The organism is Pseudosulfitobacter pseudonitzschiae (assembly GCF_002222635.1).
GTDB classification, from domain to species: domain Bacteria; phylum Pseudomonadota; class Alphaproteobacteria; order Rhodobacterales; family Rhodobacteraceae; genus Pseudosulfitobacter; species Pseudosulfitobacter pseudonitzschiae_A.
The window spans coordinates 2,967,020-3,020,712 of record NZ_CP022415.1 but is presented as its reverse complement, the minus strand read 5'-3'; the positions used below and the strand labels follow the sequence as shown (position 1 = coordinate 3,020,712).

Sequence of the window (53,693 nt, the reverse complement as noted above, 5' to 3'; positions counted from 1 at the left end):
GCGCCCTCATCGCTGGCCTTGCCCGTAACTGCACTGGTCAACGCGCTGATGGCGTTGCCCTTTGCGCTACGTGTGCTGGTGCCTGCGGTGCGCGATGTCATGGCGGCCCAAGGGCGGCTGGCTGCGGCGCTGGGGCTGCGCGGTTGGCGGCTGTGGGTCTGGGTGATTGTGCCTGCCGTGCGTCCACAGGTGGGGTTTGCCGCAGGGCTGGCGGCGGCACTTTCGATGGGGGATCTGGGGGTGATTGCACTGTTTGCCGATCAGGACCATGCGACGCTGCCGTTGCAAATGTATCGTTTGATGGGCGCCTATCAGATGGAAGCGGCGGCGGGGGCCGCATTGTTATTGATTGTTCTCGCTTTTGGCGCGTTCTGGATTTGTGATGCTTGGGGAAGACGTAGTGCTGTATCTGAATGATGTGCTGATCGAACTGGGCGATTTCAACCTGCGCGCCGATCTGTCGGTGTCTGCGGGTCGAAAGGTCGCGATTATCGGACCGTCGGGTGCGGGCAAGTCGACGCTGGTGGGGGCTGTGGCGGGGTTCATACCGTTGGTGCGGGGACACGTGTCGATGCAGGGGCGTGACATCACACAGTCGTCACCGGACCAGCGCGGGATGGCGATGCTGTTTCAGGATGGCAACCTGTTCCCACATCTGACGACGGCGCAGAATGTGGGGCTTGGATTGCGTCCGGCGCTGCGGCTGTCGGCGGATGAACGTCGCCAAGTGCGCGAAGCGTTGGCACGGGTCGGTCTAGCGGGGTTCGAGGACCGCACGCCCGCCAACCTGTCGGGGGGTCAGCAAAGCCGCGCGGCATTGGCGCGGATGCTGGTGCAGGGAAAACCGCTGATGCTGCTGGACGAACCCTTTGCCGCGCTTGGCCCTGCGCTGCGCGACGAGATGCTGGATCTGGTCACAGAGGTGGCGGCGGATACAGAGGCGGCGGTGCTGATGGTTACCCATGCGCCGCAGGACGTGCGACGCTTTGCCGATGATGTAATCTTTGTCGAAGGGGGCGTGGCCCATGTTCCACAGGCGGCAGGTGCCCTGATGGACAACCCGCCGCCTGCTTTGAAAACCTATCTGGGCTAGGCTGCCGCGACGCTGCGTAGGCTGGCGCGGGCCTGAAGGATGCCCAGTGCAGCATGGGCAGCTTCGCGACCCTTGGTCACGAAGTGTTCGGAATAGATCGCCATGTGGTGATCGGTTTCCTGAAAATGGTGCGGCGTCAATGACACCGACAGCACGGGAACACCGGTGTCCATTCCGGCACGCATCAACCCGTCAACCACGGCGCTGGCGACGAAATCGTGACGATATATACCGCCATCCACCACCAATGCGGCGCAAACCACGGCGTCATAGCGCCCTGTTGCCGCCAGATCGCGCGCCATCAGCGGCATTTCGAACGCGCCGGGCACGTCGATCACGTCAATCTGGGCGCGCGGGATAATTTCTGAAAATCCGTCCAGCGCGCGGTCGACGATGTCGGCGTGCCAACGGGCCTGAACATAAGCAATGCGGGTGTGTGTCATATTGTAATCTCCTATTGTAACAGACACGTCACCCAAGGCGATTACATGCCACGACCTCGCCCCGATGGCGTGGATATGGCACGTTCTCTTTCATCCGGACTATGACCGTCGGCTCCGGCATCTCACCGGATCTGCTGACACGTCTGCACTGCAAACGCCGCTCGCGGGCTTACGGGTCATGCCCGCATACCGCCGGTGGGGAATTGCGCCCCGCCCTGAGAACATCCGTAGATTGTCAAAAGCGGGTAAAGCCTGCAATAGATACTGTAGCTTTTGAACGGGACGTTACAGATGCATCCAAATCCGGTTTTTCACGACGCTGACGCCGCACGAAATCTGGCCTTTGCCCGCGATCGCGGCTTCGGCGTGCTGGCGGTGAATGCGCCCGACGGGCCGTTGATCAGCCATGTGCCCTTTGTGCTGTCCGAAGACGGGGGCAGCGTGGCGCTGCATCTGGTGCGGTCGAATCCTATTGCGCGGCTGCTGACCAGCCCGCAACCGGTGCGCTTGGCGGTCAGCGGTGGCGACAGCTATGTCTCGCCCGACTGGTACAAGGTGCCCGATCAGGTGCCGACGTGGAATTACGTCGCCGTGCATCTGTCTGGTATGCTTGAATTGCGTCCGCAGGACGAGTTGCGCGCGTTGCTGGACGCACAGTCGGCGCATTTCGAAGAACAGTTGCGCCCCAAAACTCCGTGGACCGCAGGCAAGATGGACGCCGGGGCGCTGGACCGCATGATGCGCCAGATCGTGCCCTGCCGGATGTCGGTCACGGGCGTCGATGGCACATGGAAGCTAAGCCAGAACAAGCCCGACGATGTGCGCAACCGCGCAGCGAACGGGGTCGAGGCCTTTGGGCGGGGCAGCGATCTGGCGGTGCTGGCTGCACTGATGCGCGGTGCGCAAGCGAATCAGTAGTTGCGCGTTTGACTGTTTCACGCGCCACGTTAGGGTGACACCGAACCCAAGGGAGAGACCTGAATGAATCTGATTATGTCCGGGGCCTCGCCCTTTGTGCGCAAAGTTCTGGTGGTTCTGCGCGAGACGCAGCAACTGGACGATGTCGAGATTGTCACCGTTACCACAGCCCCCGGTGCGACGCCTGCCGACCTTGCGGCGGCGAACCCTATTGGCAAAATTCCCGCGCTGGTGCGCAACGACGGTGCGACACTGTATGATAGCCGGGTGATCACACGGTTTCTGGACGACCGCGCCAAAGCAGGCCTTTATCCTGCAACCAACCCTTGGGAAACGCTGACACTGGAAGCGACGGGCGATGCGATCATGGAGGCGGCTGTCAGCATGGTTTATGAACGCCGTTTGCGCGATGAGGCGCTTCAATCGGACAAATGGGTCGAAAACCAGTGGGAAAAGGTATCGCGTGCGTTGAACGCGCTCGACAGTCGCTGGATGGGACATTTGTACGGGCCGCTTGATATCGGGCATATCGCGGTGGGTTGTGCGTTGGGATACCTTGATTTCCGCCACGAAGACCGCAACTGGCGCAAGGGCAACGATGCTCTGGCGGCTTGGGCCGCGAAATTCGCAGCCCGCGAATCAATGCAAGCGACTGTCCCCTAAGGCGGAACAGATGATTTTCGCGAATCTGTGCTTCAAGGGTTGATAAAGTTCCCACATGCGACGACGTGCGACATCAATGATGCTGGACTGGACAGGTTCACCCCGTTAGATACGCCCCGAGGAAGGCTGCGCTTTGATGTGCGGCCCCATTGGCGAATGACCCCGAGGGTCAAGAGAGTTGGAGAAAACCCCGTGTCCCACACAGATGAACACGACGGCAACCGGCGCGATTTCCTGTACTACGCAACTGCGGGTGCAGGTGCTGTCGCTGTAGGTGCCGCCGTCTGGCCGCTGGTCAATCAGATGAACCCCTCGGCGGACGTTAAGGCGCTGTCGTCGATCCGTGTTGACGTTTCCGGCATCGATCCGGGTACACAGCTGACCGTGAAATGGCTGGGCAAGCCCGTGTTTATCCGTCGCCGCACCGAGGCCGAAGTCGCCGCGGCAAACGGGGTCGAGATGGAAGCGCTGCCCGACCCGATTGCACGCAACGCGAACATTGCAGGCGATGCGCCTGCAACAGACCCGAACCGGTCGCTGGTTCCTCCGGGCGGTGAAGCCGGCACGGACAGCGAATGGCTGGTGATGATGGGCGTTTGTACGCACCTTGGTTGTGTGCCTTTGGGCGATGCTGGCGACTTTGGCGGGTGGTTCTGCCCCTGCCACGGTTCGCACTATGATACCGCGGGCCGTATCCGCAAAGGGCCAGCACCCGAGAACCTTCCGGTTCCTGTGGCTGAATTCGTGGACGAAACCACGATTAAACTGGGTTAAGGGAAGGGAACGCAATGTCTGGAATTCCTCACGACCATTACGAACCGAAAACCGGTGCAGAGAAATGGCTTCACAGCCGTCTGCCCGTTGTTGGTTTGCTGTACGACACATTGATGATCCCCACACCCAAGAACCTGAACTGGATGTGGATCTGGGGCATTGTTCTGGTGTTCTGTCTGGTCTTGCAAATCGTCACCGGTATCGTCTTGGTGATGCACTATACACCGCATGTCGACATGGCCTTTGCCAGCGTCGAGCATATCATGCGTGACGTGAACGGCGGCTATATGCTGCGGTACATGCACGCGAACGGCGCTTCGCTGTTCTTTGTTGCTGTTTATGCCCACATCTTCCGCGGTCTCTACTACGGGTCTTACAAGGCCCCGCGCGAAATCACGTGGATCATCGGCATGCTGATCTATCTGCTGATGATGGCAACCGGCTTTATGGGCTACGTTTTGCCTTGGGGCCAGATGTCGTTCTGGGGTGCTACGGTTATCACCGGCCTGTTCGGTGCAATCCCGTTCATCGGTGAGGGCCTGCAAACGTTCCTGTTGGGCGGACCTGCGGTGGGCAACGCGACGCTGAACCGTTTCTTCAGCCTGCACTATCTGCTGCCTTTCCTGATTGCGGGTCTGGTTATTGTTCACGTCTGGGCCTTCCACTCGACCGGCAACAACAACCCCACAGGTGTTGATGTGCGTAAAGGTTCGAAAGAAGAAGCCGAGAAAGACACGCTGCCGTTCTGGCCGTACTTTGTCATCAAGGATCTGTTCGCGCTGGCCGTCATTCTGGTGGTGTTCTTTGCGGTTGTCGGCTTCATGCCGAACTATCTGGGTCACCCCGACAACTATCTGGAAGCAAATCCGCTTTCGACGCCTGCGCACATTGTTCCCGAGTGGTATTTCCTGCCGTTCTACGCGATCCTCCGGGCATTTACCTCGGATGTGTGGGTGGTGCAGATTGCATCGTTCGTGACCGGTGGCATTGTTGACGCCAAGTTCTTTGGTGTCTTGGCGATGTTTGGTGCGATTGCTGTGATGGCGCTGGTGCCGTGGCTGGATACCTCTTCGGTACGATCGGGCCGCTATCGTCCGATGTTCAAGATGTGGTTCGCGCTTCTGGTTGTCGACTTCTTCGCATTGATGTGGCTGGGTGCCATGCCAGCGGAAGAGCCTTACGCCAGCTTCTCGCTGATCGCCTCGGCTTATTGGTTCGGTTATTTCCTCGTCATCCTGCCGTTGCTGGGTGTGATTGAAAAACCCGACGCACAGCCCGCGACGATCGAAGACGACTTTGCCGCAAAAGTGGCCAAGACCGGTTCGGCCAAGGCCGATGCCGCGTCGCAGCCTGCGGAATAAGAGGATGAGCACCATGTTCAAGAAAATCGCACTTGGCGCTGCCGTGGCCTTTGGTCTGGCAGGGGGCGCTTATGCCGCTGGCGGAGAAGCGCATGTCGAAAACTTCGACTTTCCCTTCGACGGTCCGTTCGGCACCTATGACACCAACCAGCTGCAGCGCGGCCTTCAGATCTACACCGAGGTTTGCGCGGCTTGTCACGGTCTGAAGTTCGTCCCGCTGCGCACTTTGGCGGACGAGGGCGGGCCCAGCCTGCCCGAGGATCAGGTACGCGCCTATGCCGAACAATTCGAGGTTTTCGACCCCGAACTGGATGACACGCGCCCCGGCACCCCGGTTGACCACTTTCCGCGTTCGGCCCTTGAAAACGCGCCCGACCTTAGCCTGATGGCCAAGGCGCGCGCCGGTTTTCATGGCCCTTACGGTCTGGGCATCAACCAGCTGTTGAAGGGCATCGGCGGTCCGGAATACATCGCTACGCTGTTGATCAGCTATGAAGACCCACCTAGCTGCGCGCCTGAAGATTTCGCAGGGTATTACAACACCGCCTTTACCGCTGGCGGTTACCCCGAGGACTGCAAGGACGAGGACGGTGGTCATATGTACCCCGGCAGCTGGATCGCTATGGCCCCGCCGCTGGCTGGTGAAGACGTCGAATTTGCGGATGGCCACTCGAACGAGTTGCATCACGAAGCGCAGGACGTTGCGGCGTTTCTGATGTGGACGGCTGAACCCAAGTTGTCACAGCGCAAGCAAGCCGGTTTTGTTGGCGTGCTGTTCCTGACGATCCTGTCGGTGCTGCTGTACCTGACGAACAAACGCCTTTGGGCGCCGGTCAAGAAAAAGTACAAGCGCAAGGATTGATCCTGACGCTTGAGACAACATGACAAACCCCCGCGCTGGCGACAGGGCGGGGGTTTTTCGTTGCGGGCGGTCGGGCTGGCCGGGTCAGGCCAGCAAGTGGTTGTCCAACTGTCCGTTGATCGTGCCTGTGACGATGCTGCCCTCGGTCTGGGGGGCCGCGAAATGCACCTCGGTAAACTGGGCAGTGCGCCCCATGTGCGGGCTTTCCATCAGGATATGATGGGTGCGACCCACCTGTGCGCTCAGGTGGCGCTGAACCTGCGCGTCACCCGCTGCCCGCAGCCGTGCAGCCCGCGCCTTGATCGCGCGCCCGTCCACTTGCGGCATCCGTGCTGCCGGTGTGCCGGGGCGGGGCGAATAGGGAAAGACGTGCAGCCACGTCAGATCGCATTCCTCGACCAGAGCCAGCGCGTTTTCGAAATGCGCCTCGGTCTCGGTCGGGAAGCCGGCGATGATGTCGGCACCGAATGTCATGTCAGGCCGCAGGGCGCGCGCCTCTTGTGCAAAGCGGATGGCGTCGCCCCGCAGGTGCCGCCGTTTCATCCGCTTCAGAATCAGGTCGTCGCCGTGTTGCAGGGACAGGTGCAGGTGCGGCATCAACCGCGCTTCGGTGGCAATCGCCTGCATCAGTGCGTCGTCCACCTCGATCGAATCAATCGAACTGATCCGCAGGCGTGGCAGGTCGGGCACCAGCTTCAGAATGCGCATCACCAAATCGCCCAGACGCGGCGCAGCAGGCAGGTCTGCCCCCCACGATGTCAGGTCCACGCCGGTCAGCACAACCTCGTTATAGCCGCGGTCCACCAGCCGTTTGATCTGGTCCACCACAACACCCGCAGGGACCGAACGCGAGTTTCCGCGCCCGAAGGGGATGATGCAGAAGGTGCAGCGGTGATCACACCCGTTCTGGACCTGAACATAGGCACGGCTGCGCGTGCCAAAGCCGTCAATCAGGTGGCCTGCGGTTTCCGTCACCGACATGATGTCGTCCACTTGCACAGGCTCGGTGCCGAAATCTCCGGCCAAGCCCGACCATGTGGTCTGCTGCATCTTTTCAGTGTTGCCGATTACCGCGTCTACCTCGGCCATATTGGCAAAGGTGTCGGGTTCGGTCTGGGCCGCACAGCCCGTGACGATCAGACGCGCATTCGGGTTCGCCTTGCGCAGCTTGCGGATGTCCTGACGGGCTTTGCGCACGGCCTCGGCGGTGACAGCGCAGGTGTTGACCACCACGGCGTCTTGCAGACCCGCACTGGCGGCCAGTTCCTTCATCGCCTCAAGTTCGTAGGCGTTCAGACGGCAGCCGTGATTCGAAAAGATCGGGGCGCTCATGACAGGCTGTCCAGAAACGCCTGAGTCAGTTGTCCCGAAAAGACGTGCATCGTGGCACCCGTCATCCAGACGCCATCTTCGCGCCATTCAACACGCAACTGCCCGCCGTCCAGATCAATGACCACATCGCGCCTCGTCAGACCACGTCGCGCTGCCGCCACGGCAGTCGCGCACGAGGACGACCCCGAGGCCAGTGTCAGCCCCACGCCACGCTCCCACACACGCATGCGGATGCGGTCGCGGCCGGTGATCTGCGCCACCTGCACATTGGTGCGCTGCGGATACAGCGGGTGATGCTCGATGCGGGGGCCAAGTTCGGTCATATTCACCGCCTCGGCGTCATCGACAAAAAAGGTGCAATGCGGGTTGCCCATGCCGGTCGCTGTAGGCGCGCCCTCGATGGGTAATTCCAGCGTGTCCATGTCATGCGCCAGCGGAATGTCAGCCCAGTTCAACTGCGGATGACCCATGTTCACCGAAGTGATCCCGTCGCCCATGTCCCTTGCAGCCAGATCGCCACGGTCTGTGGTCAGGTGCAGGCTGTCCGCGCCGCTTTCATCCATCAGATAGCGCGCGATGCAGCGGGTCGCATTGCCGCAGGCCGCAGATAATGTGCCGTCGGAATTGTAAAAGGTCAGGTGCGCATCGCCCGCACCTTTGCCGATCACGGCCAATTGGTCGAACCCCACGCCGCGGTGCCGGTCGCCAAGAGCCTTGGCCAATGCAGGCGTGATCACCACGCTGCGCGCGCGCGCGTCTACAACAACAAAGTCGTTGCCCAGCCCGTGCATTTTCATGAACGGCAAATTTGTTTCATAATCCTGTGCCATCGGGGGCATATAACTCCGCCGCGAGGGTGAATCCAGTACCGCGCCAATAAAGTTGGTGAATAGGGCTTGACCGTCCCGCCAACTCTTTCTAGTTAGCCGCCTAGTGGGCCGTTAGCTCAGTTGGTAGAGCAACTGACTTTTAATCAGTAGGTCGTTGGTTCGAACCCAACACGGCTCACCACTTTACCAAAAACGCCATGCCGGTTGCAACTTTCGTTGCTGGGCATGGCGCTTTGGTTTTTCAGAGATAATTCCAGTCGCTTGTACTGTGGGTTTTTACCGACATGTATTGCCGCAACCGAACGCACCGGCGCTGCATCCACGTGCGCGGATTGGCAGAAGCGGAAAGCCTAAAGCGTGATGTCCTGCAAATCCCAAACAGCTGTCAGTGACCCTTCGCCCGTGCGCATCAGCCGGTTCAACGTGGCGGCCAGCGCCACGGTATCCCTGCGGTCAATGCAATAGGTCACGTCGGCAGCAACTCGCGCCAGAATATCCATGCCGATCTGTTCGGCGATAGCGATCAGCGATCGTGCACTTTTGCGCAGCGCGTCAAAGTCGTCGGCGCGAAACAGACGCTCGCAGTGGGACATACGCAATGCCAGTTCCTCCATGGCGCGGCACAGTACATCTTCGGCGCTGACATCGCCCAGTTGGGCGTATAGTGCGCCCAGACGGTCATTGTTAACGGCTACCGCCTCGCGTGGATTGATGTGTGTTATAAAGCTCATTTTGGTGATCACCCCTTGTTGGCCCCCACGGCCTGAGCGCACCTTAGGATCACACTTGTTGGCATTTGGTTGATGCCTGCGGGGCAGGGAGACGATTTTCTCTCGAAATTGGGTAGAATTCGCTGTATCGCGGGCGTCACCCGACCCGAGGCCCCAAGCGAGAGGACCACAAAAATGCACAACGTGAAGCCACTTCCCAGCTATTTGCTACAACGCTATCATGGCTGGAAAGCCACGGGATATGCCGATAATCAGGCATGGTACCGGCGACTGGCAAACGAAGGTCAACGTCCACGCGCGATGATGATTTCGTGCTGCGACAGCCGTGTGCATGTAACGTCGATCTTTGGCGCGGATCAGGGCGAATTCTTTATTCACCGCAACATTGCCAACCTTGTGCCCCCCTACGAGCCGGATGGCGACCATCACGGCACGTCAGCTGCGGTCGAGTATGCTGTGACCGTACTGAAAGTGGCGCATCTGATCGTGATGGGCCATTCCAACTGCGGCGGCGTTCAGGGCTGTATCGACATGTGTCAGGGCAAAGCGCCCGAGCTGGAAGAGAAAACCAGCTTTGTTGGTCGCTGGATGGACATTCTGCGCCCCAAATACGATCTGGTCGCGAACGAGCCTGATCCAAAAGTGCAGATACAACAGCTTGAGAAACACGCGGTTGTCGCGTCGCTGGAAAATCTGTTGACCTTCCCCTTTGTCTCGGACCGTCTGGCTTCGGGCGAATTGACGATGCACGGGTTGTGGATGGACATCGGCGAGGGTGGGTTGGAATATTACAACCATCACGATGAAAAATTCCTGCCGGTTTCAACCACCTGACATACGAAAAGGTGGCGATCCTCACACCAGAGCATCGCCACCTTCTATCTTATGTTCCACGCGACTGGCCACGTCGGGGACTGCATCTGGCGGAGCGCAATGCAACCGCTGCAGTACCCTAGGCCCGACCTTGAACAGACTGCTTCGGTCCACCCCTGAACCTGTGCGGCAGCTGACAATCATCGTTTTGAATGAAGGCGTGTGAACTATGCTTCGAAAACACGCTGACGTGCAGCGGCCTTCACCAAGTGCGCTTTTGCGGCACCGGTTGGTCGGCTCCCCACCGGAGCCGCTTTAGAAAGTGACCGTTTGTTCCCATGTCCCCACACGGGCGGTCTGTGTCTGCTGATGTCCCCTGTCTTCCAAAGTTTCATCCGCTGACAAGAAGACCATAGTCTGACACAAGTTAAGAAGTGTTTGCGCCAATCGTTAAACTGCCGGCATATGTGGATGTATCGGGTGAAAACTACCTGAAAACAGAGATTTAGACGCGTCTTTGGAATGAAGTAATTAAACCTTATAGTGGGCACACACCCGAAACATGGTTGCCGGGGCGTTAAGGTTTATCAAACCCGCAGGCGGTCACCGCAAGACTTTCCCCTCGGGCCAGTTCATGTCCACATTCAACGTCACATTTGATTCGTCGCCGGGCGCCAGGTTCATGTCCCACATCAGGATACCCTTGCGGTCATCGTGGTCAGTAACCGTAGGGGCCGGTTGCGACGCCCAGTCAATGTTCAGGTCTTCTTGCTGGGTCACGGGCACGCGGTCGAACAATTCCACGCGCCATGGCATAGTGCCGGTGTTTTCGACGTCGATGCGCGTGGTTTCGGCGATCTCGCTTGACCGTGAAATGATGCCCCGGTCGCCTTCGTTACGGTTCAGGCGCACACGGTTCAGGCGCAGTGTTTCGATCGGCCCAAAGGCAATGTCGACCTCTTCGCCCGGTGCCACGGGATCAAAGCCGAACTGGCCAACCATTTGCCCGTCGACAAAGGCGGTGGCATATTGGGTGCCCAGCAATTGTTCTTGCGTGGTGTTGGTTATACGCGCCATCCGGTAGGCAACACTGTCACGCAGCGGCACCGCGCGGGCATAGACGTCTGGGGCAAAACCGATTTTGTCCAGCGCGATGCGGACTTCGTCGGCGCCATTGGCCACGCTGACCGGCTGGGAAAAGACGTATTGCACGCTGGGGCCGTCCAGCATGGCGATGGCAACTGCGGGCTCTTCCATGGCTGCGGGCGCGGGTGGCGCGATGTCAGCGGTGGCCCCCATCACCGCTTCGGAACTGACGCGGGCCTTTGGGGTGGCCGGGTCTTCGATGCGGCGCAGTTCCGAGTAGATCTCGCTGGGCCAAGTCTGGCCACTGGGTTGGACAGTCGCAAGAGTAAGTGTCACCCCGCCCCAGTTTTCGCCGCTGGATTGGGCTACGGCAGCACCACGTTCAAGCTCCAGCGCGGGGGCGTCATCTGTGGTCAGCCGCAGATTGTAAACCGGATACCAGGCGGCATCGTTTACCTGATAGCTGACCTCGAGCGTTGCATCGCCCGCCGCTGCGGCGGTTGCAGTCAGGGTCAGACGGGTGTGATCCTGATCGGCTGTCAGCAGCGCATCCAATGCGGCTTGTGCGTCCTGTACATCTTCGACGCGGTCTGCGCGCTCTTCCATCAGGGTCCGGATCGACGTGCGGGCCTGACCTGCCGCTTGTCCGGCCACCAAAGTTTGATCGCCGATCATCTGTGACAGATCGCGCAGCGTACCAACATCTGTGGGCAACGCATCAGAGGTGCCAAGGGCGGTCAGGAAATCGGTTTGTGCCTTGGCGGCTTGCACCGCTACCTGCGCCAGCGCGATACGGTCGTCCAATGCGTTCAATGTGGTTTCTGCCGCTTTCAGCGCATCCCGCGCTGCGGTGATCTCGGCGGTGTCCTGATCGGGGCCGGGGGGTTGGTTGCGATCCCGGAACGACACAGATTGCAATTGCGCCCCCGCCAGTTTGACCGAGATGCGGGCCGGATCGACGTATTGCGGCAGATCCGGCAAAACCAGATCATGGGTGCCTTGCGGCAGCGTCACCGTGGTGGTGCGCGTGACCTGCGCGCCACGCGGATAGACGGTTACCGTATCTGGCGCGCTGTCGATGGTCAGCGTGTCGGCCCACAAGGCCAACGGGCCCAGCAGGGCACAGATGGAAACGACGGGGGCTAAAATGGCAATGCGCATATCTGGAACCTTTTGAAAACGAATGTCCCCCAGCGTGCGAAAGCGTAACCCAAAAGAAAAGGGGCGCCGTGAAGCACCCCTTGAAAGCTGTACATATTTCGGCGGAATTCAGCCTTTTTTCAGGATCCGCTGGCCCAGCACTTCGGCGATCTGAACCGCGTTCAGGGCGGCACCCTTGCGCAGGTTGTCGCTGACGCACCACAGGTTCAGACCGTTGTCGATGGTGCTGTCCTGACGGATGCGGCTGATGAACGTGGCAAAGTCGCCCACGCATTCAACCGGCGTGACATAGCCGCCGTCCTCGCGTTTATCGATCACCATGACACCGGGGGATTCGCGCAGGATGTCGCGGGCTTCGTCTTCGTCCAGAAACTCTTCGAATTCGATGTTGATGGCTTCCGAGTGGCCGACAAAGACCGGAACGCGCACACAAGTCGCTGTCACCTTGATCGACGGGTCGATGATCTTTTTCGTTTCGGCGACCATCTTCCATTCTTCCTTGGTCTCGCCCGAGTCCATGAAGACGTCGATGTGCGGGATTACGTTGAATGCGATCTGTTTGGTGAACTTGCGCGCAGGCTTGTCGTCGGTGGGATTATAGATCGATTTGGTCTGGTCCCACAGCTCGTCGATGCCCTCTTTGCCTGCACCCGATACCGACTGGTAGGTGCTGACAACAACGCGTTTAATCCGTGCGCGGTCGTGCAAAGGCTTCAGCGCCACAACCATCTGCGCGGTCGAGCAGTTGGGGTTGGCGATGATCTTGCGCTTGACGGCCAGTTCGATGGCGTCGGGGTTCACCTCGGGCACGATCAGCGGAATGTCGGCGTCGTAGCGGTAAAGCGACGAGTTATCGATGACATAGCAGCCAGCTTTGGCCGCGATGGGCGCGTATTTCTTGGTGGCGTCCGAGCCTACGGCGAACAGCGCAATGTCCCAACCCGTGAAATCGAACGTATCGAGATCCTTCGTCTTGAGTGTCTTGTCGCCAAAGCTGACCTCCGTGCCCAACGACTTGCGGCTGGCCAGAGCGGTGATTTCATCCACCGGAAACTGACGCTCGGCCAGAATGTTCAGCATTTCGTGGCCCACATTTCCAGTGGCGCCAACGACGACGACGCGATAACCCATTGCGATTCTCCATTTTCGGGTGCTTGGCGTCCATATACCGCTTGTCCCCGTGTTAAAAGGGGCATGAAAAATCTGTTTTAGGCGGTGTTGTCGCGGGAAAACGCATAAAGTGCCAGTCCGGCAACCAGCGCAAGGCCGAAGAATCCGAAGATTGCCGCATAGGGGGCTGCCACATCGCCGCCCTGCGCGTCTGCGTGCAGCCGTCCACTGACGAATTGCATCAACCCGACGCCGCCGATGCCAAAGAGGTTAAGCAAGGTCACACCGCGCCCTGTCAGATGTGGCGGCACAAAGCTGCGACCATGTGCGACCATCATCGGGAATGACGCCCCGAACAACCCCACGGCGCACATCAACGCCACGGCGGTCCACAGGTCGGGCTGGGGCATTGCCCACAGCGCCAGCACTGCGGCAGCCGTCAGCGCGTTGCCGGTAAAGTTTACCCATTTGCGGCTGCCCACCAGCCGGTCCAGCGGGCCATAGGCCACCACACCCAAGATCATTGCCAACCCCATCAGCAGTGTCGCCACGCCGATCTGCGACTGGCTGGCATCATAGACATCGCGCAAATAGGGACCGATCCACAGGCCACGGATGGCCCCTGCAGGCGCGTAATGCACAAACATCAGCGGCAGGATCAGCCACAACACCGGCATTTTCAGCAGATCAAACACCGACCCGCGCAGGTCGGTTTGCAGCTTTTCAGGGTCTTGAACGGTAAAGGCCACACCTGCCGCAACCGCCGCAGACAGCGCCGCAAGCCCGCCCATCGACGCGCGCCAGCCGATCAGCTCGGCCGAAATGGCCATCGGATAGGACGCGATCAGGTTGCCGACTGTGCCCACGCCCACCATCAATGCGGCCAATGTGGCGAATTGTACGGGCGGGAACTCGCGGGCGAAGATATAGTAGGACGCCATCAGAACCGGTGAACACCCGATACCGATCAGCACCATCGCAATGTTGATGTGCATGGCCCCTGTCGCCAACGCAAACAATGCAGCACCGCCACCGCCGCCCACCAACAGCAGGGCAGCAGCGGTCCGGCGGGGGCCGATGGTGTCCAGCGCCCAGCCCACAGGAATCTGCATAGCGGCAAAGGACAAAAACCAAAGCCCCGAGGCAAAAGCCAGCGCTTCCGGCGTGATGTTCAGATCAACTTGGAGTGGGCCTGCCAACACTGCCAGAAAAGCGCGAAAGAACTGGCTAAGCACATAGGCCAGCGCCAGAAGAAATAGTCCGGTTCGCATCGTGTGGCCTTTCAAGCTTTGGTGAAGCTTGGTTACACGGGCGGACAGACCGTGCAAGAGTGCGTATCAAGCTCAGCAGCAACAGCGAGACCGACAATGGACCAGTTTTATGATCGCTTGCCGCTGCAAAGTGCTTTTGGCACGCTGTCGAACCCTGCGCGTTACACCCCTTTGCCTGAGGACTGGTTTGTGGGGGCCTCGGATATTGTCGGCTCGACGCAGGCGATTGCCGAAGGGCGATACAAAACGGTCAACATGATCGGGGCAGCGGTGATTTCGGCGCAGATCAACGCGGCAGCAGGGCAGGCGTTTCCGTTCGTCTTTGGCGGGGATGGTGCGGCATTTGCCTGCCCCCCGGAACGGGCCGAAACCGCAAGCCACGCGCTGGCGGCGGTGCAGTGCTGGGCCGGTGAAGAGTTCGGGTTGCAGTTGCGCGTGGCAATGGTGCCTGTGTCCGCGATCCGCAAAGCAGGGCGCGACGTGGCCGTGGCACGGTATCAGGCGTCAGGGGACGTTGATTATGCAATGTTCTCGGGGGGTGGTCTGAGTTGGGCCGAGGCGGAAATGAAACAAGGAAGGTTCAATCTGCCCCGCGCTGGCGCAGGCACGCAGCCCGACCTGACCGGCCTGTCGTGCCGCTGGAGTCCGATCAAGGCGCGCAACGGACAAATCCTGTCGGTGCTGATCCAGCCCGAAGAGGGGGCAGAGGCCGTGAAGGTTGCAGCGCTGATTGATGCGGTGCTGAAGGTTGTGGGTGATCTGGACCGCAACGGGCACCCCACGCCCGCCGAAGGTCCGGATGCCGGATGGCCGCCAGCGGGCGCTGACATCGAAGCCCGCGCAACACATGGCAAATTGACAGTGGGCAAACGCAAACGGCAAATCCTGTTCGAGACGTTTATGGCGTGGGTTCTGATTAAGACGGGCTTGAAGGTCGGCGGTTTTGATGCGCGCGGCTATGCCCGAACGGTTGCCGAAAATGCCGATTTCCGCAAATTTGACGACGGGCTGAAAATGACGCTGGATTGCGATGACGCCACAGCGGCGCGGCTGACGGCTGTGCTGGAGACAGCGCGGATGGCAGGCACCATCCGCTATGGAACGCACAGCCAGAGCGAGGCACTGATGACCTGTATCGTGCCGTCGATGCAGCGTGACGATCATGTGCATTTTATCGACGGGGCGGCGGGCGGCTATACACAGGCGGCCACGCAGATCAAATCCGGCAGCGCCTGAGGTTTCTGCCGGATTTGGATATTTTTAGCCAAAAGAAATCAGGGCTGTCTATTTCACCCAACGGTTTGCAGCCGCGCGGGCGGCGTTGGCCAGAAGCGAGGCGTCGACGCCAACAGCGACGAAACGCGCGCCGGCTTCCATTGCGGCGATCAGCACTGACTCATCGCTGCTGAGAATGCCGGGCGCCTTGCCTGCGGCGGCGATCCGGCGCGTTGCGTCAAGGATTGCGTCCATGACATCGGGGTGACTGAGGTTGCCCATATGGCCCAGATCGGCGGACAGATCGGCGGGGCCGATGAACACGCCGTCGATACCGTCGATTTCCAGAATATCATCCAATGCGGCAAGACCCGCGCGGTTTTCAACCTGTACCAGCAGGCAGGTCTGGTCGTCCGCCGTCTGGCCATAGTCTGGAATGGTGCCGAACCCTGCCGCGCGCGTGCTGGAATAGCCCACGCCGCGTATGCCGAAGGGAGGGTATTTCATCGTACGCACCAGCTGGCGTGCCTGATCGGCGCTTTCGACCATGGGCACCAGAACGGTTTGCGCACCGCAATCAAGCACCTGTTTGATCATCCATGTCTCGCCCACCGGCACGCGCACGGCAGCATGTGACGGCGACGCCGCGAGCGCCATCAACTGGTCGCGGATGGTCGAGATGTCGTAGGGTGTGTGTTCGCCGTCGATCAGCAGCCAGTCAAAGCCCATCGCGCCCATAAGCTCTGCAGTGTTAACCGTGCCAAGGCTGAGCCAGCAGCCCATGACGGTCTTGCCGTTGGCAAGGGCTTGTTTGAATGTGTTGATTGGCGCTGGCATCGGTTTCTCCTCCGGGGGTGTATGCGAGGCGTACCTTAGAACGCGCCCCGCAACTTTGACCAGAGGAGTTGGCGGGGGTCAGATTACCTTGATCACGTCCTTGCCCACCGCCAGCATATAGCCGCGCCGCGCGATGTTCTTGACCAGCAATTCGCTGACGATCTGGTTGCCTAGCGTGTCGCGCAGACGTTTGATGCGGGTGGCCCCTGCGGCCTCTTCGCAGTCCGACGCATCGCGGCCTGATATGATTGCCTCGATCTCGACGCCGGATAGCACATCGTCGTCCATCCGCGCCTCGGCCAGAATCGACATGGTTTCCATCGCCGCATCGGTCAGTTTGAAGCCAAGGTTGTTCAGATAGACGGTGTTTTCCTCGCGGCTGATCAGAAGCGAGTTCACTTCGATGCCAGCGCGTTCGATCTGGGCCAGACGGCGGCCCATGCCCACCAGCATGACCAGAAACACCAGTGCGGCCACCAGCAGCGCCGTGGCAAAGGTCAGCAGCACGAAGATAACCAAGCGGTAACTGTTCAGGGTAGCGGAAAAGGCCGTGCCCGACTGCGCGAGGATTTCGAGCAGTTTGATCTCGGACTGGCTGGTCAGGTCGGCATTTTCGATAAAGATGCGTTCGACTTGGGCATTAAAGGCGCCCGCGTCCGGCAGGGTCAGAAACAGCACGATGGCAGCTGCAAGCAGAATGGCGACAATCGCTGCGATCCCGCCCAGCACCAGCCGTTCACCGGCCTGACGCATTTCAGAAGCGGAGGAAGTATTGTCCGGCACTGTCTTTCCTTTGATCAAGGCCTTCGGGGCCGAACACAGACACAATCTGCAACAACGTCCAGCCGTTCGCGGCAAGACGATTCTTCAGGTCCGCCTGCGCCGTACCACGGTCACAGGCAGAAACCTGCGCCACACCATAATGCAGGCGCAGGGGGGCGTCTTTCTTCGCCTTGTAATCGGCAAAGCAGTCGGCGGCCTGGGCCGCCGCCGGCGCGGCCAGCATGGCGGCACAGGCAAGGGAAAGGAGAATGTGTTTCATATTGGGACTGTGGCCCTTGTCGTTGCGATATTCAATAACAACAGGGGTTTCGCGTGGCTGATATTGGATAACAGCCGACTGTTATTGTGTGACTTGGCCCAATGCGCCCACCTTTGGTCCAAGGTTCGGCCATGCAGGCAGGGCCACCCAAAAACACATGACCCTTTACGAAAGGAACACGCCATGCCGATTCTCACACATCGGTCCCTGCACCGCAAGTTCATCGCCTTTGTCGCAGGCCTGTCCATTGCCATCACAGGGCTGTCCGCAGTCCCCGCCGCCGCGGATCAGGATGACACCGCCCGCGCATTGGCGGCCATTCTGGGGCTGGCGATTGTCGGCGCTGTTATCCACGATTCCCGCAAGGACAAGGATCACGTGACCCGTCATGACACCTATCGACCGGTCGCTCGCCCTGGCTATCGCCCTGACCCGCGCCCGCTGCACCCGCGCCCGTTGCCGCCGCGTGCCAACAACCGCAAGTTGCTGCCGCAGGCGTGCCTGCGCACATTCCATACCCGTCAGGGCAAGGTAAACGGCTTTGGCGACAAGTGTCTGTCGAACCGCTACCGCTACTCCAACAGCCTGCCGCAAGCCTGCGTGCTGCGGTTCCGCAACCAAAACGGATATGGTCGCGGCTATGACGCACGTTGCTTGCGTCAGCGGGGTTACGAATTGGCCCGCCGCTAATAAAGGGGGTGCCATGACCGGGGACGGGTCCCTGTTTCCGGTCAAACTTGGGGGAGGGTGTTCGGGCACCTTCCCCCTTTTTGCTTGGCGTGCTCGGCGTCAGGCAGACAGAGCCGTTACATAGGCATTGCGGATCGATGCATGCACATCGCGGGACGCCACAGCGTCACCGAGAAGATGTAGCGCGCCAATAAAATCCGGCGAAGTCTCGAGTTGGTGGTACAAATCGTTCAGCGCATGCGTTCCACGTTCAACGACGATCTGATCTGTCTCGATGGTTTGCGCGTATCCGCTGAAGGTGTGTACGAATGTCGCCTTCAGGCGCGCACCGGCTTTTTCGACACGCAGCAGGTCCAGATCACCAAGAATTTGAATACCCTGCTCGGCAAAGCGCTTCCTGAAGCCGGTGCCATCCTGATAGGGCATTTCCTGACCCACAACGCCATCGCTGGTCGTAAAGGTCACAGCGCTGCCCGACTGCTTGGCCAGTAGCGCACAAGAGGGCGCAGGTGCCCGGCCTGTGCCGTCGTGGATCAACACTTCGCGCGCGAGGCTGGCTGCGCCGGACAGGACGTCCCAAGTGGTCCGGCACAGGTCTGCACCGTCAATCTGGTCCAGATCGGGCAGCCCGCCGGTGGCGACAAAAACCGTATCGGGGTTTTCGGCCAGAATGTCGTACATATCGGCATAGCAATTTGTACGGATCTCGACGCCCAAGCGGGTCAGTTCGGCAATACGCCAGTCGACGATACCGATCATGTTGGCCCGCTCCGGTGCGCGCGCTGCCAGACGCAATTGGCCACCGGGATGCGATGCCGCTTCGAGCACGATAACACTGTGACCGCGCAGGGCTGCAACGCGCGCGGCCTCCAGTCCGGCAACACCGCCACCAACGACCACAACGCGGCCTGCAAACTCGGCCGGTGTCACCCTGTGCGGGATCGTCAGTTCGTTGCCGGTGGCTGCGTTGTGGATGCACGTCGCTTTTTTATAGAGGCAATAGGACGCGCCGACACAAGGGCGAATGTTCTCTTCGGTTCCGGCCAGCAAATGTTGCACCAAATGGGGATCGGTCAGGTGGGCACGGGTCATGCCGACCAGATCGACGATGCCTTCGCGGATGGCATGACGAGCGGTAGCGGTGTCGCGAATGCCACCGGCGTGGATCAGCGGCAGGTTCACTTCGGCGCGGAACCGCGCGACGGAGGCAAGATAGGGCGCGTCGGGTTGGAACATGCCGGGCATGTTGTCTTCGGACAGGATCAGGTCGCTGTCCATCCGCCCGTAGATCGCATCGAAGAAATCGACCAGCCCTTCGCGTTCGAACATATGGGCCAGCGCGATGCCGTCATCGGCGTTCAGACCGCCTTCCGTGCCTTCGTCGATGACCAGACGGATGCCCACGGCAAAGTCGTCGCCCACAGCATCGCGGATCGCCTGGTGAACCATCAGGCCAAAGCGGGCGCGGTTTTCAAGCGAACCACCAAAGGAATCGGTGCGCCGGTTGGCAAGCGGCGACATGAACTGGCCGATCAGATGGCCACCGCAAAGCGTTTCCACACCATCAAGCCCGCCATCCCGCGCACGTTTCGCGGCACTGGCATAGTCGGCAATCACCCTGTCGATGTCGTCACGGTCCATCTCGCGCGGAAAGCCACGGCTGCGCACTTCGCGTATGGGTGACGGTGCGATAACCGGGTTCCAGTCTCCGTGGAACGCATTGGCGCGTCGGCCCAGATGCGATATCTGCGTCATGACACCCGCGCCTTGGGCATGTACGCGCGAAGACAGGCTTTGCAGATAGGGAATGATGCGGTCGGTGCTCATGTCCAGTTGCCCGCCGCCCCAACTGGAATCGCGCGACACCATCGCGCTGCCGCCGATCATCGTCATGGCCAGACCGCCGCGTGCCTTTTCCTCGTGATAGGCCTGATAGCGTTCACCGGGCATGCCGTCTTCGTCGTTCATCGAGGCATGGCTGGTGCTGACGATCCGGTTGCGCAGGTGCAGTTTGCCCAATGTGAAAGGCGACAAAAGCGGGTCTTTGGTCGGATCATGTGGCATTGGCGCTGTCCCTCGCTTGGTTGGGTATAGCATCATCCCGAACGGATCGTTCATATAGCTTGAAAAAACAAACGGCGCCTATACGCTCGGCGTATGACCGAACTGGCCCGCCTGATCACATCACCCAAGTCGCTGCTGGTCTTCGAGGCTGCTGCGCGGCATGGCTCTGCCCCTGACATTGCCGGCTAGAACATTGCCAACCTGATCGCGGCGACCGTTTGTGCCGCGCTGTCCGATCCGGATATTTTCCCCGATAGGAGGCCATCCGCGTAACCGCTGCGGGCGATTGTCCTTACCGCCACAATGGCCCGAAGGTTCTGGTTTGCACATCTCTTTGAGATGTGCGTTTTTCGCCTTCGGCGAGGATATTTATTGCCAAAAGAAGCCATAGGGGCGTGCTTATATGCCGGATTTTTCATTCGAGCTTGAAATCGGGGGCCGCGTGGCGGGTGTGGATGAAGTGGGTCGCGGGCCGCTTGCGGGGCCTGTGATGGCCGCTGCTGTGGTGCTGAACCCCGATGACATCCCTGAGGGTCTGAACGATTCCAAGGCACTTAGCGCCAAGCGGCGGGCGGTACTGTACGCCGAGTTGATGGCGCGGGCCGATGTGTCGCTGGGCAGTGCGTCGGTGGAGGAAATTGACGAGCATAACATTTTGCGCGCATCGCATATCGCGATGGTGCGGGCGATTGCAGGGCTTTTGGTGCGGCCTGATCATGTGCTGATTGATGGCAATATGGTGCCGCGCGGACTTAACCTGCCGGCGACCACATTGGTAAAAGGGGATGCCCGATCACTGTCGATTGCGGCAGCTTCAATTGTGGCAAAAATCAGGCGTGATGCGCTGATGGTGGATTTGGCGCAACAGCATCCAGGCTATGGCTGGGAGACGAACATGGGCTATCCGTCAAAAAGCCACAAAGAAGCACTGCAGAATATTGGTGTGACCCCACACCATAGACGTTCGTTCAAACCTGTACACAATATCTTGTATCAAGAAAAATAGTTAACCAATTGATTCAATAAAGAAATTGACCGCGAATCAGCTTTGACTCATCTTTGTCCACAACCAACGAGCCCAAAATGGGCCGCGGATAGAGGCAGATATGATGACAAAAACCAAGAGCGCCACGGCGCTGCCCTTGAATGAAATAATTGCGGGTGACTGCATTGACGTGATGAACAGCCTACCGGCGGAATCGGTGGACCTGATCTTTGCCGATCCGCCCTATAACTTGCAGTTGCGCGGTGATTTGCACAGACCCGACAATTCCAAGGTGGATGCGGTTGACGATGCGTGGGACCAGTTCGACAGTTTCAAGGTTTACGACAAATTCACCCGCGCATGGTTGAAGGCCGCGCGCCGCCTGTTGAAACCCGATGGCGCGATCTGGGTCATCGGTAGCTATCACAATATTTTCCGCGTCGGCACGGCCTTGCAGGATGCCGGTTTCTGGATTCTGAACGATGTGGTCTGGCGCAAGTCGAACCCGATGCCGAACTTTCGCGGAAAGCGGTTTACCAACGCCCACGAAACGATGATTTGGGCGGGCAAGGACGAGCGCAGCAAATATACTTTCAACTATGAGGCGCTGAAGGCGCTGAATGACGGCATCCAGATGCGCAGCGACTGGGTTTTGCCAATCTGCACCGGCCACGAACGTCTGAAAAACGACGAGGGCGACAAGGCGCATCCGACGCAAAAGCCCGAAAGCCTGTTGCACCGTTTGCTGGTTGGCTCGACAAACCCCGGTGATGTGGTTCTGGACCCGTTCTTTGGCACCGGCACCACAGGTGCTGTGGCCAAGATGCTGGGCCGCGAATTCATCGGGATCGAACGCGAGGAAGCCTATCGCAAGGTTGCCGCGAAACGTATCGCTTCGGTGCGCAAGTTCGACCGCGATGCACTGGCTGTCAGCACGTCGAAACGCGCCGAGCCGCGCGTGCCCTTCGGCCAGTTGGTCGAACGCGGTATGCTGCGTCCGGGAGAACAGCTTTATTCGATGAACAACCGTCACAAGGCCAAGGTCCGTGCCGATGGCACGCTGATTGGCGATGACGTCAAAGGATCAATACATCAGGTTGGTGCCCATCTCGAAGGCGCACCCAGCTGCAATGGCTGGACCTACTGGTGCTTTAAACGCGAGGGCAAAACTGTGCCGATCGACGTGCTGCGCCAGCAGATCCGGTCGGAGATGCACGACTGATCCTTCGGATTAAATCACCACAGTTTTACGAACACCGCCGGTGCCCCGCGACTTTCACCCATTGTCGCAATCACATGGGGCACTCACCTATGCCCCGCCTTTATGGCGGGGCCTTTTTCGTTTGGGACAGGCTTAGCGTGGCCGCGGATTGGTGGCCTTGTTGTAGGCGGTCCAGTCGGTGATCTCGGGGTAATACATCTCGCGCCATGCGCGCACGCGCGGGTTCATGACCCGTTTCCAGACGCGGGGTATCATCGCGGCCATCGTCATCACCGGATAGCCGTAGGGCAGTTGCGGCGCATCGGCTTCGGTGTGGTTTTGCAGCACGGGAAAGCGGCGATCGGGTTTGTAGTGGTGATCGGAATGGCGTTGCAGGTTGATTAGCAGCCAGTTCGACGCGCGGTGCGTGGCATTCCACGAATGGCGGGGGTGGACGTGTTCGTATTTGCCATCGCCCAGATGTTTGCGGGTCAAGCCGTAGTGCTCGATGTAATTGACCAGCTCAAGTTGCCAGATCGCGACGCCCGCCTGCAACAAGAACAGGCCAAGACCGGCCCAGCCGCCAATGGCAAAGGCCAAAACCACAAAGGTGGCTTGCAAATACCAGTATTTGAAGAAGGGATTCGACATATCGCTCCATGGCAGATCCTTGCGGGCCAGCATGTCTTTTTCCGCATTCCACGCGCTGATCAGCGATTCCCTGAGAACACGGGGGTAAAAGCGGTAAAAACTTTCGCCCATGCGCGCGGTTACTGTGTCGCGCGGGGTGCCGACATAGCGGTGGTGCACCAGCATGTGTTCGGACCGGAAGTGCGAATAAAGCACCATCGCCAGTAGCGCATCGGCACACCAGCGTTCCAGCTTTGATTTTTGGTGCATCAGCTCGTGCGCATAGTTGATACCCACGGTGCCGTTGATCGCGCCGACGCCAAAGAACAGCACCAGCTTTTCCAGCGTGCCCAGATGGTCGGCCGGTGCCACGTACCAGATCAGCGCAAACAGGTTGATGAACTGCAATGGGGCCCAGACAATCGTGATGGCGCTGTACCAGAACAGATCGTCGTCTTGGGTGTCAGGGTCGGCATTGTCTGGGTCCAGCCCGACGGCAAAGTCCAAAGCGACGAACAGATACCAAGTGAAAAACGGCAGCAGGATCACGGTCCAGCCGCCAGTAACGGCACAGGCCCATGCCAGCGGGATCAGCAGAACAGACAGGGCATAGGGGGCCGCGCGGGTCAACTTGGCCATGTCTGTGGCGGATATGTAGGACGATGTTGTCATGATGCACACTCGGCTAAGCGGTTGGTTGCCGGCAGTATAGCGCGGCCCGCCGGTGAACCAAAGCGCGCTTAATGCCGCGTCAGGTCAAAGGCTTTGCGCATCACGGTGGGCAGGTCCGAGGGCCCGAATTCGGCTTGGGTCAGAAAGCGGCCCGTATGCGGCTCGGCATCGGTTTCGGTCAACATGACGGTCAGGATCAGGTGGAAATGTGTAAAGGTGTGGCGCACTTCGCCTTGCACCTTTGTCCATGTTGTATCCACCGGCGGCGTACCCGCAGGCCGTTCAATGCTGACATCCACCCAGTCCGATCCCGGCCAGCCCAACATCCCGCCCAGCAACCCACGGTCGGGGCGGCGTTCCAATAGATAGGCCCCGTCGGGACGGCGCGCGACATAGACAGTGCCGTGACGCACGGGCTTGGTCTTTTTCGGGGTCTTTCTGGGCAGTTCGGGGGCGGTGCCGCGCTGGCGGGCCAGACAGGGGTCGCGCCACGGACAAATGCCACATGCGGGGGATTTGGGTGTGCATATGGTTGCCCCCAGATCCATCACTGCCTGTGCATAGTCGCCGGGGCGCTCGCTAGGTGTCAGGGCCGCGGTGTGGGTCATCAGGATCGGCTTGGCCGCTGGCAGGGGCGTGTGTTCGTCGTATATCCGCGCCATAACCCGTTCGACGTTGCCATCCAGAACCGCGTGCGGCAGGTCAAAGGCGATCGAAGAGATTGCGGCGGCGGTGTAGGGGCCGATCCCAGGCAGGGCCAGCAATGCCGCGTGATCCGCAGGAAAGCTGCCGCCATGATCCGCCACAACTGCACGGGCGCATTTCAGCAGGTTGCGGGCGCGCGCATAATACCCCAAGCCCGCCCATTCGGCCATCACGTCGCCATCTTCGGCGGCGGCCAGATCGGTGACCGTGGGCCAACGTGCGGTAAAGCGGGTGAAATAATCGGTGACAGCAGCGACAGTGGTTTGTTGCAACATCACCTCGGACAGCCAGACGGCATAGGGATCGGGGCGCGTGCCTGCGCGTTTGTCAGCAGGCGAGGTCCGCCAAGGCATCACGCGGGCATGTACGTCATACCAGTCCAGCAGGTCAGCGGTGCGTTCACGCAAGATTTATGCCCTTCCTTTGCGGCTATGTCTGGCAGCGGGCGCGCAAACCTTTATGATCCGCACTAACCTTTGGGGGAACATAGTCATGGCTCGGCGTCACGCCACCACAAAAGGGTTCAAAAGAACCTCCAGCTTGCTGACAGGGCGCATTCGCACCGCCAGCGAAAGCCGTGGATTCGCCCAGTCGCGCCTGTTGACCCATTGGGCCGAAGTTGTGGGCGACGATATTGCTGCCATCGCACATCCGGTAGAAGTCAGCTATGCCCGTGGTGGTATGGGGGCCACACTGACCTTGCTGACCACGGGCGCACAGGCGCCGATGCTGGAAATGCAAAAGGAACAGCTGCGCACCAAGGTCAACAGCGTTTACGGCTATAACGCCATTGCCCGTATCCGTGTGACCCAAACAGCACCGACCGGCTTTGCCGAAGGGCAGGTGGCTTTTGGCCATCGCAAAGTGGCCGAGCCCAAAGAGATCGACCCGAGCCTGAAGGCCCGCGCCGAAGAGACAACTGCCCCCGTAGCCGATGAGGGCCTGCGGGCCGCATTGGAACGGTTGGGCACCAATGTACTGACAAAAGCAAAACGCTAAGAGGTAAGTTTCATGAAAAGACTGATTGCAATTCTGGCCGTCGTGGCGGTTGTTGCCGTTGCGGGCTGGTTCCTGCTGGGCCGCACCGCCTCCACCGAGCCGTCCGGCACGCCGTTGGCCAGTGACACCACGCAACCGACCGACGTTGCAAGCGACATCGATATTTCGGACGTGCAGGACATGACGCAGGGCAATCCCGATGCGCCGGTCACCGTGATCGAATACGCCAGCTACACTTGCCCGCACTGTGCCACCTTTAACGCAGGTGCCTACAAGCAGTTGAAGAAAGACTATATCGACACCGACAAGATCAACTTTATCTACCGCGAGGTTTATTTCGACGGCCCCGGCGTATGGGCATCGCTGCTGGCACGTTGTGCTGGTCCGGAAAAGTTCTTTGGCATCACCGACCTGCTGTATGCCAGCCAGTCCACATGGGCGAACGCCGGTGGCCGTGATCCGGTTGCGATTTCTGCCGAGCTGAAAAAGATCGGGCGTTTGGCCGGTATGGACGGTGACACCATTGAGGCCTGTATTCAGGATGAAGACCAAGCCAAGAAAATGGTGGAGTGGTTCAAAGTGCACAGCACGCAGGACGATATCACCGCCACGCCCAGCTTTGTGATCAATGGCACAACCTATAGCAATATGGCCTACGACAAGATGAAAGAGCTTATTGATGCGGCAGGTGCGGAATAATGGCCGCACCGCTTGCCGGACTTAAAGTTGTTGAACTGGCGCGTGTTCTGGCTGGCCCTTGGGCCGGTCAGACGCTATCGGATTTAGGCGCCGAGGTGATCAAGGTCGAAGCCGCAGCCGGTGACGACACGCGGCAATGGGGGCCGCCCTTCGTCACCCGTGATGACGACGTATCGGCCTCGTATTTCCATTCGACCAATCGTGGCAAGGCGTCGATCATCGTCGATCTGAGAAGCGAAGAGGGTCAGAACCGCCTGAAGGCGTTGCTGGCCGATGCGGATATCATGATCGAGAACTTCAAAGTGGGCGGTCTGGCCAAATATGGTCTGGACTATGCCGCGTTGAAAGATGCGTTTCCCAAGCTGATTTATTGCTCGATCACGGGCTTTGGCCAGACCGGCCCCTATGCCCACCGTGCAGGCTATGACTTTATCATTCAGGGCATGTCGGGCCTGATGTCGATCACCGGGGAACCTGACGGCCAGCCGCAGAAATCGGGCGTAGCGATCACCGATATTTTCACCGGCGTTTATGCGACCACCGCCATTCTGGCCGCTGTCCACCAACGCAGCCAGACCGGCAAGGGTCAGCAGATCGACATGGCCCTGCTGGATGTGGCGGTGGCGATCACAGCCAATCAGGCGATGAACTATCTGACCAGCGGCAAGGCTCCGGGGCGGATGGGCAATGCGCATGTAAACCTGACGCCCTATCAGGTCTTTGACTGCGCCGACGGTCACATCATCATCGCCACCGGCAACGACGGCCAATATCAGCGTCTGTGCCGCTTGCTGGGACTGGACGACATGGCGACAGCGCCCGAGTTTCTGAAAAATTCAGACCGCATCGCGAATCGCGACGAGATGACCAGAAAGCTGACCGCCGCAACCGTGCTGCGCGCGCGGGATGATCTGTTGGCGGCCTGCGAAGCCGAAGGCGTGCCTGCGGGCCCGATCAACGACATGGCCGATGTGATGGCAGACCCGCAGGTTATCGCGCGCGGCCTGAAGATTGATCTGGATGGCGTTCCGGGTGTGCGGACACCCATCGTCTTTTCGGATGCAGAATTGTCGCTGCACCGGCCCGCGCCCAAATTGGGCGAAGACGATACTGTTTTGTAAGCCTCTCATTCTCGGTGTGGTTCAGGGCTGCGGCAGCGCCTTCAGGCGTTCGTCGAGCGCCGAGGCGTCGTCAAAGTGCAGGCGGACGGGCAGGGTAATAACCCGTGACCGGAATGCAGCTGGCAGGCGGGCCGCGTCTTTTTCGGTTGTGACCAGTTGCGCGCCACGGGCGCGGGCGTCGGCCTCCAGACGTGACAAAAGGGCGGTCGACAGGGTCTGGTGATCGCCCAGCGGTTCGGCGTGAACGATGGTGGCCCCAAGATCGCGCAGCGTGTCAAAGAACTTTTGCGGGCGGCCAATACCCGCAAAGGCGAAGACAGGCGTGTCGGACCAATCCATGCCGGTTTGCAGCGGTTTCAGTTCAGCACGCACATGGGGCAGGGTGGTGGCCGGTTGGAACGCGGTCTGATCCCCCGGGTTGCCAATGCTTAGCAGAATGTCGGCACGTGCCAGACCTGCCCCGACAGGTTCGCGCAGCGGCCCCGCTGGCAGACAGCGACCATTACCGAACCCCGTGGCCGCGTCGACCACGACGATGCTGATGTCCTTGGCCAGATCTGGGTTTTGCAACCCGTCGTCCATGATCACAACAGTGGCTCCAGCCTCTTGCGCGGCGCGGCCTCCTGCGGCGCGGTCGCGGGCAACCCAGACTTCGGCAAAGGCGGCCAGCAGCAGCGGTTCGTCGCCCACCTGTTTCGCAGTGTGTCGGGCAGGGTCGACACGCACGGGTCCTGCCAGTGATCCGCCATAGCCGCGCGTGACGATGTGGGGCGTGTGATAAAGATCGCGCAGCTTTTCGGCCACCGCGATCACCGTCGGGGTCTTGCCTGTGCCGCCTGCGTTGATGTTGCCGACGCAGACCACCGGAATGTCCAGACGCAGGGGCGTGCCACTGGCCAGCCTGCGTGCCGTTGCGCGGGCATAAAGCTGCCCAAGCGGGGCCAGCACGCGCGCCTGCCATGTGGGTCGGTCTGGGGTCGTGTTCCAGAATTCGGGGGCGCGCATCAGTTTGGTCCATCCTGTCGGGCATTAAGGCCACTCTGGACCAAAGCGATGATACGTTCCATCGTGTCGGCCCCTTCGGTCACCACGTCCCACCCTGCCATCGCCATCTTGGCGGCCTGATCCGGCGCAATCAGCCATGTCACAGCCGCGCCAAGGCTTTCTGCATCGTTGACGATACGCGCCGCACCCGCGTTGGCCAGTCTGCGATAGGCGTCCAGATGTTTGCCAACGCTGGGCCCATACAGCACCGCCGACCCCAAGGCCGCAGCGGCAAAGGGATCTTGTCCGCCCTGACCCGTTTCCAGTGACCCGCCAAGGAACGAAACCGGTGCCACGCGAAACCACAGGCCGGTTTCGTCGGGCAAATCGGCCAGCACCACGGCGGTGTTGTCGTCAGGATAGGTGCCATCCGACCAGCGCACCATCCGCAATGCGTCCATCGCGCACAGGTTGGTGGCGACCGTGTCGGCGGCGGCGTCTTGCGGGTTCAGGATCAGCAACAACCGGTGTGACAGGCGTTGGGCGCGGCGGTGGGCGGTCAGCACAGCAGAGACTTCGGCCGCGGTAACACCGGCGGCAAACCACACGGGTCGCCCTGACAGCGATTGCGACAGTTCGTCCACGTCCTGTTGCAATGCAGGCAAGGCTTGTCCGCCGGGCACCAGCGGCGCGGTGCGGTCAATCTTGGACGCCGGAACGCCCAGTTGCTTCATCCGCGCTTCGGCGGCATCGCTGCGGGCCAATACGTTGTCGAATTGCGCCAGCAGTTGCCGTGGCACTTCGGTCAGCCAGCGGTCGCGACGGGTGTCAAATCCATCGGCACCGGCATCGACCAGAAACATCGGACAGCCCGAGGCCGCTGCAGCCTCGACCAGATTGGGTTGCAGTGCGCCCCAGATCCACAGCACTGCGTCTGGCTTCCAATGCGCGACAAAGGCAGCCGTAGCGGTAGGATGCTCCGGTGGCAGCGCTACGGTCAGCAGGTCGGGAACATCGACTGGGGCAGGTTCGGTCAGGCCGGTCAACAGCACCGTCAGCCCGAAACGCGCCGCGATCAGACGGCGTGCCAGATCGCGGACATGGGCCGTTTTGCCCGGTTCGGCTGCGTGCAGCCACACCAACTCGCCTTCGGGACGTGGCGCATAGTTCGTCAGCTTCGGCACCGGACCGCGACGGGTCAGCGCCCTGTAGGCTGCAAATCCCAGCGAACGGGCCATAGGGACGGATCAGCCCAGTTCTTCGGTCGCGGCTGCAGCGTTCTTTTCGTCGCGCAGGCGGTGCAGGTGGGCGATGTAATAGCGCATGTGCGCGTTGTCGACAGTGCGTTGGGCCTCGTGCTTCCATGCGTCATATGCGGCGGCATAGTTGGGAAAGATGCCGACGATATGCAGATCATCGACATTTTTAAACACGTTCTCGGACGGTGTCACAAGCTCGCCTCCAAAGACGAGGTGCAGGCGTTGGGTCATGGGATTGGTCCTTTGGTCGGCGGATGTCTGTCAGGGCGCAGTGTGCGCAAGGCTGTGTGGCGGGGTCAAGCTGATGCTGGCTGTAACGCGGTGTGCAGCCCTTCGTGAACCAAGGGCGTTGCCGCGATGATGCCGTTCAGCGTTGGGTGCGGGTTGTTGAATTTCAGGGCCAAGCCTGCGCGGTCGGTGATGGTCCCGCCCGCCTCGGTCACGATCAGCGCACCGGCGGCAATATCCCATTCCCAGCTGTCGCGCAGGGTCAGCATGCCGTCAAAGCGCCCCTCGGCTACCAGTGCTAACCGGTAGGCCAGCGACGGGCGGTGTCCGGGTTTCAGCGCAGGCGGTACGCCACTGCGCCAGTGGTGTGGTTGCAGGGCGGGTTTGGTTACCAAAACCGAGCAATCCCGCATCTGGCGGGGGGCCGAGACAGTCAGCGGGACACCGTTCAGCGCAGCACCTTGGCCCAAGGCTGCGGTATAAAACTTGTCCAGCATCGGTAGATAGACGGCGGCGGCGGTAATCTGCCCGCCTTGGGCCACGGCGATGCTGTGCGCCCACGTCTTGCTGCCTTCTACAAAGCTGCGGGTGCCGTCGATGGGGTCGATGATAAATACGGTATCTGTGTCCAGCCGTGCCGCTGTGTCTTCGGTTTCTTCGGACAACCAGCCATAGTCAGGGCGGGCGGTGCGCAAGACGTCGGTCAGCATATCGTTGACGGCCAGATCCGCCTCGGTCACCGGACCCGCACCGCCGGCTTTGTCCCACCGCTGTGCAGCAGGGCCGGTAAAGCTGGTGGCGATACGGCCCGCCCTGCGCGCCGCGTCGATCAAAAGGGGAAGGTCAGCTGCCGGCAAGGGTCATTCCCGGCACCAGCAGGGACGGCACCACTCGGCTGAGGTGCGTGCGTGCATCATTGGCAGGCACGATGGCACGTAGCATGTCGCGCAGGTTGCCTGCGATGGTGCATTCGTTCACAGCGTGGGTAATCTCGCCGTTTTCGACCCAGTGGCCCGCCGCCCCGCGTGAATAGTCGCCGGTGTTGGGATTGATCGTCGAGCCGATCATCGAGGTGACCAACAGGCCGGTGCCCATGTCGCGGATCAGGTCGGCGCGGCTGGCGTTGCCTTGGGTCAGGGCCACGTTCCAGATGCTGGGCGACGGACCGGACGAGGTGCCGCGCGCCGCGTTGCCCGTTGATGGCATATCCAGCTTGCGCCCGTTCGCCAGATCCAGCGTCCAGCCTGTCAGCACGCCGTCGTCTACGATGGCGCGGCGGGCGGTGGGCAGCCCCTCGGCGTCAAAGGGACGCGAGCCGGAGCAGCGGGGGCGGTGCGGATCTTCGATCAGGGACAGGTCATCTGGCAGGATACTTTCGCCCAAGGCACCCAGCAACCACGATGACCCGCGTGCAATCACAGCGCCGTTTACCGCCGACAGCAGGTGGCCGATCAGAGTAGAGGACACACGTTCGTCGAACAGCACCGGATAGGTGCCGGTGCGTGGCTTGCGGGGGTTCAGGCGGGCGATGGCGCGCTCTGCGGCCTCGCGGCCAATCTCTTCAGGGCTGCGCAGGTCGGCCTGAAAAATGCGCCCGTCGCCCGAATGGTCCCGCTCCATCCCAGCGCCGGTGCCTGCGATAGCGACACAGCTGATGCCGCGATCGGTGCGGGCATAGCCGCCGGAAAAGCCGTTGCTGGCCGCGACATGCACCTGCCGCGCTCCATACGCCGCCGAGGTTTGCGACACCTGGCTAACACGGTCCTGCGCCAGCGCCGCTGCTTCGGCGCGGCGGGCGTTGTCTTCGAGTGTTGCGGCGTCGGGTTCGGGGGTGGGATCGTTCAGTTCCAGTACATCAATGTCCCAATCCTGTACCAATTGGTCGGGATCAGCGAGACCTGCATAGGCATCCTGAGGTGCTTCGCGTGCCATCGCCACGGCGCGCGCTGCCATTTCGGAGATTGTCCGATCAGATATGTCCGAGGCCGACACATTTGCGGTGCGCTGCCCGACAAAGACCCGCAGGCCGATGTCTACACCTTCGGACCGCTCTGCATGTTCCAGCGCGCCTGCCCGCACGTCGACCGACACCGAGGTGCCTTGGACCGCCATTGCATCTGCCGCGTCGGCACCCGCTTTTGCGGCGGCTTTGAGCAATTGGTCGGTCAGTGCATCAAGGGAACGGGTCATCAAAATCTCCGGCTGAATTGGGCATCAGGTAGCCTTCGTGCCCGCTGCGCACAAGGGGGCGACCCTGTTGCGCCGGAAAAAGAGGGTGCCAAGGCGGCCTTTGCCTGCGCTGCGGGCATCCGCTGTCATCGCAGTCGAAAGGCGCACGCGATGTGACCGAGAGGGTGCGGTTTTCCGCTGTAAGCAGGGGCTTATATGCGCCGGATAAGCGCGCTGCCAATAGCTTTGGCAGGGCAATCGCCACAAGTGAGGGTAAGACGACAGCACCCGTTGCCGTCCGCATCAAACTGAAAATGAGGATACCATGCGTAAATTTGCTCTGATTACCCTTCTGGCCTTTGCCGCCCCTGCCTTTGCTGCCGACCTGACCGCCGATACCATATTGGGCAACTCGATGGACGAGGTGAAAACCACCCTGACCGACATGGGCTATGAGGTGCGCAAGACCGAGATGGAGGATGGCAACATCGAAGTCTATTTCGTCAAAGACGGCAAAATGGGCGAAGTCTATGTGAACCCGGTAACCGGCGGTATCACCAAACTTGAAATGAAGAACTGATCATGTCGGTTGTGTCTGAATCTGCAAGCGGGCGCGAAGGCGCCCGCGAAGTGGTCGTCTGGGATCCGCTGGTGCGTTTGATCCACTGGTCGCTGGCCCTGATGATCCTGCTGAACGGTGCTTTTACCGACGACGATGGTGCCTTGCATCAATGGGTTGGCTATGTAGCGCTGGGGCTGGTTGGCATACGCACCATCTGGGCCATCATCGGGCCACAACACGCGCGGTTTGCGGTTTTTCCACCCAGTCCGATGCGGGCTCTGCGCTATTTGCGTGCCCGAGACCGGACCGTGCATCTGTCGCACAACCCGTTGGGTGCATTGATGGTCTATAATCTGTGGCTGACCGTGATTGCCCTTGGTGTGACCGGATACATGATGACGACACCGAAGTTTTTCGGTCTTGAATGGGTCGAGGAAGTGCATGAACTGGCGTTCAACTGGCTGATGCTATCGGTTGCACTGCATGTGGCTGGCGTTGTCTTTGACACATGGCGATCCGGTGTCAATCTGGTGCGTGCCATGATAACAGGACGCAAACGTATTCCCAAGGGAACCTCGGTAGAATGAAGCGACCCTTGCGGCCTGCCAAGGCAAAGGAACGACGCGCCACAGTGCTTGCAGGGGTTATCATCCTGCAAGCGCTCTGTGCGGTTTTCTTCATCGTTGATGTGCTGCAAGACATGCGCGAAGGGGTGCATCTGGATGACTTGCATCTGACCCTTGAAAGTCTGGCAGCACTTGTCCTGCTGGTTGGGGTCGTGTTCCTAATGGTCGAGTTGCGTCGACTGTTGAACCGGATGAGCGATATGGACGCGGGCCTGAGGGTGGCACAGGGCCAGATGGCGGGTGTCATGGACGGCTTTTTTGAGGACTGGAACCTGACCGCCGCCGAACGCGACATCGCGATCATGATCTGCAAGGGTCTGGACAACGACGAAATAGCACAGGTCCGCCACACGGCAGCGGGCACTGTTCGGGCGCAGGTCACGCGCATCTATGCCAAATCCGGCACCCATGGCCGTAGCCAGTTCGTCAGCCTGTTTCTGGACGAGTTGATGTCGGGCGAGTTTGGCGAGACCGTGCCGCAAGAGACACCGCAGCCGCAGGTATAACGCAAACTCGGACTGTATCAGCGCAGATGCACGCCGCGCGTGACCCATTCGCAAGGACTAAGCGTGCGTCCGCCCTTGGGTGACCAAACATCGAATAGCTTTGCCGGATTGCCACTGGGGCATTCTCAATGGCAAACAAAAAGGGGCGGCACCTGTGCGCCGCCCCTTCTAGCAGATTATCCAGACGCTTATTTCAGGCGCTGACCGTTGGCCAGAACATGACCTGCTTCGTTGATCTCGATCTTTGAGTTCAGCGTGTCCGGTGCGTCGCCGGGGACGGCAAACAGGCCCATCATCATCCGTGCGCCCTGTGCCTGCTCTTCGGGCAGCAGGCCCATTGCCACCAGCTTGTCGATCAGACTGTTGCCGCCGACCAATGTCAGGTCAGCGCCGCCGGTCGGCTTGGGCATTCCGTCAAAAGTTTCTGTATCGCTGTTGTCAAAGGTGAACGCCCCGGAGCCATTCAGCGATGCACCGACGGCCTCGACGGTCACGTCCTTGATCTCAAGCGCGTTCAACTCGCCGGGGGCCTCGCCCGAGGTTTCCATCGCAGCCGCTTCTTTGGGGTCAAGGAAGTTGACCATCAGTGTCGCCTTGCCCACCAGATCAAGCGCGATGGTGGCAGGATCACGCGGCAACTGAGCTTGCGGGTCGAACATGCCCCACAGAGCCTCCGACATTGTGAACCCTTCAAAGGCCAGCTTCAGGCCAAAGTCCTGTTCCTCATCCGACTTCTGCACGGGAAACAACAGGCCAAAGGCCATATTCTCCATGTTCAGGTCAATCGGGATCGGCATTTGCGTCATAAGCGCCTTGAGCACCACACCGGATTGTGAACCGGAATAGGACAGCCCGTCACTTGTCATCGCCACCGATAAAGCGCCGCCGAGCGACGACGAGTTCAGCGTGCCCCCGCCATCGGGGCCGTCGAATGCAATGTCCGATTTGCCCTGACCAGCGGTGAATGTGCCCTCAAAACCGAAACCGGCCTCGATCATCGCATTTACGTCTGACGGATCGTCGATGGATGGAATGTTGCCACCGCCGGTAAAGGCAAGCGTGTCGACGCCGCCAGTGATCGTGGCCGAGCCATCATCGTCGGGGCTGGCAAAGGCCATGTCATAGGTCACGGCACCTGTGTTCATCGTCTGGCTGACATTACGCAGATCACCCTGCACAATCCGTGACACCCCGCTCATGTCGTCGAAGGTCACGTTGACGCGGGCAATGTCCGGACCGATGGGAGCCTCATCGACTGTCAGGTTCGACAGTATGATGCCCATGGTATCTGCGGAATATGTATAGGTCATGTCCTCGATGCTGCCGGTGACGACCATCGCAAAGCCTGTCTGGGAATAGTCGATCGCCATATCAAAGGACTCGCCTTCGGCGGGGTCCGCCGTGGCGGTGATCTTGCTGACAGCGGGAATTTGCACCGATACGCTGCCGTCACCGACATCGGTAAAGGTCAGGCTGTCCATTATCATTGCGCTGGTGACGGTGTCGCCTTCTGCGGAAAAGTCCATTTCCATACGCACGTCGGACACGGTCAGGGTATCGCCTGACTGGGTTTCGGTGCCGGCCACTTCGTACCCCATATCGCTCATGTAATCGCGCCAGTTGTTCCAAACTTCGGCGGGGGTCAGATCGGCGTATGCGGCAGTGGTCCCAAGGCAAATGGCAAGGGCGGTGCTGCTGGAATAGCGGGCAAAACAGGTCATAAAATTGATCCTTTAAGGGGTGGTTAAACGCGGGATTGGCACATGGTGTTGCAGGGGCCGCCGCACGTCAAGGGGGAGTAGGGTCAGGATTCTCCCCACTGGACGCCGCCTGACTTGCGCACTACCCCTTGGGCGCAAACAAACAGGGGAGCCCGTAATATGGACATGACAGGACAAGTGGTGATGATCACCGGCGCAAGCCGTGGCATCGGGGCCGAAACCGCGCGGATTTTTGCCGCTGCCGGGGCCAAAGTGGCGTTGCTGGCGCGCAGTGAAGGCGACATTGCCGAACTGGCCGGTGAAATCGGAGACGCGGCGATTGCGATTCCCTGCGATGTCAGCCGCTATTGGGAGGTCGAGGCAGCGGTGAACGCCACCGTCAAAACCTTTGGCGGTCTGAACGTGCTGGTCAACAATGCAGGTGTGATCGAACCCATCGCGCATCTGGTCGATGCAGACCCTGCCGAATGGTCCAAGGTGATCGACATCAATCTGGGCGGCGTCTTCAACGGCATGCGCGCGGCGGTGCCACAGATGATCAAGGGCGGTGGCGGTTCGGTGCTGACCATCAGTTCGGGTGCGGCCCACGGTCCGGTCGAGGCCTGGAGCCACTATTGCGCGTCCAAGGCGGCGGTGCATATGCTGACGGCCTGTCTGGACAAGGAAAACGCCGCTGACGGCATCCGCGCAATGGGCCTGTCACCCGGCACGGTCGCCACCCAGATGCAGCGCGAGATCAAGCAAAGCGGTGTGAACCCGATCAGCCAGTTGGATTGGTCCGACCACATCCCCGCTGATTGGCCCGCCAAGGCGTTGCTGTGGATGTGTTCGGAGGCCGCCGACGGCTACTGTGGTCAGGAAATCTCGCTGCGCGACGAAGACATTCGCGCCAAGGTCGGCTTGTCATGATCGAGCTTGCCCAAGAGGGTGGTATCTGGACGGTAACGATCAACCGTCCGGACAAGGCCAATTCACTGACGCCCGGGATGCTGGCCGAACTGGGCGACATCGCCGAAAGTGCTGCGCAGGCGCGTGCGCTGATCCTGACGGGGCGGGGCAAGGTGTTCAGCGCGGGCGCTGATCTGGACGCCGCGCGCGCGGGTATGGCCACCTCGCCCGATTGGGAACGGTTGTCTGCCGCCATTGCCCGGCTGCCGGGGCTGACAGTTGCCGCGCTGAATGGCACGCTGGCGGGCGGCGCGACGGGCATGGCGCTGGCCTGTGATCTGCGCATTGCCGTGGCAGGGACCAAATTTTTCTATCCGGTGATGAAGCTGGGCTTTTTGCCGCAGCCCTCTGATCCGGTCCGTATGGCGGCACTGATCGGCCCTGCGCGCACCAAGTTGATCCTGATGGGGGGCCAGAAGATCGACGCCGACACCGCGCTTGCCTATGGTCTGATCGACCGCATCGTGGACGCCGATGCGTTGTTGCAAACCGCCCGCGACATCGCTGCCGATACATTGGCCGCTGACCCCGCCATCGCGCAGCAGATCAAGGCGATGTGCGCTCCCGCCTGATCCTTCATCTTGCGGGAAAAACTCCGGGGGAGGCGCGAAGGCGCCGGGGGCGGAGCCCCTTTTTGAAAACAATATGGCAGGGCCTCTACCGTCCCCGCCGTTTGCCTGGAACCTTTGACGCAAAGCCGGGCGGGCGTTTGGCCACCCAATCCAGAAACCGCGCCATACGGGGATCGGCTCGGATCGTTTCGGGCGTGTTGTACTGACGCGCCAGTTCGGTTTCGGAAAATGTCCGGTGGACTTCGCGGTGGCAGATATGATGCAGCAGAACCACCGGTCCGCCCTTGCCGCCTTTCAGCTTGGGGATAAGGTGGTGCAGGCTTTGCGGCACGTCGGACGGAATCGGACGCAGGCACAGCGGGCAGACGGGCGATTGACTGGCATCGGGCATCGTCGGGCTTGATCCTTGGCGGGCAGGCGGGCAAGACGGGGTGTTCGCGAAAGGAAATGGCGTTGCAACAGGATCTGTCCACAAAAACCGCCGCCGTGATTGGTGCAGGCCCCGCAGGGCTGATGGCCGCCGAGGTGTTGGCCAAGGCGGGCGTGCAGGTCACAGTTTATGACGCCAAACCGTCGGTGGGCCGCAAATTTCTGATGGCGGGCAAGTCTGGCCTGAACCTGACGATGGATGCGCCGCTTGACCAATTCGTGCCGCATTATGCCGAAGCTTCTGACACCCTGCGCCCTATACTTGACGGTTTTGGCCCCGCCGCCGTGCAAGACTGGGCGCGCGGGTTGGGGCAGGAGGTTTTTACCGGATCATCGGGGCGCGTTTTCCCCCGCGCGATGAAGGCGTCGCCGCTTTTGCGCGCGTGGTTGGCGCGGCTGAATGACTTGGGCGTACAGCTACAGACACGCTGGCGCTGGATCGGTTGGGACGGTGCCGCGCTGACATTCGATCACGGGCGGGTGACGGCGGACGTAACCATTCTGGCGCTGGGCGGCGCCAGCTGGGCGCGGCTGGGGTCGGACGGGGCGTGGGCGGATATCCTGCAAGGGCAGGACATTGCCGTTGCCCCGTTCGGGGCGGCCAATGTCGGGCTGCGTGTGGACTGGTCGGTGCATATGGCGCCGCATTTCGGTCAGCCGGTCAAAGCCGTCGCGTGGAACGCGGGCGACACGACCTCTCGTGGCGAGGCGATTCTTTCGGCCAAGGGGCTTGAGGGGGGCGGCATCTATTCTATTGCCCGCGCAGTACGCGAGGGTACCGCGCTGGCGGTTGATCTGATGCCGGACCAGAGCGTGAGCCAGGTGGCCGAGCGGTTGGCGAAAAAGCGCGGCAAGGAAAGTCATGCCAACCATATTCGTAAAACGCTGAAGCTGGAGCCTTTGAAACTGGCGCTGGCGCAGGAATGGGCGCGGCCATTGCCGCAAGACCCGCAGGCGCTGGCCCGTGTGCTCAAGGCGTTGCCGGTGGCCCACGCCGGGTTGCGCCCGATGGACGAGGCGATTTCGACCAGTGGCGGGCTGCGCTTTGATGCCCTCGATCCGCACCTGATGCTTAACGCCCGACCGGGTACCTTTGCCGCAGGCGAGATGCTGGATTGGGAGGCCCCGACAGGCGGATATCTAATCACCGCGTGCATGGCGACAGGGCGCTGGGCGGCGCAGGGGGCCGTTGCCCACCTGCACGCCGCTGCCTAATGGTTGAGGGCTGCGCGAAACGCCGGGCGGGCGCGCATCCGTTTGAGGTAGTCCTTCAATTTGTCGTCCAGCGGTGGAAAGCCTGCGCCCGCCGCCCAGCCCATGCAATGCGCCGCAAGAATGTCCGGAACGGTCATCTCGTCACCCATCAGAAATTCTGATTGCAAGCGGTTCGACAGGACTTTCAAGGATTGCGCGTAGCGATCATGCATCTGTTGCTCCAGACCGGGCAGCGCGTCCTTGTGGCGGGTGTTGGTCCACAGCGTCGCGTCAATCTCGTCGATCAGCCACAGGGTCATCGCATCCTGATGCGCCCGTTGCGGGGTGCCTGCTGGTGCGGTGAATTTGCCATGTTTGTCGGCAAGATAGGTCATGATCGCCACACTGTCGGTCAGGCTGTGGCCGTCGTCGATCAGCGCCGGGATTTTACCCAGCATGTTGTGCTGTAGCGCTGTATCCGAATGTGGGTTTGCAGGCTCTTGTTCGTATGCTTCGCCCAATTCCTCAAGCAGCCACATCACGCGCAGCGTCCGGGTCTTGGTGGCGCCGATGACAGTGTACATAACCAGTTCTCCTGAATTTTGGGCCAAGGATGGCGTGGCTCGGGATCGAGACGCAAGGCGTTGCACGCAATGTGTCCGGACGTAACAGCGTGCTGACAAAAATTGTCATCACCGGTGGATAGGTTGTCTTTGTTCCAGAAGAGGAGAACCAAGATGGCACGAACAGGATCCTGTCTTTGCGGCGCAGTCCGCTATAGCGTCACGGCAGACGTAAGTCACACAGGCGCCTGCCATTGCGGCATGTGCCGCAAGTGGTCGGGGGGCGTTTATCTGGGGATCGAGGTCGCCGCACAAGACTTTGACCTGCAAGGGCAGGACAATCTGACCGTTTATACATCGTCGCCTTGGGCCGAGCGGGCCTTTTGCAGCTCTTGCGGGTCCAGTATCTATTATCGCGTCACCGCACAGGGGCCGCATCATGGCACGTATCATGTGGGGATGGGAACGCTGGACAATGTGGCCAACATTACGCTGGATGGCGAGATTTTCATTGATTTGAAACCGGACGGCTATGCGTTCGCCGGCGAAACGCAAAAAATGACCGAGGCCGAGGTGATGGCCATGTTCGCACCCGGCTGAAGCCTAGCGCGCGCCCAGCATCGCCAGCCGGATAAAGGCGCGTTCGACCAGCGCCATGGCAGGCGCGTGCTGTCCCGCAGAGCGTAGGGCAAGGTCGGTATCGGTCAGCACCGTCAGCGCGGTTTCCAGCTTGGCCGGTCCCCAGTTGCGGGCCTGTGCCAGCATCCGGTCGCGGTTCGGCCCCCAGATTGGCGGGCGGCCTGAAGTGTCCACTGCGGCGCGGTGCAGACTGCGGAAATGGCGCATCGCTCCGATGCACAGGGTTACTGCGGTCACCCCTTGGGCCTGTAGCTTTCGCATAACCGGCCCGATGTCGGCGGCGCGGCCATCGCCCACGACCAACAGCACGTCGTCCACGTCCGCCTCGGTCGAGGTGGGGGCGTTGGCGACGATGTCTTCGGCGGTCAGCGGGGTGCTGTCGCCGTGTTTGTACAGGCTGATTTTTTCCAGCGTCTGACGGAAATCACCGGGGTCCAGATCGCGGGCCAGATCGTTCAGCATATCCATCACCGCGCGGTCGGGGGCGGTAACCCCCGCCTCGCGCAGGGCGGATTCGATTTCGTCGCGGGTGGGCGGGTTGTCGTAAATTCCGACTGCCAGCGCCGACTTGTGGCTTTCAAAGGCTTTGCGCAGCTTTGATGTCGGTTTGAGCGCGCCCGCCGACACGATGATTTGTGCATCACCTGCCTGCCAGTCGGCCAGCGCCGCGATGATCGTCTCGGCGTTGTTTTCGTTGGCATCTTCGACAAAGGCGGCGCGGGGACCGGGGAAAAAACCGATGGCCTTGACCGCATCCAGCAGCATCGCGGGATCTTTGCGCAGGTCGGCGGCGGGGATGCGGGTCAGACGCATTTCCTCTTCGCCCTTGTCGCCGATCAGCGCCTTGAGCATTTGCTGGCGTTTCAGCGCCACGCGCATGGCGTCGGCCCCGTAAATCAGGATGCCGGTGCTGTTCGGATCGGGTTTGGCGAAATAGCCGTTCGCCTGCGCACCCGCCAGTTTCATAGTTTGGTGGCGATCAGCCGGTCCACGATCATGTCACCCAGAACCGTCATCAGCCGCTTGCGGGCATCGCTTTCGGCGGCCAGCGTTGCCACGGTGGTGCCAGTGGCAGAGTAGCCGGTGAAATTGGTGACAGTGCCGGTGCCGACAACCGCGCCATTGGCAGAGTTGGTCAGGATATATGTGGCGGTACCCAGCAGGTTGTATCGGTCGATGTCGCCGTCGGAGTCGATGGCCAGCCCTTCTTGGGTTACGATCAGGTCAATCCCCAGATCGAATGCAGGCGTATCCGCGCGCCCAAGACGGCGTTCGATCTGTTGCAGCATCAGTTGGTCGTCGCGGGTGTCGGGGGCTTCGACCAAAACCCGGCCTTGCAGGGCCGTGCCTGCCCCTTGCGGTCCGTAAACGGGCGCAAAACCGCACGCAGCCAACAACGGCAGAGCAAGCAGGGTTTTATACAACGACATTGACGATCCGTCCCGGCACCACGATCACCTTTTTCGGCTGGCCCCCGTTCAGGGCCTTTTGCACAGGTTGGCTGTCCAGAGCCAGCTTTTCAACATCTTCCTTTGACATATCCGCAGGAACGGTGATTTCGCCGCGCCGTTTGCCGTTGATCTGGATCGGCAGGGTCACGGTGTCATCGACCATCATTGCCGCGTCCGCCTGTGGCCATTCCGCCAGTGTAATCAGACCCGCGCCGCCCTGATGCGACCAGATCGCCTCGGCAAGGTGGGGTGTCATGGGGGCCATCAGCTGGGCCAGTGTTATGATTGCCGTGCGCTGTGCCGGATGACCTGCCTTGGATTTCTGCAAGGTGGCGGTAAAGGCATAAAGCTTGGCGATGGCTGCGTTGAAGCCGAAAGATTCAATTGCCACGGTCACGTCGTGGATGCACTTGTGCATCGCCCGCAGCAGGTCGTCGTCGCCTTCGCCCGCTGCATTTTGATCCATGTCAGTGATCCGGTGCGAGATGTTCCAGACACGGCTGAGATGTTTATACGCGGCCTCGGCCCCCGAGGCGGTCCATTCCACGTCGCGTTCGGGGGGGCTGTCGGACAGAACGAACCAGCGCGCGGTGTCGGCACCATAGGCCGAGATGATGTTCAGCGGATCGACCACGTTGTTCTTGGACTTTGACATTTTGGCCGAGGGAACGATTTCAACCTCGGTGCCGCCGTCTTTCAGAAACGCCCGATCGCCTTTCATCTCGACCGCTTCGGGATAGTGATAGACAGGGCGGCCATTGTCGCCAGCGGTTTGGTAGATTGCGTGGGTCACCATCCCTTGGGTAAAGAGCGCGTCGAACGGCTCGATCGCCGTCGCAGGCAGGTGGCCGGTGATCTGCATCGCGCGGGCGAAGAAGCGTGAATAAAGCAGGTGCAGGATCGCGTGCTCGACACCGCCGATGTACTGATCGACATTCATCCAGTACGCGGCATCCTCGGCGTTGGTGGGCGTGTCGGCGCGGGGTGCTGTGAAACGGGCATAGTACCACGACGAATCAACGAAGGTGTCCATCGTGTCGGTTTCGCGTTGCGCCGGTGCGCCGCATTTGGGGCAGGCACAGTCGCGCCACGTGGGGTGACGGTCCAGCGGGTTGCCGGGCGTGTCAAAGCTGACGTCGTAGGGCAGCTCGATCGGCAGGTTCTCTTTCTTTTCGGGGACCACGCCGCAGGTTTCGCAATGCACCACGGGAATCGGGCAACCCCAATACCGCTGACGCGACAGACCCCAGTCGCGCAGCCGGTATTTGGTCACGCCTTGGCCCACGCCGTTTGTCTCGCAGGTCTCGATCGCCTCGATGACGGCTGCGTCGCCGGTCATGTTGCGGGGCTCGCCACCCAGCGGGCGGCTGAAATGCACGGTCACGTCCTTGCCGGGCACAAAGGCCGCGCCGCCGTCTTCGGGGGCGGTGAACCCTTCGGTGTCGGTGGGCACAAAGGTAGATGTCACCGGCAAATCGTATTTGCGGGCAAACTCCAGATCGCGTTCGTCATGCGCAGGGCAGCCAAAGATCGCGCCGGTGCCATAGTCCATCAGGATGAAGTTGGCGATATAGACGGGCAGCTCCCACGATGTATCAAAGGGATGGCGCACGCGCAGGCCGGTGTCGAAACCCAGCTTCTCGGCGGTCTCGATCTCGGCGGCGGTGGTGCCGCCCTTGCGACATTCGGCGTTAAATGCTGCAATACTGGCGTTGTCACGCTCCAGCGTTCTCGCCAGCGGATGATCGGGCGAGATGCCGACAAAGGACGCACCGGCCAGCGTGTCGGGGCGCGTGGTGTAAACTTCGATGCGGTCAAAGCCTTCGGGCGCAGGCGCGCCATCATCCGGCTGGCCGATCAGTGAAAAGGCAAATTGCAGCCCGCGCGATTCGCCGATCCAGTTTTCCTGCATCAGCCGCACCTTGGCGGGCCAGTTGTCCAGACCGTCCAATGCGTCTTTCAGCTCTCCGGCCATGTCGGAAATCTTGAAAAACCACTGCGTCAGCTCGCGCCGTTCGACCTCGGCGCCGGAACGCCAGCCTTTGCCGTCGATCACCTGTTCGTTGGCCAGAACGGTCATGTCGACCGGATCCCAGTTCACTTGTGCGTTCTTGCGGTGGACCAGACCCGCATCAAGGAAATCAAGGAACAGCGCCTGCTGTTGCCCGTAATATTCCGGATCACAGGTGGCAAATTCGCGCGACCAGTCGATCGACAGGCCCAGCGGTTTCATCTGCCCGCGCATGTCCTTGATGTTGTTATAGGTCCAGTCGCGGGGATGGCCGCCAATGGCCATTGCGGCGTTTTCTGCGGGCATTCCAAAGGCATCCCAGCCCATCGGGTGCAGCACGTTGTGCCCCGTTGCCATCTTATAGCGCGCCACCACGTCGCCCAGCGTATAGTTGCGCACATGGCCCATGTGGATGCGGCCCGACGGATAGGGGAACATTTCCAGCACGTAATATTTGGGGCGGCTCTTGTCGCGTTTGGCTTGGAAAATTCCGGCCTTGTCCCACGCGTCCTGCCAACGGGCTTCGATATCGGAGGGGGTATAACTGGGCATGTGCAATTGTCCTGTCTGACACGAAAACGCCGGGCGAATGGCCCGGCGCAACTGTTAAAGTGATTTGTCCGGCGCTTAAAGCCTGTTGTCGGTGATCCGCAACTGACGTGCGCGGGTCAGGATCGCGTCCTCGATCGCGCGTGTGGTGGCGGCACTTGCCGGACCGCCACGGTTTTGCAGCGCCACGTTCAGCGAACGCGCGTCCAAAGCGGGATCTTTGATCAACACAGTGGCGCGATACGCCTGTCCGCCACCCGGCGGCGTGCCATATCCCGTGACGATCACACCGGTGAACGGGTCGACCGTTTGCACGGGCAGGAAATCCAGCACTTCCAGCGAAGCCTGCCAGATATAGCGGTTCACCAACACTTCGGTCTCGTTCGATTTGCGGTTGAACGCGTTCCAGATCGTGTTGGTTGTGTCGATATTCCGTGGGTGGGTTGGGTCCGAATAATGCTCCGGACGTTCGGTCGCAGGACTGCCGATGCGTCCAAGCGAGCCACACGCTGTCAATGCGCCAAGGGCCACAATGACACCTGCGAATTTAAAGAAGGATTTGAGCCCCATACCTGCACACCTATGCCTGTTTGGCACTTGGTCTACCCAAGCAAGGGTGTCGGGGCAAGGTCTATGTCGGAAACTGCCGCGTTTGGGGTGAATTCGCCGGTGTATACATTATAATGTAAATGCCCCTCGCAGCGGCATGGCCGAACTGTTTTCAGGAGTATGCCAAAAATGTGGTGTGGCAAAGCTGCATCAATAGTCGAACACATTGTCTCGCTGCGATGCACTTTGCTTGCCAACATGGGGGCAAAAGAGGGAAACACCCTTCATACCCTCATCGGATTCCCCGACGTGGGCATGTGAAATTTGAAACTCGAGGGACAACTCATGAAAAAAGTTCTCTTCGCCACGACTGCTCTGGTCGCCACCGCTGGTGTCGCAGCTGCAGACGTTACATTCGGCGGCTACGGTCGTTTTGGTATCATCCACGTTGAAGGTGCCGCTAACGAAACAACAATCACCAGCCGTTTCCGTCTGCAAATCGACGCGACAGCCGAGTCCGACTCCGGTATCGTTTTCGGTGCCCGTGCGCGTATCCAACAGGATAACGACGGTTCGGCAAATGGTGACCGTTTGGGTCAAGATTCTTCGTCCAACTCCGGCGCTTACCGTGCTGATCGTCTTGAAGGCGGCATCAACGGCGTTCGTTTCTTCGTTCGCTCCGGTGGTCTGGAAGTCGGCGTTGGCAACATCTTTGGCGCGATCGACTCCATGCCCGGCATGTACCCCACAGAGTTGGGTCTGACAGGCCTGTCGTATGACTACATCATCAACGGCGCTGGCGCGTTCTCGGATACCTATGACTCCGATGGTAACGGCGCTGCGGGCCGCAACGGTGTTGAAGTCATGTACTCCATGGGCGACCTGAGCATGCACCTGTCGTATGCCGAGTTGGACACTGGTGCTGCCTTTAACGGCGTTCTGGAAGGCGACCGTCTTGCAGCTCACGTTGCTTACACGTTCAGCGGCTGGACCGTTGCTCTGGGTCTGCAAGACTCCGACATCGTGACAGACACCGAAGCTGCTCTGACAGTTTCCGGTTCGGTTGGCATTGCTGACCTGACATTCGGCTATGCAAACAACGGCACACAGGGCGACGCGTTCGCGATCAACGCCGGCTTTGACATCGGCGCTGCAACACGTATGAACGTCGTTGTTCTCGACCAAGAAAACTACGTTGACACCGTTTACGGTTTCGGCGTGACACACGACCTGGGTGGCGGTACCTCCATCCGCGGTGGTATCCAGAACAACAACGCCGGCAACACCGTTGCCGACCTGGGTGTTCGCTTCAACTTCTAAGTTGATCGGCATCTGACGATTTGGGGCAGTCCTTTGGGGCTGCCCCTTTTCTTTTGCGCCCCCTTTTCTTTCGCCCCCCTGCCTTGGTATCTGGGGACAGCAAAGGGAGTGACGCATGGGACTTCAGGATATTCAGGACCGGATCGCCAAAGCCTGCACCGACGCAGGGCGTGCGGCGGGGTCGGTTCAGTTGATCGCGGTCAGTAAAGTACAGCCGAACGACCGTGTCCGTACCGTTCTGGAACAGGGCCATCGCTGTTTCGGTGAAAACCGCGTGCAAGAGGCGATGGGCAAGTGGCCCGATTTCCGCGAAGATTTCGACGGCATCGACCTGCACCTGATCGGCCCGTTGCAAAGCAACAAGGCGCGGGCGGCTTTTGGTCTGTTTCAATCCATCCATTCGCTGGACCGCCCCAAGCTGGCAACGGCACTTGCGCGGATTGCACAGGAAGAGGGGCATTGCCCCGAGTTGTTTATTCAGGTGAACACCGGCGAAGAGGACCAGAAAGCAGGCGTTCTGCCCGCGCAGGCGGATGGTTTTGTCGCTGAATGTCGCGCAATGGACCTGCCGGTGCGCGGGTTGATGTGCATCCCGCCCGTAGACGAAGAGCCGGCGCTGCATTTCGCCCTGCTGGCCAAAATCGCGGAACGCAACGGGCTGGCAGGTCTTAGTATGGGGATGAGCAGCGATTTCGAGCGCGCCGTGGCACTGGGGGCTACGCATATCCGCGTAGGGTCGGCCATTTTCGGGGACCGCGTTCCCGCCTAGCGTAGCTGCGGTATGATCAAGCGCGTGCCGATGCTGATACGCGCCGCGATCCGCGCCAGATGGTCAGGGCGCAGGGCCACGCACCCTTCGGTCGGATAGCCCGGCCTGCGCCAGCGGTGCATGAAGATGGCCGAACCGGCACCCGCCACGGCATCGGGCCAGTTCCAGTCGGTCACGATCACCAGATCATAAAGCGGATCGGCACGGCGCAACGCCTCGTGACTGTGGGGATAGGGCGCGCGGACCTGATGGTTGTAATCCGGCCGGCCCGAGGCATCAGACCACAAATCGCGCGGACCTATGGGCGTGGCCCACGGCGCGGGTGCGGTGATCCGGTCGGGGCGGTACAATATGCCCACAACCCGATGACTGCCCACAGGGGTCGCGCCATCGCCCTCGCGCTTGTTCTGCGACAGCCCGCCCTTGCCGATGGTGCAGGGATAGACCCGCCCGCCCAAGCGCAGCCCGCGCGGGGTCAGAACCATATCGGCGGGGGTCACAGCAGATGCCCCGATTTGCGTGCTTTTGTGGCCAGATAGGCGGTGTTATGGCGGTTTTCGCCCACTTTCAGCGGCACGCGTTCGGCAACGGTGATGCCGCAGGTGGTCATCATATCGACCTTTTTGGGGTTGTTGGTCAGCAGGCGCACCGCCGAAAACCCCATAGATTTCAGAATGTCCGCGCCAAGGCGAAAGTCGCGTTCGTCGTCTTCGAATCCCAGTCTGTGGTTGGCCTCGACGGTGTCAAAGCCTTGATCTTGCAGGGAGTAGGCGCGCATTTTGTTGGCCAGCCCGATGCCGCGCCCCTCTTGGTTGAGGTACAGCAGAACGCCCGCGCCCTCGGCCCCCATCTGGGTCAGCGCGCCGCGCAGTTGCGGGCCGCAGTCGCATTTCAGCGACCCCAGAATATCGCCGGTGAAACAGGCCGAATGCAGCCGTGCCAGAACAGGCTTGCTGCGGTCGGGGCGGCCGATTTCGATGGCGTAATGTTCCTCTGCGCCGTCTTCGGGGCGGAAAATGTGCAGCCGCCCTGCCTCTGACGCCTCCATCGGCAAGCGCGCGGCCACAATCGGATGCAGCGGGCTGGCTGACGCGATGTGATCGGCCAGCCGCGCCAGCGGCAGCGCGGTCAGGGCATGCCGTGCCGCAAAACTGTCGGCATCATCCATCGGCAGCACCACGGCGGCGGGCAACAGCCGCGCAGATTTGCACAAAGCCAGCGCTGCGCGGTGCGCAAGGGCGCTGCCGTCACGGTCGGATTGCAGCGGCCCCTTCATCGGGCTGCGCAGGTCGTCGGCGGGGTCTGCGATGGCCTGCACCCATGTCAGCGACGCATCTTCGGGCAGTTTCAGTCGTGCAAGGTCGCCATCATAGGCGCGCGCTTTCAGTGTTTCGGCCCGCCGCGCGGTGATCGCCAGAACAGGCGCACCGCCAAGGGCCAGAATGTCGGCCAATCGCTGGGGCGAGAGCGTTTCCGCCGCCAGAACCAGCGCGGCATTGTCTCCGGTCAGAACCACAGGTACGCCCATGCGCAGATCGGCGCGCGCCCGCGCAAGCTGTTCGATGATGTCGGGGGTAAAGGCCATGTGCCGCGTCCTGATGTTTCTTGTGAGGTGATGTAAGCTATGCGAACCGGAAATGAAACATTTGCCCTGTTTGGCACACGACCGCGTGAGAGTTCTGTCGCAAATCTTGCCAGTTTCGTGAAGGGTGCTCAATTGGTAGTGCAGAACACAGGAGGCCCGAAATGGCACAACTGAAGAAAATTCTGCTGGTCGACGACGACGAAGACCTGCGCGAGGCGCTGAGCGAGCAATTGGTGATGACCGAAGACTTTGACGTCTTCGAGGCGGGCAATGGTGCCGAGGCCATGACCAAGGCCAAAGAGGCGCTGTACGATCTGGTGATTCTGGACGTGGGCCTGCCCGACACCGATGGCCGCGAGCTGTGCCGCCTGATGCGCAAACAGGGGGTGAAAGCGCCGGTGCTGATGCTGACCGGCCATGACAGCGATGCCGATACCATTCTGGGTCTGGACGCCGGTGCCAATGATTATGTCACCAAGCCGTTCAAGTTTCCCGTGCTGCTGGCCCGCATCCGCGCGCAGTTGCGCCAGCATGAACAGTCGGAAGATGCAGTGTTCCAACTGGGGCCGTATACGTTCAAACCGTCGATGAAGATGTTGGTGACCGAAGACGACAAAAAGGTGCGTCTGACCGAGAAGGAAACCAACATTCTGAAGTTCCTGTATCGCAGCAACGATGGCGTCGTGGCGCGCGATGTGCTGCTGCACGAGGTTTGGGGATATAACGCCGGCGTCACGACCCACACGCTTGAGACGCATATCTACCGTCTGCGTCAAAAGATTGAACCCGACCCGTCCAATGCACGTTTGCTGGTGACGGAATCAGGGGGCTATCGCTTGATGTCCTAGTGGTATATTCTAGTTAGACGGGAACTTCGCCCCAACAGCGGCGTTCTCGCATCATCCCGCTGCATGTCCGGGTTAAACATGCACCTCCCTGTTGGACTTGGCCGGGCCTTTGTGCCCGGCCCTTTTTTTGCGCATGATGTATTTGCGGGGCATCAGGCTGTGGCCAGACCGGAAAGCTGCGGGTTTTTGGGTGGCGGTGCGGCCTTGGTCGGCATAGGGTCCAGCCACTGCAACTATGGGGTATCGACATGGCATTTTCTCTTGCAACCTGGAACATCAACTCGGTTCGCCTGCGCGAGCCGATCGTGCTGAAGCTGCTGGCCGAACACGGGCCGGATGTGCTGTGCCTGCAAGAATGCAAAAGCCCCGTGGAAAAGATTCCGCGCGAGGCGTTCAACGCCGCCGGTTACACCCACATGGTTGCGCGCGGTGACAAAGGGTACAACGGCGTTGCGATCCTGAGCCGGTTGCCGATCGAAGAGGTCGGAGCCGAAGATTTCGCCGCACTGGGTCATGCGCGGCATGTGTCGGCACGACTGGAAAACGGCGTGACGGTACATAACTTTTACGTTCCCGCAGGCGGAGACGAACCGAACCGCGAGCGCAACGAGAAATTTGGCCAAAAGCTGGATTATCTAACCGACATGCGCGACTGGTTTCACGCTCAAAAGCCCGAGAAGTCGATTCTGGTCGGTGATCTGAACATCGCCCCGCGCGAAGATGACGTTTGGGACCACAAGAAGCTGCTGAAGATCGTCAGCCATACACCGGTCGAGGTCGAGCATCTGGCGCAGGTGCAAGATGCAGGCGACTGGGTGGATATCACGCGGCAGGATATTCCCGAGGGGCTGCTGTATTCATGGTGGTCCTACCGCGCCAAGGATTGGGATGCCGCCGACAAGGGGCGCCGGCTGGATCACGTTTGGGCCACGGGCGACATCGCGCAGGCGGGCCATTCCAGCCACGTGCTGCGCGCCGCGCGCGGATGGGAAAAGCCCAGTGACCACGCTCCGGTTTTCGCAACCTTCGACCTTTGAATTCGGCGCGGTTGCGCACATATAGAAGATAAACACTGATGCAAGGACGGATGAAATGGAATTGAACCTGAGTGCTGCAGCGCCTGAAGCGGCGGATCTGATCAAGGACGTCTCGGAAGCGACCTTTATGGCCGATGTGGTGGAAGCCAGCCAGACGGTGCCGGTGATCGTTGATTTTTGGGCACCTTGGTGCGGCCCGTGCAAAACGCTGGGCCCGCTGCTGGAAGACGCAGTGCGTGCGGCCAAAGGGGCCGTGAAAATGGCCAAGGTCAACGTGGACGAGGCCCAAGGCATCGCCGGGCAGTTGCAAATTCAGTCGATCCCGACGGTCTATGCCTTCTACAAGGGCCAGCCGGTTGACGGGTTTCAGGGCGCTTTGCCACCCTCGGAAGTGACTGCTTTTGTCGAGCGGGTGATCAAGGCAGGCGGCGGTGAAACTCAAGCCGATACATTGCAAGATGCAGTGGCTGCCGCAGACGAGATGCTGGCCGAAGGTGCGTTCGAGGATGCGGCGCAGACATTTCAGGCGATTCTGGAAGAAGACCCCGCACATGCGGGTGCCTATGGCGGGCTGGTGCGTGTTCACATTGCAACGGGCGATCTGGACCACGCCGAGGCGGTTTTGAACGGCGCACCGATCGAGATATCCAAAAGCCCCGAGCTGGAGGCGGCGCACGCGCAACTGGAACTGGCCCGTCAGGCAGCAAATGCAGGTCCGGTGGATGAATATCGTGCGGCAGTCGAGGCGAATGCCGACGACCATCAGGCGCGTTTCGATCTGGCGCAGGCGCTGCATGCACATGGTGATGCCGAGGGGGCCGTTGCGGAACTGCTGGAGCTGTTCAAACGTGATCGCGAATGGAACGATGGTGCAGCCAAGACGCAACTTTTCACAATTTTCGATGCGTTAAAGGCGAACGATCCGGTGGTTCTGAACGGGCGTCGGAAACTTAGCTCGATGATATTTGTCTGAACCGCGCCGCGAACTAGGTAAGGGTTATGCGCAACGCTGTTGATCTTCCTGAAACGATTCCCGTTTTCCCGTTGCCGGGAGCCCTGCTGCTGCCACGTGCCCATCTGCCGCTGCATATCTTTGAGCCGCGTTATTTGCAGATGCTGTCGGATGCGCTGAAAACCGACAGCCGGATCATCGGTATGGTCCAGCCGAATCCGGTGCCGGGACGGTCGGAAAAAGGGCTGCATACCATCGGCTGCGCTGGTCGAATCACTCAGTTTTCCGAGACCGAGGACGGGCGCTATATGGTAACGCTGACAGGGCTGTCGCGGTTCCGCGTGGTGGAAGAGATCGACGGTTTTACCCCCTATCGGCGCTGCAAGGCGTCGTGGGCGGGGTTTGATCGCGATCTGGGCGACAGCGAAACAGACGAAACGCTGGACCGTGGACCGTTTTTATCGCTTCTGAGCCGGTATTTTGACTCGCGGGATCTGTCAGCCGATTGGGATACGCTGAAAGAAGCGGATGACGAATTGTTGGTTAATTCGCTGTCGATGATGCTGGACTTTCAGCCTGAAGATAAACAGGCACTGTTGGAAGCGCCATCGCTGGACACACGGCGCGAAACGCTGGTGACCTTGATTGAATATGCGCTGCGTGGCGGCGGTGAAGGGGATTTTTTGCAATGACCGGACAAGCCATCGAGGCAGATCGTAAAATGCTGGAGGCGCTGGTCTGCCCGCGCACCCAAGGAACGCTGCGCTATGACGCCCAGGCGCAGGAGCTGATCTCGGAGGGGACCAAGCTGGCCTATCCGATCCGCAACGGCATTCCGATCATGCTGGACAGCGAAGCCCGCGTGATCGACTAAACTTTCAGTAGGGCAGGGGGCTAGAGTGGTTTGCCCTGCATCAGCCGCGGCAATTCTCCGGTCAGCCCTGCAGCCTCGCGGATGGCACCACGACGCAGGCCGGGCAACGCGCCGACCAACCCCATGCCAATATCGCGCCCAATCCGCAGGATCGGGTTGTCATTTGAAAACAGTCGGTTGAACGCATCTGTTGCCATCGCAAGCGATGTGTTGTCGAAACGGCGCCATTCCTGATAGCGGGATAAGGTGGCGACGCTGCCAATGTCTTCTCCGCGCCGTGTGGCGTCGGTCAGCACTTCGTGCAGTGCCGCGATGTCGCGCATTCCTGCGTTCAGCCCCTGGCCTGCGATTGGATGCAATCCATGCGCGGCATCACCGATCAGCGCGACGCGGTCAGCAACCATTTCTGTCGCCAGCGACAGGCTTAGCGGGTATGTCCAGCGCTTGCCGGTCAGACGGATGTCGCCCAGAAAATCGCCAAAGCGGGGCCGCAGCATGTCGATATATTGCGCTTCGGGCAGGGCGTTGAATGCGGACGCATTTGCGTCGGTCTCGGACCAGACGATCGAACTGACATTGCCTGGCAGGGGCAAGATCGCCAGCGGCCCGGGGGGCATGAAGAACTGGTGCGCAATCCCGTGGTGCGGCAGGTCGTGTTCGATGGCGCAAACCAGCGCGGTCTGGTTATAGGACCACGCGATGCGCTTGACGCCTGCGCGTTGCGCCGTCCCGCTGTTGCGGCCATCGGCACCGACGGCAAGACGGGCAGTGACCAGCGCGCCATTGGCCAGCGTCAGGGTGATGCCCGCAGGATGAGGCTGCTGGTCAGTTACGGCTTCACCGGACAATTGTGTGATCCGGTCGCTGGCATCCATCGCGTCGATCAGGGCGCGGCGCAGGTGCCTATCCTGAACCATGTAACCCATTGGCCCTTCTTCAATTTCTGCGTGATCGAAGTGCATGAAAAACGGCGACGGTCCTTCGCCTGCGCGCCCGTCAGTGACCTTGATTTCCAGCATCGGCTGCGCGCTGTCAGCCAGTTGATCCCACAGACCAATCCCCGCCAGAAGCCGTTGCGAGGTCAGCGCCACAGCATAGGATCGCCCGTCAAAAGCGGCGTTCTTGCGCACGGCCTGCGCCGTGGCGTCGATGACAGTGACATGCAGGCCTTGGGCCGCCATAGCCAGCGCCAGAAGGGGGCCGTTCAGTCCGCCGCCAATGACGGCAATATCGGTATCTGTGTTCATACCACTCTATATGAATGCGCGGCGGGGATTGTCCATGCGCCGAGGCGTCGCTACCGTCGCGAAAACGCAAAGGAGTGGCAGGATGCAGGATTGGCTGTGGATGACGGCAAGCGATTTGGGTCGTGGAATTGGTGCGGGCGAGATTGATCCCGTGGCGCTGACCCAAGTCTATCTGGATGCGATTGACGGCCATGAATTGCGCGACCGCATCTATGCCCGTGTTACCCACGATCGCGCGCTGGCCGAGGCTGGCGCGGCTGCCGAACGGGCGGCCACAGGGCAACGACGGTCTTTGCTGGACGGGGTGCCGATCAGTTGGAAAGACCTGTTTGATACCGCTGGCATAGGGACCGAGGCGGGCTCGAAATTGTTGGAGGGGCGCGTGCCGGATCGGGACGCTGTGGTGTTAGAGGCCGCCACGGCGGCGGGTCTGATATGTCTGGGCAAGACACATATGAGCGAACTGGCGTTTTCGGGGCTTGGCTATAACCCGTCGACCGCCACGCCGCCTTGCGTGAACGATGCGGATGCGGTGCCGGGCGGGTCTTCTTCGGGGGCTGCAACTTCGGTGGCTTTTGGGCTGGCTGCGGCGGGGATCGGAACGGACACAGGTGGTTCGGTCCGTATTCCTGCGGCGTGGAACGATCTGGTGGGGCTGAAAACCACTTCGGGGCGGCTGTCGCTGGAAGGTGCGGTGCCATTGGCGTTGAAATTCGACACCATCGGCCCGCTGGCCCGCAGTGTCGAGGATTGCGCGCAATTGCTGGCAGTGCTGGAAGGTGGCAAACCCGCT

General features: G+C 60.5%; 58 protein-coding genes, 1 tRNA gene and 1 riboswitch (2 of these 60 running past the window's edge). Of the genes, 31 read left to right on the top strand and 28 right to left on the bottom strand.

The annotated features are described in order from the left end of the window. Together SULPSESMR1_RS14900 and SULPSESMR1_RS14895 are read left to right on the top strand one after the other, a co-directional pair. Nucleotides 1-417, top strand: the 3' end of a protein-coding gene (locus tag SULPSESMR1_RS14900) for a thiamine/thiamine pyrophosphate ABC transporter permease ThiP (RefSeq protein WP_089421538.1). The gene continues 1,143 nt to the left of window position 1, outside the view; the window shows 417 of its 1,560 coding nt (coding positions 1,144-1,560); its start codon lies off the left edge, out of view; it ends in the stop codon at nt 415-417. Further along, nucleotides 401-1,093: a thiamine ABC transporter ATP-binding protein gene (locus tag SULPSESMR1_RS14895; protein WP_217621143.1), complete on the top strand. Its 693-nt coding sequence runs from the start codon at nt 401-403 to the stop codon at nt 1,091-1,093. Before SULPSESMR1_RS14900 ends, SULPSESMR1_RS14895 begins: the two co-directional genes overlap by 17 nt. Here the strand turns inward: SULPSESMR1_RS14895 and SULPSESMR1_RS14890 are convergent. Continuing rightward, a complete protein-coding gene (locus tag SULPSESMR1_RS14890) occupies nt 1,090-1,536 on the bottom strand; it encodes a 6,7-dimethyl-8-ribityllumazine synthase (RefSeq protein WP_089421536.1) in 447 nt (148 codons plus the stop codon). The two genes, SULPSESMR1_RS14895 and SULPSESMR1_RS14890, sit on opposite strands and share 4 nt — an antisense overlap. Nucleotides 1,537-1,614: 78 nt before the next feature. After that, nucleotides 1,615-1,763: riboswitch (FMN riboswitch) on the bottom strand. 64 nt (nt 1,764-1,827) lie between these two features. On the opposite strand from SULPSESMR1_RS14890, the gene SULPSESMR1_RS14885 reads away from it, so the two are divergent. From SULPSESMR1_RS14885 to SULPSESMR1_RS14865, 5 genes are all read left to right on the top strand, one after another. Then, on the top strand, nt 1,828-2,454 hold the full coding sequence (locus tag SULPSESMR1_RS14885; RefSeq protein ID WP_089421535.1) for an FMN-binding negative transcriptional regulator: 627 nt from the start codon (nt 1,828-1,830) through the stop codon (nt 2,452-2,454). Nucleotides 2,455-2,517: 63 nt separating this feature from the next. Then, nucleotides 2,518-3,117 carry a glutathione S-transferase gene (locus SULPSESMR1_RS14880; protein WP_089421534.1) on the top strand — a complete coding sequence of 200 codons (600 nt, stop codon included), beginning with the start codon at nt 2,518-2,520 and terminating at the stop codon, nt 3,115-3,117. Between the two features lie 192 nt (nt 3,118-3,309). Beyond that, complete coding sequence (gene petA, locus SULPSESMR1_RS14875; RefSeq protein WP_089421533.1) at nt 3,310-3,891, top strand: ubiquinol-cytochrome c reductase iron-sulfur subunit; 582 nt, start codon at nt 3,310-3,312, stop codon at nt 3,889-3,891. 14 nt (nt 3,892-3,905) lie between these two features. Next, nucleotides 3,906-5,252, top strand: coding sequence for a cytochrome b (gene petB, locus SULPSESMR1_RS14870; RefSeq protein ID WP_089421532.1), 1,347 nt, complete (start codon nt 3,906-3,908; stop codon nt 5,250-5,252). A gap of 13 nt (nt 5,253-5,265) precedes the next feature. After that, a complete protein-coding gene (locus SULPSESMR1_RS14865; RefSeq protein WP_089421531.1) occupies nt 5,266-6,114 on the top strand; it encodes a cytochrome c1 in 849 nt (282 codons plus the stop codon). 84 nt (nt 6,115-6,198) lie between these two features. Here the strand turns inward: SULPSESMR1_RS14865 and mtaB are convergent, their stop codons facing one another. Both mtaB and dapF read right to left on the bottom strand, forming a co-directional pair. Beyond that, nucleotides 6,199-7,446 (bottom strand): tRNA (N(6)-L-threonylcarbamoyladenosine(37)-C(2))-methylthiotransferase MtaB, encoded by a 1,248-nt coding sequence (gene mtaB / locus SULPSESMR1_RS14860; protein ID WP_089421530.1) that lies wholly within the window; start codon nt 7,444-7,446, stop codon nt 6,199-6,201. Then, a complete protein-coding gene (dapF, locus tag SULPSESMR1_RS14855; RefSeq protein WP_089421529.1) occupies nt 7,443-8,276 on the bottom strand; it encodes a diaminopimelate epimerase in 834 nt (277 codons plus the stop codon). Before dapF ends, mtaB begins: the two co-directional genes overlap by 4 nt. A 105-nt stretch (nt 8,277-8,381) precedes the next feature. On the opposite strand from dapF, the gene SULPSESMR1_RS14850 reads away from it, so the two are divergent. After that, nucleotides 8,382-8,457 (top strand) — tRNA-Lys (locus SULPSESMR1_RS14850). A 169-nt stretch (nt 8,458-8,626) separates the two neighbouring features. Here SULPSESMR1_RS14850 and SULPSESMR1_RS14845 read toward each other — a convergent pair. Further along, a complete protein-coding gene (locus SULPSESMR1_RS14845; protein ID WP_089422348.1) occupies nt 8,627-9,007 on the bottom strand; it encodes a hypothetical protein in 381 nt (126 codons plus the stop codon). Between the two features lie 174 nt (nt 9,008-9,181). Here SULPSESMR1_RS14845 and SULPSESMR1_RS14840 point away from each other — a divergent pair, with 174 nt between their 5' ends. After that, nucleotides 9,182-9,841 carry a carbonic anhydrase gene (locus SULPSESMR1_RS14840; RefSeq protein ID WP_089421528.1) on the top strand — a complete coding sequence of 220 codons (660 nt, stop codon included), beginning with the start codon at nt 9,182-9,184 and terminating at the stop codon, nt 9,839-9,841. 582 nt (nt 9,842-10,423) lie between these two features. Here the strand turns inward: SULPSESMR1_RS14840 and SULPSESMR1_RS14835 are convergent. The 3 genes from SULPSESMR1_RS14835 to SULPSESMR1_RS14825 form a co-directional block, all read right to left on the bottom strand. After that, nucleotides 10,424-12,067 (bottom strand): DUF4139 domain-containing protein, encoded by a 1,644-nt coding sequence (locus SULPSESMR1_RS14835; RefSeq protein ID WP_089421527.1) that lies wholly within the window; start codon nt 12,065-12,067, stop codon nt 10,424-10,426. Between the two features lie 108 nt (nt 12,068-12,175). After that, on the bottom strand, nt 12,176-13,198 hold the full coding sequence (locus SULPSESMR1_RS14830) for an aspartate-semialdehyde dehydrogenase (RefSeq protein WP_089421526.1): 1,023 nt from the start codon (nt 13,196-13,198) through the stop codon (nt 12,176-12,178). Nucleotides 13,199-13,275: 77 nt separating this feature from the next. After that, nucleotides 13,276-14,448 (bottom strand): MFS transporter, encoded by a 1,173-nt coding sequence (locus SULPSESMR1_RS14825; protein ID WP_089421525.1) that lies wholly within the window; start codon nt 14,446-14,448, stop codon nt 13,276-13,278. Between the two features lie 96 nt (nt 14,449-14,544). Between SULPSESMR1_RS14825 and SULPSESMR1_RS14820 the strand changes: the two genes are divergently transcribed. Then, the gene (locus SULPSESMR1_RS14820) at nt 14,545-15,684 is read left to right on the top strand and encodes a DUF3095 domain-containing protein (protein WP_089421524.1); all 1,140 of its coding nucleotides are present in this window, start codon (nt 14,545-14,547) and stop codon (nt 15,682-15,684) included. Between the two features lie 48 nt (nt 15,685-15,732). On the opposite strand, the gene SULPSESMR1_RS14815 is transcribed toward SULPSESMR1_RS14820, so the two are convergent. The 3 genes from SULPSESMR1_RS14815 to SULPSESMR1_RS14805 all read right to left on the bottom strand — a co-directional run bounded on the left by SULPSESMR1_RS14815 (nt 15,733) and on the right by SULPSESMR1_RS14805 (nt 17,542). Next, nucleotides 15,733-16,500 (bottom strand): HpcH/HpaI aldolase family protein, encoded by a 768-nt coding sequence (locus SULPSESMR1_RS14815; RefSeq protein ID WP_089421523.1) that lies wholly within the window; start codon nt 16,498-16,500, stop codon nt 15,733-15,735. 78 nt (nt 16,501-16,578) lie between these two features. Then, nucleotides 16,579-17,283, bottom strand: coding sequence for a hypothetical protein (locus SULPSESMR1_RS14810; protein WP_198362806.1), 705 nt, complete (start codon nt 17,281-17,283; stop codon nt 16,579-16,581). Further along, nucleotides 17,255-17,542 carry a hypothetical protein gene (locus SULPSESMR1_RS14805; RefSeq protein WP_089421521.1) on the bottom strand — a complete coding sequence of 96 codons (288 nt, stop codon included), beginning with the start codon at nt 17,540-17,542 and terminating at the stop codon, nt 17,255-17,257. The genes SULPSESMR1_RS14810 and SULPSESMR1_RS14805 overlap by 29 nt, the downstream gene beginning before the upstream one ends. A gap of 183 nt (nt 17,543-17,725) precedes the next feature. Here SULPSESMR1_RS14805 and SULPSESMR1_RS14800 point away from each other — a divergent pair, with 183 nt between their 5' ends. Then, a complete protein-coding gene (locus tag SULPSESMR1_RS14800) occupies nt 17,726-18,232 on the top strand; it encodes a cytochrome C oxidase subunit IV family protein (protein ID WP_089421520.1) in 507 nt (168 codons plus the stop codon). Nucleotides 18,233-18,331: 99 nt separating this feature from the next. Here SULPSESMR1_RS14800 and SULPSESMR1_RS14795 read toward each other — a convergent pair whose 3' ends face one another. After that, nucleotides 18,332-20,296, bottom strand: a complete 1,965-nt coding sequence (locus tag SULPSESMR1_RS14795) for an FAD-dependent oxidoreductase (protein WP_089421519.1) — start codon at nt 20,294-20,296, stop codon at nt 18,332-18,334. 403 nt (nt 20,297-20,699) lie between these two features. Between SULPSESMR1_RS14795 and SULPSESMR1_RS14790 the strand changes: the two genes are divergently transcribed. Further along, nucleotides 20,700-21,302, top strand: coding sequence for a ribonuclease HII (locus SULPSESMR1_RS14790; protein ID WP_089421518.1), 603 nt, complete (start codon nt 20,700-20,702; stop codon nt 21,300-21,302). A gap of 100 nt (nt 21,303-21,402) precedes the next feature. Further along, nucleotides 21,403-22,503 carry a site-specific DNA-methyltransferase gene (locus tag SULPSESMR1_RS14785; protein ID WP_089421517.1) on the top strand — a complete coding sequence of 367 codons (1,101 nt, stop codon included), beginning with the start codon at nt 21,403-21,405 and terminating at the stop codon, nt 22,501-22,503. A gap of 132 nt (nt 22,504-22,635) precedes the next feature. On the opposite strand, the gene SULPSESMR1_RS14780 is transcribed toward SULPSESMR1_RS14785, so the two are convergent. Together SULPSESMR1_RS14780 and SULPSESMR1_RS14775 are read right to left on the bottom strand one after the other, a co-directional pair. Further along, nucleotides 22,636-23,784 (bottom strand): alkane 1-monooxygenase, encoded by a 1,149-nt coding sequence (locus tag SULPSESMR1_RS14780; RefSeq protein ID WP_198362805.1) that lies wholly within the window; start codon nt 23,782-23,784, stop codon nt 22,636-22,638. A 68-nt stretch (nt 23,785-23,852) separates the two neighbouring features. After that, on the bottom strand, nt 23,853-24,842 hold the full coding sequence (locus SULPSESMR1_RS14775) for an A/G-specific adenine glycosylase (protein ID WP_240311471.1): 990 nt from the start codon (nt 24,840-24,842) through the stop codon (nt 23,853-23,855). Between the two features lie 139 nt (nt 24,843-24,981). Between SULPSESMR1_RS14775 and SULPSESMR1_RS14770 the strand changes: the two genes are divergently transcribed. Genes SULPSESMR1_RS14770 through SULPSESMR1_RS14760 form a run of 3 tightly spaced genes read left to right on the top strand, consistent with a single transcriptional unit; the run spans nt 24,982 to nt 27,308 of the window. Continuing rightward, nucleotides 24,982-25,488 (top strand): DUF721 domain-containing protein, encoded by a 507-nt coding sequence (locus tag SULPSESMR1_RS14770; RefSeq protein ID WP_089421515.1) that lies wholly within the window; start codon nt 24,982-24,984, stop codon nt 25,486-25,488. Between the two features lie 12 nt (nt 25,489-25,500). After that, entirely contained in the window at nt 25,501-26,187 is a 687-nt protein-coding gene (locus SULPSESMR1_RS14765; RefSeq protein ID WP_089421514.1) for a DsbA family protein, read from the top strand. Further along, nucleotides 26,187-27,308: a CaiB/BaiF CoA transferase family protein gene (locus SULPSESMR1_RS14760; protein WP_089421513.1), complete on the top strand. Its 1,122-nt coding sequence runs from the start codon at nt 26,187-26,189 to the stop codon at nt 27,306-27,308. Before SULPSESMR1_RS14765 ends, SULPSESMR1_RS14760 begins: the two co-directional genes overlap by 1 nt. 21 nt (nt 27,309-27,329) lie before the next feature. Here SULPSESMR1_RS14760 and lpxK read toward each other — a convergent pair whose 3' ends face one another. The 5 genes from lpxK to SULPSESMR1_RS14735 all read right to left on the bottom strand — a co-directional run bounded on the left by lpxK (nt 27,330) and on the right by SULPSESMR1_RS14735 (nt 31,969). Then, nucleotides 27,330-28,313 carry a tetraacyldisaccharide 4'-kinase gene (lpxK, locus tag SULPSESMR1_RS14755; RefSeq protein WP_198362804.1) on the bottom strand — a complete coding sequence of 328 codons (984 nt, stop codon included), beginning with the start codon at nt 28,311-28,313 and terminating at the stop codon, nt 27,330-27,332. After that, nucleotides 28,313-29,530 carry a 3-deoxy-D-manno-octulosonic acid transferase gene (locus tag SULPSESMR1_RS14750; protein ID WP_089421511.1) on the bottom strand — a complete coding sequence of 406 codons (1,218 nt, stop codon included), beginning with the start codon at nt 29,528-29,530 and terminating at the stop codon, nt 28,313-28,315. Before SULPSESMR1_RS14750 ends, lpxK begins: the two co-directional genes overlap by 1 nt. A 9-nt stretch (nt 29,531-29,539) precedes the next feature. Continuing rightward, entirely contained in the window at nt 29,540-29,782 is a 243-nt protein-coding gene (locus SULPSESMR1_RS14745; RefSeq protein ID WP_089421510.1) for a DUF4170 domain-containing protein, read from the bottom strand. A 65-nt stretch (nt 29,783-29,847) separates the two neighbouring features. Then, on the bottom strand, nt 29,848-30,636 hold the full coding sequence (locus SULPSESMR1_RS14740) for an inositol monophosphatase family protein (RefSeq protein WP_089421509.1): 789 nt from the start codon (nt 30,634-30,636) through the stop codon (nt 29,848-29,850). Next, entirely contained in the window at nt 30,623-31,969 is a 1,347-nt protein-coding gene (locus tag SULPSESMR1_RS14735) for a TldD/PmbA family protein (RefSeq protein WP_089421508.1), read from the bottom strand. Before SULPSESMR1_RS14735 ends, SULPSESMR1_RS14740 begins: the two co-directional genes overlap by 14 nt. Before the next feature lie 304 nt (nt 31,970-32,273). Here SULPSESMR1_RS14735 and SULPSESMR1_RS14730 point away from each other — a divergent pair, with 304 nt between their 5' ends. Genes SULPSESMR1_RS14730 through SULPSESMR1_RS14720 form a run of 3 tightly spaced genes read left to right on the top strand, consistent with a single transcriptional unit; the run spans nt 32,274 to nt 33,642 of the window. Next, entirely contained in the window at nt 32,274-32,528 is a 255-nt protein-coding gene (locus SULPSESMR1_RS14730; protein ID WP_089421507.1) for a PepSY domain-containing protein, read from the top strand. A 2-nt stretch (nt 32,529-32,530) separates the two neighbouring features. Next, nucleotides 32,531-33,097, top strand: a complete 567-nt coding sequence (locus SULPSESMR1_RS14725; protein WP_198362803.1) for a cytochrome b/b6 domain-containing protein — start codon at nt 32,531-32,533, stop codon at nt 33,095-33,097. Further along, nucleotides 33,094-33,642: a helix-turn-helix transcriptional regulator gene (locus SULPSESMR1_RS14720; RefSeq protein ID WP_240311400.1), complete on the top strand. Its 549-nt coding sequence runs from the start codon at nt 33,094-33,096 to the stop codon at nt 33,640-33,642. Before SULPSESMR1_RS14725 ends, SULPSESMR1_RS14720 begins: the two co-directional genes overlap by 4 nt. A gap of 188 nt (nt 33,643-33,830) precedes the next feature. Here SULPSESMR1_RS14720 and SULPSESMR1_RS14715 read toward each other — a convergent pair whose 3' ends face one another. Further along, nucleotides 33,831-35,363, bottom strand: a complete 1,533-nt coding sequence (locus tag SULPSESMR1_RS14715; RefSeq protein ID WP_089421506.1) for a DUF2125 domain-containing protein — start codon at nt 35,361-35,363, stop codon at nt 33,831-33,833. Between the two features lie 159 nt (nt 35,364-35,522). Here SULPSESMR1_RS14715 and SULPSESMR1_RS14710 point away from each other — a divergent pair, with 159 nt between their 5' ends. Further along, nucleotides 35,523-36,272, top strand: a complete 750-nt coding sequence (locus SULPSESMR1_RS14710) for an SDR family oxidoreductase (protein WP_089421505.1) — start codon at nt 35,523-35,525, stop codon at nt 36,270-36,272. Further along, nucleotides 36,269-36,883 carry an enoyl-CoA hydratase/isomerase family protein gene (locus tag SULPSESMR1_RS14705; RefSeq protein WP_089421504.1) on the top strand — a complete coding sequence of 205 codons (615 nt, stop codon included), beginning with the start codon at nt 36,269-36,271 and terminating at the stop codon, nt 36,881-36,883. Before SULPSESMR1_RS14710 ends, SULPSESMR1_RS14705 begins: the two co-directional genes overlap by 4 nt. 85 nt (nt 36,884-36,968) lie before the next feature. Here SULPSESMR1_RS14705 and SULPSESMR1_RS14700 read toward each other — a convergent pair whose 3' ends face one another. Beyond that, the gene (locus SULPSESMR1_RS14700) at nt 36,969-37,274 is read right to left on the bottom strand and encodes an HNH endonuclease (protein WP_089421503.1); all 306 of its coding nucleotides are present in this window, start codon (nt 37,272-37,274) and stop codon (nt 36,969-36,971) included. A 56-nt stretch (nt 37,275-37,330) separates the two neighbouring features. On the opposite strand from SULPSESMR1_RS14700, the gene SULPSESMR1_RS14695 reads away from it, so the two are divergent. After that, nucleotides 37,331-38,527, top strand: a complete 1,197-nt coding sequence (locus SULPSESMR1_RS14695) for a TIGR03862 family flavoprotein (RefSeq protein WP_089421502.1) — start codon at nt 37,331-37,333, stop codon at nt 38,525-38,527. Here the strand turns inward: SULPSESMR1_RS14695 and SULPSESMR1_RS14690 are convergent. Then, the gene (locus SULPSESMR1_RS14690) at nt 38,524-39,090 is read right to left on the bottom strand and encodes a glutathione S-transferase family protein (protein WP_089421501.1); all 567 of its coding nucleotides are present in this window, start codon (nt 39,088-39,090) and stop codon (nt 38,524-38,526) included. The genes SULPSESMR1_RS14695 and SULPSESMR1_RS14690 overlap by 4 nt on opposite strands. Before the next feature lie 153 nt (nt 39,091-39,243). Between SULPSESMR1_RS14690 and SULPSESMR1_RS14685 the strand changes: the two genes are divergently transcribed. Then, entirely contained in the window at nt 39,244-39,669 is a 426-nt protein-coding gene (locus SULPSESMR1_RS14685) for a GFA family protein (RefSeq protein WP_089421500.1), read from the top strand. Nucleotides 39,670-39,672: 3 nt separating this feature from the next. On the opposite strand, the gene holA is transcribed toward SULPSESMR1_RS14685, so the two are convergent. The 4 genes from holA to SULPSESMR1_RS14665 form a co-directional block, all read right to left on the bottom strand. Next, entirely contained in the window at nt 39,673-40,674 is a 1,002-nt protein-coding gene (gene holA, locus SULPSESMR1_RS14680; RefSeq protein WP_089421499.1) for a DNA polymerase III subunit delta, read from the bottom strand. After that, on the bottom strand, nt 40,671-41,138 hold the full coding sequence (gene lptE, locus SULPSESMR1_RS14675) for an LPS assembly lipoprotein LptE (protein ID WP_089421498.1): 468 nt from the start codon (nt 41,136-41,138) through the stop codon (nt 40,671-40,673). Before lptE ends, holA begins: the two co-directional genes overlap by 4 nt. Continuing rightward, the gene (leuS, locus tag SULPSESMR1_RS14670; protein ID WP_089421497.1) at nt 41,125-43,722 is read right to left on the bottom strand and encodes a leucine--tRNA ligase; all 2,598 of its coding nucleotides are present in this window, start codon (nt 43,720-43,722) and stop codon (nt 41,125-41,127) included. The genes lptE and leuS overlap by 14 nt, the downstream gene beginning before the upstream one ends. 75 nt (nt 43,723-43,797) lie before the next feature. Further along, on the bottom strand, nt 43,798-44,289 hold the full coding sequence (locus SULPSESMR1_RS14665) for a DUF3576 domain-containing protein (RefSeq protein WP_089421496.1): 492 nt from the start codon (nt 44,287-44,289) through the stop codon (nt 43,798-43,800). Nucleotides 44,290-44,613: 324 nt separating this feature from the next. On the opposite strand from SULPSESMR1_RS14665, the gene SULPSESMR1_RS14660 reads away from it, so the two are divergent. After that, nucleotides 44,614-45,588: a porin gene (locus SULPSESMR1_RS14660; RefSeq protein ID WP_089421495.1), complete on the top strand. Its 975-nt coding sequence runs from the start codon at nt 44,614-44,616 to the stop codon at nt 45,586-45,588. 115 nt (nt 45,589-45,703) lie between these two features. Next, entirely contained in the window at nt 45,704-46,357 is a 654-nt protein-coding gene (locus SULPSESMR1_RS14655; protein ID WP_089421494.1) for a YggS family pyridoxal phosphate-dependent enzyme, read from the top strand. On the opposite strand, the gene SULPSESMR1_RS14650 is transcribed toward SULPSESMR1_RS14655, so the two are convergent. Next, nucleotides 46,354-46,857, bottom strand: a complete 504-nt coding sequence (locus tag SULPSESMR1_RS14650; RefSeq protein ID WP_089421493.1) for a L,D-transpeptidase family protein — start codon at nt 46,855-46,857, stop codon at nt 46,354-46,356. The two genes, SULPSESMR1_RS14655 and SULPSESMR1_RS14650, sit on opposite strands and share 4 nt — an antisense overlap. Then, complete coding sequence (ribA, locus tag SULPSESMR1_RS14645; protein ID WP_089421492.1) at nt 46,854-47,942, bottom strand: GTP cyclohydrolase II; 1,089 nt, start codon at nt 47,940-47,942, stop codon at nt 46,854-46,856. The genes SULPSESMR1_RS14650 and ribA overlap by 4 nt, the downstream gene beginning before the upstream one ends. A gap of 161 nt (nt 47,943-48,103) precedes the next feature. On the opposite strand from ribA, the gene SULPSESMR1_RS14640 reads away from it, so the two are divergent. From SULPSESMR1_RS14640 to SULPSESMR1_RS14620, 5 genes are all read left to right on the top strand, one after another. Further along, the gene (locus SULPSESMR1_RS14640) at nt 48,104-48,790 is read left to right on the top strand and encodes a response regulator transcription factor (RefSeq protein ID WP_089421491.1); all 687 of its coding nucleotides are present in this window, start codon (nt 48,104-48,106) and stop codon (nt 48,788-48,790) included. 248 nt (nt 48,791-49,038) lie between these two features. After that, entirely contained in the window at nt 49,039-49,827 is a 789-nt protein-coding gene (locus SULPSESMR1_RS14635) for an exodeoxyribonuclease III (RefSeq protein ID WP_089421490.1), read from the top strand. 55 nt (nt 49,828-49,882) lie between these two features. After that, the gene (locus tag SULPSESMR1_RS14630; RefSeq protein WP_089421489.1) at nt 49,883-50,800 is read left to right on the top strand and encodes a thioredoxin family protein; all 918 of its coding nucleotides are present in this window, start codon (nt 49,883-49,885) and stop codon (nt 50,798-50,800) included. Between the two features lie 26 nt (nt 50,801-50,826). Continuing rightward, complete coding sequence (locus SULPSESMR1_RS14625) at nt 50,827-51,471, top strand: LON peptidase substrate-binding domain-containing protein (protein WP_089421488.1); 645 nt, start codon at nt 50,827-50,829, stop codon at nt 51,469-51,471. Next, nucleotides 51,468-51,653, top strand: a complete 186-nt coding sequence (locus SULPSESMR1_RS14620) for a Trm112 family protein (RefSeq protein WP_089421487.1) — start codon at nt 51,468-51,470, stop codon at nt 51,651-51,653. The genes SULPSESMR1_RS14625 and SULPSESMR1_RS14620 overlap by 4 nt, the downstream gene beginning before the upstream one ends. A 20-nt stretch (nt 51,654-51,673) precedes the next feature. On the opposite strand, the gene SULPSESMR1_RS14615 is transcribed toward SULPSESMR1_RS14620, so the two are convergent. Further along, complete coding sequence (locus tag SULPSESMR1_RS14615) at nt 51,674-52,900, bottom strand: UbiH/UbiF/VisC/COQ6 family ubiquinone biosynthesis hydroxylase (RefSeq protein WP_089421486.1); 1,227 nt, start codon at nt 52,898-52,900, stop codon at nt 51,674-51,676. A gap of 82 nt (nt 52,901-52,982) precedes the next feature. Here SULPSESMR1_RS14615 and SULPSESMR1_RS14610 point away from each other — a divergent pair, with 82 nt between their 5' ends. Then, on the top strand, nt 52,983-53,693 hold the 5' portion of the coding sequence (locus SULPSESMR1_RS14610) for an amidase (RefSeq protein ID WP_089421485.1). It continues 618 nt past the right edge of the window; the window shows 711 of its 1,329 coding nt (coding positions 1-711); its start codon is at nt 52,983-52,985; its stop codon lies off the right edge, out of view.

Excerpts from the sequence above, each read along its gene's own strand:
- SULPSESMR1_RS14890 (WP_089421536.1), bottom strand. The coding sequence starts at position 1,536 with ATGACACACACCCGCATTGCTTATGTTCAGGCCCGTTGGCACGCCGAC.
- SULPSESMR1_RS14885 (WP_089421535.1), top strand. The coding sequence starts at position 1,828 with ATGCATCCAAATCCGGTTTTTCACGACGCTGACGCCGCACGAAATCTG.
- SULPSESMR1_RS14880 (WP_089421534.1), top strand. The coding sequence starts at position 2,518 with ATGAATCTGATTATGTCCGGGGCCTCGCCCTTTGTGCGCAAAGTTCTG.
- petB (WP_089421532.1), top strand. The coding sequence starts at position 3,906 with ATGTCTGGAATTCCTCACGACCATTACGAACCGAAAACCGGTGCAGAG.
- SULPSESMR1_RS14865 (WP_089421531.1), top strand. The coding sequence starts at position 5,266 with ATGTTCAAGAAAATCGCACTTGGCGCTGCCGTGGCCTTTGGTCTGGCA.
- mtaB (WP_089421530.1), bottom strand. The coding sequence starts at position 7,446 with ATGAGCGCCCCGATCTTTTCGAATCACGGCTGCCGTCTGAACGCCTAC.
- dapF (WP_089421529.1), bottom strand. The coding sequence starts at position 8,276 with ATGGCACAGGATTATGAAACAAATTTGCCGTTCATGAAAATGCACGGG.
- SULPSESMR1_RS14845 (WP_089422348.1), bottom strand. The coding sequence starts at position 9,007 with ATGAGCTTTATAACACACATCAATCCACGCGAGGCGGTAGCCGTTAAC.
- SULPSESMR1_RS14840 (WP_089421528.1), top strand. The coding sequence starts at position 9,182 with ATGCACAACGTGAAGCCACTTCCCAGCTATTTGCTACAACGCTATCAT.
- SULPSESMR1_RS14835 (WP_089421527.1), bottom strand. The coding sequence starts at position 12,067 with ATGCGCATTGCCATTTTAGCCCCCGTCGTTTCCATCTGTGCCCTGCTG.
- SULPSESMR1_RS14830 (WP_089421526.1), bottom strand. The coding sequence starts at position 13,198 with ATGGGTTATCGCGTCGTCGTCGTTGGCGCCACTGGAAATGTGGGCCAC.
- SULPSESMR1_RS14825 (WP_089421525.1), bottom strand. The coding sequence starts at position 14,448 with ATGCGAACCGGACTATTTCTTCTGGCGCTGGCCTATGTGCTTAGCCAG.
- SULPSESMR1_RS14820 (WP_089421524.1), top strand. The coding sequence starts at position 14,545 with ATGGACCAGTTTTATGATCGCTTGCCGCTGCAAAGTGCTTTTGGCACG.
- SULPSESMR1_RS14815 (WP_089421523.1), bottom strand. The coding sequence starts at position 16,500 with ATGCCAGCGCCAATCAACACATTCAAACAAGCCCTTGCCAACGGCAAG.
- SULPSESMR1_RS14805 (WP_089421521.1), bottom strand. The coding sequence starts at position 17,542 with ATGAAACACATTCTCCTTTCCCTTGCCTGTGCCGCCATGCTGGCCGCG.
- SULPSESMR1_RS14800 (WP_089421520.1), top strand. The coding sequence starts at position 17,726 with ATGCCGATTCTCACACATCGGTCCCTGCACCGCAAGTTCATCGCCTTT.
- SULPSESMR1_RS14795 (WP_089421519.1), bottom strand. The coding sequence starts at position 20,296 with ATGCCACATGATCCGACCAAAGACCCGCTTTTGTCGCCTTTCACATTG.
- SULPSESMR1_RS14790 (WP_089421518.1), top strand. The coding sequence starts at position 20,700 with ATGCCGGATTTTTCATTCGAGCTTGAAATCGGGGGCCGCGTGGCGGGT.
- SULPSESMR1_RS14785 (WP_089421517.1), top strand. The coding sequence starts at position 21,403 with ATGATGACAAAAACCAAGAGCGCCACGGCGCTGCCCTTGAATGAAATA.
- SULPSESMR1_RS14780 (WP_198362805.1), bottom strand. The coding sequence starts at position 23,784 with ATGACAACATCGTCCTACATATCCGCCACAGACATGGCCAAGTTGACC.
- SULPSESMR1_RS14775 (WP_240311471.1), bottom strand. The coding sequence starts at position 24,842 with ATGCCTTGGCGGACCTCGCCTGCTGACAAACGCGCAGGCACGCGCCCC.
- SULPSESMR1_RS14770 (WP_089421515.1), top strand. The coding sequence starts at position 24,982 with ATGGCTCGGCGTCACGCCACCACAAAAGGGTTCAAAAGAACCTCCAGC.
- SULPSESMR1_RS14765 (WP_089421514.1), top strand. The coding sequence starts at position 25,501 with ATGAAAAGACTGATTGCAATTCTGGCCGTCGTGGCGGTTGTTGCCGTT.
- SULPSESMR1_RS14760 (WP_089421513.1), top strand. The coding sequence starts at position 26,187 with ATGGCCGCACCGCTTGCCGGACTTAAAGTTGTTGAACTGGCGCGTGTT.
- lpxK (WP_198362804.1), bottom strand. The coding sequence starts at position 28,313 with ATGCGCGCCCCCGAATTCTGGAACACGACCCCAGACCGACCCACATGG.
- SULPSESMR1_RS14750 (WP_089421511.1), bottom strand. The coding sequence starts at position 29,530 with ATGGCCCGTTCGCTGGGATTTGCAGCCTACAGGGCGCTGACCCGTCGC.
- SULPSESMR1_RS14745 (WP_089421510.1), bottom strand. The coding sequence starts at position 29,782 with ATGACCCAACGCCTGCACCTCGTCTTTGGAGGCGAGCTTGTGACACCG.
- SULPSESMR1_RS14735 (WP_089421508.1), bottom strand. The coding sequence starts at position 31,969 with ATGACCCGTTCCCTTGATGCACTGACCGACCAATTGCTCAAAGCCGCC.
- SULPSESMR1_RS14730 (WP_089421507.1), top strand. The coding sequence starts at position 32,274 with ATGCGTAAATTTGCTCTGATTACCCTTCTGGCCTTTGCCGCCCCTGCC.
- SULPSESMR1_RS14725 (WP_198362803.1), top strand. The coding sequence starts at position 32,531 with ATGTCGGTTGTGTCTGAATCTGCAAGCGGGCGCGAAGGCGCCCGCGAA.
- SULPSESMR1_RS14720 (WP_240311400.1), top strand. The coding sequence starts at position 33,094 with ATGAAGCGACCCTTGCGGCCTGCCAAGGCAAAGGAACGACGCGCCACA.
- SULPSESMR1_RS14715 (WP_089421506.1), bottom strand. The coding sequence starts at position 35,363 with ATGACCTGTTTTGCCCGCTATTCCAGCAGCACCGCCCTTGCCATTTGC.
- SULPSESMR1_RS14710 (WP_089421505.1), top strand. The coding sequence starts at position 35,523 with ATGGACATGACAGGACAAGTGGTGATGATCACCGGCGCAAGCCGTGGC.
- SULPSESMR1_RS14705 (WP_089421504.1), top strand. The coding sequence starts at position 36,269 with ATGATCGAGCTTGCCCAAGAGGGTGGTATCTGGACGGTAACGATCAAC.
- SULPSESMR1_RS14700 (WP_089421503.1), bottom strand. The coding sequence starts at position 37,274 with ATGCCCGATGCCAGTCAATCGCCCGTCTGCCCGCTGTGCCTGCGTCCG.
- SULPSESMR1_RS14695 (WP_089421502.1), top strand. The coding sequence starts at position 37,331 with ATGGCGTTGCAACAGGATCTGTCCACAAAAACCGCCGCCGTGATTGGT.
- SULPSESMR1_RS14690 (WP_089421501.1), bottom strand. The coding sequence starts at position 39,090 with ATGTACACTGTCATCGGCGCCACCAAGACCCGGACGCTGCGCGTGATG.
- SULPSESMR1_RS14685 (WP_089421500.1), top strand. The coding sequence starts at position 39,244 with ATGGCACGAACAGGATCCTGTCTTTGCGGCGCAGTCCGCTATAGCGTC.
- holA (WP_089421499.1), bottom strand. The coding sequence starts at position 40,674 with ATGAAACTGGCGGGTGCGCAGGCGAACGGCTATTTCGCCAAACCCGAT.
- lptE (WP_089421498.1), bottom strand. The coding sequence starts at position 41,138 with ATGTCGTTGTATAAAACCCTGCTTGCTCTGCCGTTGTTGGCTGCGTGC.
- leuS (WP_089421497.1), bottom strand. The coding sequence starts at position 43,722 with ATGCCCAGTTATACCCCCTCCGATATCGAAGCCCGTTGGCAGGACGCG.
- SULPSESMR1_RS14665 (WP_089421496.1), bottom strand. The coding sequence starts at position 44,289 with ATGGGGCTCAAATCCTTCTTTAAATTCGCAGGTGTCATTGTGGCCCTT.
- SULPSESMR1_RS14660 (WP_089421495.1), top strand. The coding sequence starts at position 44,614 with ATGAAAAAAGTTCTCTTCGCCACGACTGCTCTGGTCGCCACCGCTGGT.
- SULPSESMR1_RS14655 (WP_089421494.1), top strand. The coding sequence starts at position 45,704 with ATGGGACTTCAGGATATTCAGGACCGGATCGCCAAAGCCTGCACCGAC.
- ribA (WP_089421492.1), bottom strand. The coding sequence starts at position 47,942 with ATGGCCTTTACCCCCGACATCATCGAACAGCTTGCGCGGGCGCGCGCC.
- SULPSESMR1_RS14640 (WP_089421491.1), top strand. The coding sequence starts at position 48,104 with ATGGCACAACTGAAGAAAATTCTGCTGGTCGACGACGACGAAGACCTG.
- SULPSESMR1_RS14635 (WP_089421490.1), top strand. The coding sequence starts at position 49,039 with ATGGCATTTTCTCTTGCAACCTGGAACATCAACTCGGTTCGCCTGCGC.
- SULPSESMR1_RS14630 (WP_089421489.1), top strand. The coding sequence starts at position 49,883 with ATGGAATTGAACCTGAGTGCTGCAGCGCCTGAAGCGGCGGATCTGATC.
- SULPSESMR1_RS14625 (WP_089421488.1), top strand. The coding sequence starts at position 50,827 with ATGCGCAACGCTGTTGATCTTCCTGAAACGATTCCCGTTTTCCCGTTG.
- SULPSESMR1_RS14620 (WP_089421487.1), top strand. The coding sequence starts at position 51,468 with ATGACCGGACAAGCCATCGAGGCAGATCGTAAAATGCTGGAGGCGCTG.
- SULPSESMR1_RS14615 (WP_089421486.1), bottom strand. The coding sequence starts at position 52,900 with ATGAACACAGATACCGATATTGCCGTCATTGGCGGCGGACTGAACGGC.